This is a genomic window from Pedobacter sp. BMA, assembly GCF_001027745.1.
Classification (GTDB): domain Bacteria; phylum Bacteroidota; class Bacteroidia; order Sphingobacteriales; family Sphingobacteriaceae; genus Pedobacter.
In genome coordinates this window covers 634384-692054 of sequence record NZ_LECU01000004.1, presented here as the reverse complement: position 1 = coordinate 692054, position 57671 = coordinate 634384, and the positions used below count along the sequence as shown (strand labels likewise).

Here is a 57671-nt window from a genome sequence, read left to right as displayed (position 1 = left end):
TTCATTCCAATAGGGTAAATCCCAGCCAGCATAAAGCCTGTCAGGAAACGAAATAAAAGAACCGTATGGATATCGTTCACTTGTAAACAGATGCAGAGGTTAAACAGTGCTGCTGCTATACCGCAAACAAAGAAAACTTTAGACGGTGAAAAAATGTCTGCTATTGCGGAAAACGCAAATATCAGTGTGCCACTAATAAAACCAAACTGAACCATGCTGGTAAGGTTGGCCAGAAGATTTATTTCGCCGGGGAACTTTTTAATGATATCGAAAAGTATTGCATTGCCTGCGAACCATAAAGAGGTGCATAGAAATTGTGATAGCACAATTATGTGTAAGATGTATCTGAATTTTTTGGTAGTCGGCATTTGAAAATTGTATCACAATTTTAAATAAAATAAACGGATGAACAGGGCATTTTCCCCGCTAATTGAAACTAGGAAACCTGCGAGAACAGGAACCTGAATTTAGTTCGTGTAGAAATGATGTTTAAGGCTGTATACCTAGTGATCTGACAAGACAGAAAAATAAGTAAAATGATACCAACATCAAATGGAATTCGTACCGGGATGTTGCGTTAAGTTCCATTGATACTCCGTACAATCTCCGTACAAACTCCGATGAATCAGATCATTTGGGCACAAATTCTCCATACCAGAATTCAATGGATTACATCAAATTTGGAAGCAGATTTTCTATGTGTTAAAGTGAATCTGGAAGTCGCTTTTCTATGGCCCTTAAACTAAGAAGCATCATCCTTGATATCGAATTGCGTTTCTACAATTTTTCCACCTGTACGAAGTTGATTACTCAACATTTCTTCCTGTTCTCTACGATTTTTAACAATATGTATGGCGGAGAATAATGCTTCGGTAAATGAAGTTGAATCAGCAAGATCTTTTCCGGCAATGTCATATCCGGTACCATGGTCAGGAGAGGTACGAACAAACTTTAATCCGGCAGTATAGTTTACCCCATTATGAAATGCCAATGTTTTGAAAGGAATTAGGCCCTGATCGTGATACATAGCTAGTACAGCATCGAATTTTTTATAGCTACCATTTCCAAAAAAACCATCAGCAGGGTAGGGTCCGAAAACCATCATTCCTTTATCGTATGCTTCCTGAATGGCGGGAGTTATAATTTCTGCCTCTTCAGCTCCCAGTAAGCCGTTATCACTTGCATGCGGATTTAAACCTAGTACGGCAATTTTTGGTTTTTCGATCCAGAAGTCTTTTTTCAAACTTTCATTAATTAATCTCAGTTTGCTGATAATCTTTTCCTTTGTGATTGATGTTGGAACGTCTTTAACAGGGATGTGACCGGTAACCACACCTACACGTAGATTTTCGCTAATCAAAAACATCAATACATCTTTACTACCACTCTTCTCCTGTAGATATTCGGTGTGACCAGGGAAAGCAAAAGTATCTGACTGGATATTGTGTTTATTGATTGGAGCGGTAACCAACGCATCGATATCGCCATTTACCAAGTCGGCAGTTGCCTTTTCCAATGAAAGCAAGGCATATTTTCCGCCTGTTGCGGTCACCTGGCCCAGTTCGATTTTCACATCTTCTTCCCAGCAGTTAATCATATTGGCTTTTTTCGATTGCGCCTGATTAGGATGATTAATTACATTGAAACTAAAATCTCCGAGGTTGTTGGCTTTTCTATGAAACGAAGAAACTTTGGTGTGTCCGTATACAATTGGTGTGCAATAGTTTAAAATGGCCGGGTTAGATAATGTTTTGATAATTACCTCTAAACCTATGCCATTTACATCCCCTATACTAATACCAATTTTAAGTTTATCGCTCATCATTACTGAAAAATTTTAGCGCAAAATACTGATTTTCGGTTAAACAGGTGCTTACCGGATAAAAATTAGTTATTTTGTAAAAAAAAGTCAGTCAACAAACGCAGCTATTGGAGCATGGAGAACCGGTTGTTCTTCATATTTTCTGTGTTTACATGGCAAGAAATTATAAGGATGAGTTTAGTAAAAGCAAAAAAACATTTAGGTCAGCATTTTTTAACTGATAAAGGAATTGCCAATAAAATTGTAGAAAGTTTGGTGGGTACTGATCAGTATAACCAGGTTCTTGAAGTTGGCCCTGGAATGGGGATCTTATCTGATTTTTTGCTTCAACGTAAAGATTTTCAGACCTACCTGATTGATATTGACACGGAATCATTCCACTTTTTGAATGAAAAATATCCTCAGCTGGGCGATCGATTAATTAACGGCGACTTTTTAAAGCTTGATTTCGATGCTATTTTTGCTGATCAGTTTGCCATTATAGGTAACTTTCCGTACAACATCTCATCACAGATTTTATTTAAGATTTTAGATAACCGGCATAAGGTAGTGGAAATGGTTGGCATGTTTCAAAAAGAGGTTGCTCAACGCTGTGCAGCTCCATCAGGAAGTAAGGAATATGGTATTTTAAGTGTATTTCTTCAGGCTTATTACAAAATCGAATATCTTTTCACCGTTAAACCCGGCACTTTTAATCCGCCACCTAAAGTCCATTCTGCCGTAATCCGCTTAACCCGTAACGAAGTGCAGACGTTAGATTGTGATGAAAAATTATTTTGGCGTGTAGTAAAAGCCGGTTTTAATCAGCGTAGAAAAACACTGCGCAACGCGGTATCGGCCGTAATGCCAAAAGACAAAATGGATAACCATATATATTTTGAGAAAAGGGCTGAACAGCTAACCGTTGCAGATTTCGTAGCTTTAACACAGCACGTAAGTAAGCTGATGGAAGCCTAGTTTTGGCTACTCTATTTCTTGCAAATCCATGATGATTTTCGTTAATTTTCTCCTTTTCTTTGCGATGCAATTTCTTAAATATGATGATTAATTACAGTGAAATATTTAGCGGTCGGGGGATGGATTATTTAACTTACCGTGCTTTGGTAGATCAGCTTTTATTGGAAGGGAAAGCTACGGGTGAGGTGACTTACGATTTGCACTACACTAAAATGAATGTGCAAAGGATGAGTCGCGTTGATAAGACGATTAGCTTATCTGATGAGTTTGTATCAACTATTGAAAGCCTTAAAGCCAGGTATAAATTTTTAGTAATTACTGAGGGATGGTGTGGCGATGCTGCACAGATTATTCCGGTTTTCAATAAAATTGCTGTTGCATCACTGGGGAAAATTGAACTGAAATTTGTCCTTCGGGATCAGAACCTGCCATTAATTGATGCACATTTAACTAATGGTGGCAGGGCAATTCCTGTTTTGATTATACTCGATGAAAATGCAGATCGGGTGCTGGCTACCTGGGCGCCACGTCCTCAGGTTTTACAGGAACTTTTAAAAGAGTGGAAAAAAGAAAGTACTGAAATGCCAATACTTGCTGAGAAATTGCACGGATGGTATGCTAAAGATAAAACGCAAAGTACTCAGTCAGAATTGAATGAACTTTTGAAGGGGCTGGAAAAATAATTGCCCCGATAAATTGCTTTTCAGTTGCTTGAGTCTAATCGACAGAAACTGTTAATCCTTCTTGTTGCAGAATTTTTCTGTAAACTTCCATTTCAGTAAAAGATCCTTCCAATACCGGGCATTTTCCTTCGTTGTGCACTTTCCAGGCAATTTTTTCACCTTGTGATTCACTATAATCAAGGTATTTCATCATGCAATGAATCACATGATCGAAGGTATTGACATCATCATTCCACAAAATAAGGCGATGTACGGTTTTCAGGGAAGTTAGAATTTCTTCGAGCGTAAAGGTCTCTTCTTTGGTTTCTGTAGACATGGGTGCAAAAATAAACATTACTATCAAGTATTTAGTATCATGTTTCAAGATTTTGTTCGTTTGTGAATAAGAATGGCTTCGGCAATAAATGATTAACTTTGTTTAACCACAATATAAAGTAATAAACATGCACCAATCCAAAATAGCGGGAATAGGCTACTATGTTCCTAAAAATGTATATACCAACAATGATTTGAGTCGTTTTATGGAAACAAGCGACGAATGGATACAGGAACGTACCGGAATTAAGGAACGTCGTTTTGCCGACCGTAATGAAGAGACAACGACTACCATGGGTATAGAAGCCGCTAAGATTGCGATAGAGCGTGCGGGGATTACCCCAAAAGATGTTGATTTTATTGTATTTGCAACCTTGAGTCCCGATTATTATTTTCCAGGTTGTGGTGTTTTACTTCAACGTGAAATGGGAATGGGCGAGATTGGGGCACTGGATATCCGTAATCAGTGTTCGGGGTTTGTATATGCACTTTCTGTAGCCGACCAGTTTGTTAAAACAGGTATGTATAAGAATGTTCTGGTGGTGGGGAGCGAAAAGCATTCGTTTGCAATGGATTTTGAAACGCGTAGCAGAAACGTATCAGTAATTTTTGGAGATGGTGCAGGAGCCGTTGTCTTGCAGCCAACGGATGAAAAAGGAAAAGGGATTTTGAGTACGCATTTGCACAGCGATGGCGCAGATGCTGAAATTTTAGCGATGTATTATCCCGGTTCTCACGCTAATAAATGGATGAAGGATAAACCAGCCTTCCCTGATCAGGAATTAGGCGGATTGTTTATGACTCCGGAAATTTTAGAAAGCGGAGCAGCCTTGCCTTATATGGACGGGCCATCGGTTTTTAAAAAAGCAGTGGTAAAATTTCCTGAGGTAATCAAGGAAGCTCTTGCTGCCAACAATTTAACTGAAAAAGATATCGGTATGCTGGTGCCTCATCAGGCTAACCTGAGAATCAGTCAATATGTACAGCAGTTGTTAGGTTTGAGGGACGATCAGGTTTTTAATAATATCCAGAAATATGGAAATACCACCGCAGCATCAGTTCCCATAGCTTTGTGTGAAGCCTGGGAAGCTGGTAAGATCAAAAAAGGCGATTTGGTTTGCCTTGCTGCATTTGGATCAGGATTTACCTGGGCAAGCGCATTGATCAGGTGGTAATAGCATTTGCCTTTCTTAAACCAAATGCTATCTTCGCTGTAATCTTTCATCTTTAGATACATAAAATGCGCGCAGTTTTACAGAGGGTTACACAGGCAAGTTGCACAGTTGACGGCAAGATCACGGGACAGATTGGTACTGGATTTTTAGTGCTTTTAGGTATTGAAGGTGCCGATAATAATGAGGATTTGGATTGGCTTGCACAAAAAATTGTCAATATGCGGGTTTTTGGTGATGAAAATGATTTAATGAATAAAGCATTGGCAGACATTAACGGCGGTATTCTATTGGTCAGTCAGTTTACTTTATTTGCATCTACTAAAAAGGGTAACAGACCGGGTTTTACTAAAGCTGCACGGCCAGATGTTGCTATTCCGCTTTATGAAAAAATGGTCGAAAAGCTTTCACAATTACTGGGTAAGAAAGTAGAAACTGGTATTTTCGGGGCCGATATGAAAATCTCGCTTCTGAATGACGGGCCTGTTACCATTTTAATTGATACAAAAGATAAAGAATAAGAGATAACTTCATTTATGACAATCAAAGAAGCACAGGAAACAGTTGATCAATGGATTAAAACTACCGGAGTCCGTTACTTTAACGAATTAACAAATACGGCTATTTTGATGGAAGAGGTAGGAGAGGTTGCCCGGATCATGGCCCGGAAATATGGTGAACAATCTTTTAAAAAAAGCGATGAGGACGTTAATCTCGCCGATGAAATGGCTGATGTCATGTTTGTGCTGATATGCCTGGCCAACCAAACAGGAATCAATCTTACTGCAGCCCTGGAGAAAAATCTGGAAAAGAAAAGTATCCGCGATGCAGACCGGCATAAGAACAATAAAAAGATTAACCCTTAAGCTTTGCTAAGCGGTTGGAGGAATAAACTCCATTAAAGTACGATAAGCAACAAAACGATTTTTATATCTCTCATTTAACTCGTTTTGAAGGGTCGGAGCATAAATTTCCTGATATTTGTTATAGTTTTCAATAGATTCTACAACGTACTGGGCGCAATATGTAACCCCTTCATTCGGTGAATCCAAAACCTTCAGGAGTCTGTTTGATACAAACATCTCGGTGGCCATAACTGCCGGAACATGAACTTCGTGCATCCATTTCAACCAGTCTTCCGCAGCAGTTTCTTCCAAAATTAAAGTGACATTATATAAAAGCATGTTGCAAAGATAACCATTTGGGAAATGTTAAAAAAAACATTAGAATATCATTTTTCTTTCGTTTAATTATTTGCAAAAAATTAAATTTGCACAACCCTATTGTTTAGTAATGCTGTCAAATAACGCTCACAAAGTAGATAACTCAACCCGAAACTATATTTATACCGGATACCTTACCGCTATTTTTGGTGGTTTATTGGGTATTGTAATAGGATGGGATTTAATGAAAAAACGCCGTTCTCTTTCCACTGGCGAAAAGGGATTTGCTTATTCGTTAAGCGACCGACAACATGGGGCCAGAATCCTGATCCTGTCTGGTATTTGCCTGATACTTCTGCTTACATTGGTGATTATCGCACTGGATGCTTAAACAGGGTTTTTAGCAAGAAGTGCTGAATTTAAACCCCGTCGCCCCTCAAATTTCTAAATCTTTTCCTTGCCTCTCCACTGAACATGCTTCCCGGATAATCGGTTATCAGCTTCTGGAAGTAAATTTTCGCCTGGGCAATGTCGTTCAGATTCTTTTCACAAAGATCCCCGAGCGTAAAAAGTGCATCATCCGTCCAGATGCCATCTTTGAATTCTTCGGTGATTTTTTTTAAAATGTTTGCAGCAGATTGAAATTCGCCGGATTTAATTAGAATTCTGGCCTTACTCATCATCACAGCATCGGTCAAACCATTTCCCGGGAAGGCGATAGAGATGCTATCGAGTTTTTTAATCGCCTGGGTTGGTGAATTCCTGAATACAAGCATTTCAGCGTCGGCATACATCTTTAAGGCGTTACTGTCTGCAGGGCTTTGAATATTATCTGAAATTAACAGGCTTAAATTTAGTGCATCATTGGCGATGAGTTGAGAGGTTGCGGCTTTGAGTACTAAACATTGTCCGTTACTATATTCGAAATTACCCTGATAAAAGGAAAGTCTTGCGCTTCTGAACCGGGCTTCATTACCAATTGGCTGCCCTTCAAACTGTTTGGTTACCTGCTCATAAACTAAAAATGCTTCCCAGGGTTCGTTAGTAAGAATGTAAATATCGCCAAGATCGAGCTTCAATTGGCCAATATCCTGGGTGCTCAGGCCAGGCATCTGAATGGCATCTTCCAGAATTTTCTCTGCTTTGTCTGGCTGACTCAGATAGTAAGCCTGCAAGTTGGCCAGCTTCTTAAGGGCAAACAACGTATTTTTGTTCTTACCATTTTCATCTATCAGTGTTTGGTAGTCTTTGGCGAGAATAGCTAAATCTGCCGCTGTATACTTTCCCGATGTTTGTAAATTATATTTGGTATTTAACATTTCAATCTGCGATGGCAGATAAAAAGGACTGTCTTTGCCTTTTGTTAATAAATATTCGTAAGCTTTAATCGCGGTTTCATATGCTTTGTTATCTACAAAAATATAAGTAGAATTAAAGAGGGTTTCGCCACTCCCCTTTGTTCTTTTATCAAAAGCGATGAGCTGGCGTAAAGCCATGTCGAATTCCCGCTGCTGAATAAAATTCCAGGTTAAAAGTTGAATGAAAACTTCTGCATCAGGCGATTTTTGTACTTTACGCAGAATAGCCGTCTGAAAAGTTTGGTAATCTGCTTTATCTTCGAAAACAGACGATAATACCGCTTCTGCTTGTGGCAATACCTGGGGCATGGTTTCAAGTACATCAAGATATTCCTGCATGAGCATAGATTTATCTTTTCTAAACCGGTATATATTTAACAGTTCAAACGTGAATGCCTGCTCATTACCCAGGATTTTTCTTCCTTGTTTGAATGCTTGTATTGCGAGATCGTAATTTTCAAAGCGGTAAAAATTATTCGCCAGGTTTCTGATTTTAAATTCTTCTTTAGGTAGCTTGGAGATGGCCTCGTTGAAAATTTTGCTGGCAGCCTGCACGTCACCCTTCTCCTGGTAAAGTTTACCCAGCGCTATGTCATACCCATCGTTTGCTGGATTTTGACGAATTAGTTTTTTAACCAGTTTTTCGGCAACATCATACCGTTTGAGTTTAAGCAGCGCGTTGAAATAAATATCAAAGTAACCCTCATTATTTGGACGATCCAACAGTTTCTCTAATAACAAGGCAGCTTTTTCATAATCACCATCCTGATAGTATTGAATAGCGAGGGAAACGTCATCCTGGGCAATTTGTTGATTTTGGCGAAAAACCTGTGCGTTTGTCCCTAATGATGCCAATAAAAAGAAAATGAGGATTAAGCGATTCATAAGCTTGCATTATAATATTTAAATGTAACATTTTAATACAGTTTTAGCTTAAATAGTGGCCTGCAGAAAACGTATTTTAAATGTTACCTGTATTTTATTTTGCTTATATGCTATAAACGTTAAATTGAACCGAGCGACGTATTTAAACGTTGCATAAGTAACATTGTTGGTGTAAATCATGCTTAAGTTGTTGTGATGCGTATTTTTGTCATCCCGTAATTATTTGTCTATGTTGAAGAGGATATTTTTAATTGTTATAGTTGCTGTCATTTCTGCCTGTAATGGCAATAAAAATGATGGGATTATACCTGTTGACGATTTCTTCAAAACGCAGGATAAGGCCTATTATCGCTTGAGCCCTGACGGTAAGTGCCTTTCTTATCTTAAACTACAGGCAAAAAAACTCGATTTGTTTGTAGAAGATATTGCTACAGGTAACAGCATTCAGTTAACCCATCTTACTGAAAAAAGCATCAGCTTTTATTTCTGGACCAGTAATAATGAGCTGATTTATTATACTGAAGATGAGTCCAAAGAGCGTCGTTCTGATATTTTTGTCATCAATAAAGATGGCAGTAAACAAGTTCAGTTGAGTTCAAACGAAAAAAGCAGGTTGCGTGTAATCGAGGATCAGTTGATTGACGACAAGTATATTATTGTTGCTTCTAACAAACGTGATTCTACTGTTTTTGATGTATACAGGTTAAACGTTCGGGATGGTAGAATGGATATTGCCGCTAAAAATCCAGGCAATATTACAGAGTGGATTACAGATAACAAAGGGGTTTTGAAGATTGCGGTATCCAGCGATGGAGTGAATGAAACACTCATGTATAGAGAAAATGAGAACCAACAGTTTTTACCTGTTATTACCAACAACTTTGAGACTACCCTGCAACCCATTGCTTTCTCCGAAAAGGAGGCAAATGTACTTTATGCGATTTCAAATGTTAACCGTGATAAAAATGCTTTGGTTGCCCTTGATTTGAAAACCGGTAAAGAAAAACAAGTTCTTTTCGCCAGCGATACGCTCAATGTTGTAGATGCAAAATATTCCCGCACACAGAAGAAAATGCTTTTTGTAACCTGTGAGACCTGGAAGAAGGAAAAATTTTATCTTGACGACAGTACCAGGACAAGCTATTCTAAAATAGACAGGCTTTTGCCTGGGACAGAGTGGCGTATTATGGACAAAGATAAAATGGACAATGTTTTTGTAGTGCGTACGTTTACAGACAAAAATCCGGGTTCATATTATCTGTATACTTCGCAGGATAATAAACTTAAGGAACTAACTGATATTAACCCGGCAATTAGGCAAGAATCAATGTGTGCAATGAAGCCAATTAGCTTCAAAAGTAAAGATAGTTTAACGATTAATGGTTATCTTACCTTACCAAGAGTAAAAAAGGCAACCAATCTACCTGTAGTAGTTTTACCACATAATGGTCCGGGGGGACGGAATAACTGGGGTTACAATGCAGAGGTGCAGTTTTTAGCCAATCGTGGTTATGCCGTTTTACAGGTAAATTACCGTGGTTCTACTGGCTACGGAAAATCATTTTATGCTGCAGGCTTTAAACAATGGAGCGATAAGATTCAGTCGGATGTTAATGACGGCGTGCAGTGGTTAATTGATCACAAGATTGCTAATCCTAAGAAGATTGCGATTTATGGGAATGGTTTTGGCGGCTATATTGCATTGAATTGTTTATATAAAAATCCTGATATTTATAAGTGCGGGGGATCAAACTCTGGCGTGATAAATTTATTTAGTTACTTTAAAACCATTCCACCATTTTTGAAAACCAATTTGCAGATGTATTACGAAATTGTAGGAAATCCGATTACAGATACGGAATACATGCGTTTTGCCTCTCCTGTTTTTCATGCTGATCGTTTTAGATCACCTGTATTTATTGCTCAAAATCCCAAAGATCCTCGGGTCAATGTAGCAGAAGGAGTCCAATTTATAAAAGAGCTTAAAAAGCGAAATGTTCCAGTTACTTATATTGAGAAGGAAGAAGGTCCTAACCCGGTAGTTCGCCAGCAGGGCCGGACAGCATTATACAAAGCATTAGAAGTGTTTTTGCAGGAGAATTTAAGTAAAAAGTAGGAATGGCTTTAGACAAAAAGAGTGGTTACCGTAAGAATTTCTCGCTTAGCGTTACTTTCATTTCCCTCATTTCCATATTATTCATCCTATCACTATTCCTGGCATTTAATTACAGTAAGAAATCGATTGAGAATGATTTTGTATCTGAAAAGGTAAATGTGCTGGAACAAAGTATAAAACCTTATAATGATTTTTTTCAGAATAAGATGCCTGAGATTTCTTACTACAATGGATTTCTGGATTCATCTACTGCTGCTAAATTCGTTGATACGATCTTATTAAAATATCCATTCATCTCGAAAGTAACCTTTTATGATACTGAGGTAAAAAATGTACCAGTAAAGGATGGCGTAAACGCCAATCATCTGGGTATTGGTCCGAAAGCCATTTATCAGTTTGGCAAAGGCATTCGCCCCGATTCAGTAAAGCTCTACTCAGCGGAAGATACAAGGTCGTTCAACGTTGGAAGCGATTTTAATTCCATGGCCATTAAGCTGGCCACCTTCGTTGAGTCTCTTGATACTGCATCGGTACCTACTCAGGAAGAACTTTTTACCAATTTTTCTATCGTCAATTCCAATGATAATAAGATTACTTACCTGAATATTCCCAGGGGAGAAGACTTGAGAAGTTATAAGGACATGATCAGGAAGAAGTTAAATCCTGCCCCTGTTTATCAGCAGGACGTATTGGTTTTTAACCTTGATGCCTCAAAAATCAAGATCATTAATACCAGGCCTTTACTTTATCAGAGCATTAAAATCGAGCCGCTAACCTATGATCCTATTGATACATCAGAAGAAAAAATTACCACAGAAATTGCATTGCCAGGTGCTTTTTCAGATTTTAAATTTTATCTGGTATCATCAAAATCGTACATCAAAAAAGAGATATTTATCTATTTTATGCCCATAGCGCTGGTATTGCTGTTGGTATATGGTGTTTTGTTGCTGGTGGCATTTTTAATTTACCGCAATCTGAATATCAATAGTAAAATGTTTAAACTGCAGTATGATTTTGTAAACAACCTGACTCATGAGTTCAAAACACCCGTCAGTGTGATTAAGATAGCTGGTAATAATATCAAGAGCGCAAGTAGCCTTAGCGCAAGGGAACAACAACTTTATGGTAAGATTTTAGATGAAGAGGCAGATAAACTTAATGGCCTGATGAATAAGCTGCTCGCCTTTACTCAAATCGAGAATAAGGCAATAAAGCTGAACCAGGAATCAGTCAATATTGTTGATTTTATCGAAAGTACAATTGAGTCGCATACCTTGAAGCATCCGGATTTTGCAATGACCTATGAGGTTGTGGGCTTTAAAACCTTTATCAGCGATCCTGTGTTATTAGGTAGCTTGTTTGATAACCTGGCAGAAAATGCTTATAAATATTCCAAGCCGGAGAATAAGAAGCTGCACATTTCTGCGAAGCTGATCAAGGGTGTATTGGTTTTTCGTTTTACTGATAAAGGTATAGGAATTGCCTCATCTGAATTGAATAATATTTTCAAGAAGTTTTTCCGGATTCAGAATGAATACAATCAGATGGGGAGTGTTGGCCTGGGTTTGGCATTCTGCAAAGAACTGATTAACTTTATGGAAGGTGAAATCACCGTAAGAAGCAAAGTCGGGGTGGGTACAGAATTTAAAATCGTGCTACCCTATAATAGTTAAAATGAAGAGATATATTAGGGCTTGTTGTTAACATCCTCTCAAATTAAACACACAAATACAAATGTCTAAAGAAGTAAAAATATTAATTGTAGAAGATGATGAGAACCTTCGTTTTCTTGTTGCACACCGCTTAAAAACTGAGGGATATCATGTACTGGAAGCCAACGATGGTGATGCGGGAGAGCGTATGATCATTGCTGACCAGCCGGATATTGTTTTATTGGATTGGATGATGCCGGGCAAGCAGGGAGCAGAGGTGTGTGAAAACGTGCGAAAGCAAGGTTTTGAAAACCTGGTGATCATGATGACTGCCAAAGCACAGGATGTCGATAAGATCGATGCTTACAACTTTGGGGCTTCAGATTATATTACCAAGCCCTTTAACATGGATGTATTGGTGGCGATGTTAGATAGTAAGGTCAAATTCATCGTAAATAAAGATTCGGCTGAAATTCACCGTTTCGGAAATATGGAGCACCATCCCAACATCCATACTTTATTCAGAGATGGTAAGAAAATTGAGCTTACTATTTTAGAAAACCGTATTCTACTTTACTTCTTACGCAATCCTGGCAAAGTAATTAACCGCGATGAACTGATGTTAGTGGTTTGGGGATACAACTCTGATGTTAATACCCGTACGCTGGACATGCACATTGTACGTTTACGTAAAAAGATTGAATTAAACCCTGATAACCCTCAGTTATTGCAAACTGTAAGGGGTGTGGGATATCGCTTTAATGCGGGGTAATTGAATGATTAGGTGATTGAATGAGTAGAATGATTGTTAGCCTGAGGCTAAAGACGTTCACTCATTCAATTCCTCAAACCCGCTCATTTATTATGCGCGCTTTAGGGTAAATATGGTGATTTCAGGAAGAATGCCTACTCTTCCTGGATAGCCCAAGAAGCCATAGCCAACATTTACATAAAGTTGTTGTTTCTGTTCCTGATATAGGCCAGCCCATTCTTTATAAATATATTGTACCGGGCTCCACTGATATTCTTTTAAACGAACACCAAACTGCATACCATGGGTATGTCCGCTAAACATGGCATCAATCTGTGGATATTTTTGTAATACTTCTCCACGCCAGTGAGAGGGGTCGTGACTAAGCAAAAGTTTTACGGGTAAGTCATTAGTATTTTGTACAGCCAGTTCCATTTTGCCGTATTTTGGAAAACGCCCCATACCCCAGTTCTCGATTCCGAGAATTCCTATTTCTTCTCCGTCAACTTTTAGTCTTCTGTTTTCGTTCATCAGCAAATCGTAACCCATAATTTTGTGAACGTCGACCATATCCTTAAGGTTTTTGATTTTGGCCGGAGAAGATTCTTTTCCAAAATAATAGTCTCCATAATCATGGTTACCTAAAGAAGAATACACACCAAGCGGCGCTTTTACTTTTGAGAAAATATCCTGATAGTCTCTTACTTCATTAGTCAGATTGTTAACAAGATCTCCTGTAAAAAAGATGAAGTCTGGTTTTTCAGCTAATAGCATTTCTACGCCTCCTTTTACAGCGGTTTTATTGTAAAAACTTCCTGAGTGGATATCAGAAATCTGCCCCATCGTGATGCCGTCAAACGCTTTAGGTAAATTTGGAAGGATTAGGTTTACCTTTCTGATCTGGTAATCATAAGCGCCAGAAATAATTCCCCAACTGAGCGAGGTTAAAGGAACTGCTGCCGCAACTAAACCCGCTTTGACCAAAAATTCTGAACGCGTAATAGGTTCAACTTCACTAACGGGTTGATCTTTTATGACTTCTCTCTTTTTGAAAAGCCTGATGAATAACCTTCGTAAATCATCCAGAACCAGGAAAGGCAACATGGCCATTTTGCAGGCTACCGTTAAAAAGAAGGCAACTAAAATAATAGCCCTAAGTGTTAAAAACAGGTTCAGAAAAATACCTGCGAATACACCAACGATCAATAGAAGACTGTAGCTCCAATAAACAATTGCAAATATCTTTTTTGTAAGTGGTTTCCATTTTTTAAAAACGGCAACTATTGAGTTGTAGAAGTAAACATCAAATGCGGTAATGAGGATACAGGCGGCAATAATAAAAGGTAATCTTCCCATTAGATTTTGGTAAATAAAAAGCTTTGATAAATTCCTCCGGAGGAAGAACTTATCAAAGCTAAAAAAAATGTATAATTATTGTTTATCTGAAGTCGTCTTCATCCTCTTCTTCATCAAATTCGGCGTTGAATAAGCTGCCAAACATGTCTGAAAATCCAAAACCACCATTTAAAAAGTTTTTACTCAACTGAGAATATTCGGCCAGCCCATGCAACACAAATTCCATCAAGAGTAGTGTTTGATTTTCACTTAGCTTAGGGTGAAATTTTTTAACGGTATCATATAAGCTTGGTACCAGCATCAGTGCTTTTTTGTACTGTACATTGGTTAAGCTATCTGTAACATCAACATTATTACCTTCTGTGAACCACTCTGTAATTTCCGTGTATGGGTTTGCCGTTTTGCTTTTTTTCGCTTTTTCAGGATCCGGGAAATAACGGGCAAAAAGCGTTTTAACAGCCTTACCAATCAGTGTCGTAGCTACATGCGCAGGACCTTCAAGTTCACCTTCGTAAACCAGTTCTATTTTACCAGTGATAGCAGGGATAATACCGGCTAAGTCAGATAAGCGGACAAATGTATTCTTATCGCCCGATATTAGCATTCTGCGTTCAGCAGTACTAATTAGATTTTCGTAGGCTGAGATGGTTAGCCTTGCTGAAACACCGGATTTTTGGTCGATATATTCACTTTTACGTGCTTCGAATGCGATTTGCTCTACTAAATCTTTTACCAGGCCATCAGCTTCGATGCTTGCTTTCTGCTCGGCAGTAAGTTTAGCTTCCTGAAAAGTGATTTTGCGGGAAATTTCAATACTTTTTGGATAATGCGTTAAAATCTGACTTTCAATCCTGTCTTTCAAAGGTGTAACAATACTTCCACGATTGGTATAGTCTTCAGGGTTTGCGGTAAATACAAACTGAATATCTAGTGGTAAACGCAATTTGAAACCTCGGATCTGAATATCTTTTTCCTGCAGCATATTAAATAGTGCCACCTGAATACGGGCCTGCAAATCAGGCAATTCATTAATTACGAAAATACTACGGTGAGCACGTGGTATTAAACCAAAATGGATAACACGTTCATCGTTATAAGTGAGTTTCAGTGTAGCAGCTTTAATCGGGTCTACATCGCCAATTAAATCAGCAACAGTAACATCAGGTGTAGCCAGTTTTTCTGTATAACGTTCGCTGCGGTGTAACCAGGCAATCTCAGTTTCATCACCCTTAGTTGCGATTTCGTTTTTGGCATACCATGAGATTGGATTCAAAGGGTCATCGAATATCTCACTACCTGCTACGTAAGGCACATATTCGTCGAGCAAATTGACCATTAAGCGGGCTATGCGGGTTTTCGCCTGCCCGCGTAAGCCTAGCAGTAAAATGTTGTGGCGTGAAAGTATCGCTGTTTGGAGTTCTGGAATTACCGTTTCATCATAACCGATAATTCCCTCAAATTGTGTTTTCTTATCACGAAGTATTTTAATCAGATTCTCTCTAAGCTCCTCTTTGACGCTTCTTGATTTATAATCTGTTGCCTTTAACTGGCCTAAAGTTGTATTTTGCATGTATGGGAAATGGTTAAAGAATAAATGTTGGAGCTTAATTTTATTTCACTGTTTTTCTTCTGTTTTTAATGTAATCCTCGAAAATATACTCGCCAAGGCCGTTAAGTGAACTGTAAAAAGCTCTCCCTCCGTTAATCTCAGTAAACTGTCGGACGAACTGTTGGAGATAAGGATCTTTAGCAATCATGAAGGTGGTGATAGGTATTTTGAGTCGCTTACATTGTGCAGCCATATTTAAGGTTTTATTAATCACCTTTCTGTCCAAACCCATACTGTTTTTGTAATACTTGCCATTTTCCTTCAAACAGGTTGGTTTCCCATCGGTAATCATAAAGATTTGCTTGTTGTGAGTTTTTCTTCGGCGTAGTAAATCAGTAGCCAGTTCAAGACCTGCAAAAGTGTTGGTGTGGTATGGCCCCACCTGTAGATAAGGGAGATCTTTCACGGTAATTGGCCATGCATCATTACCAAAAACCACAATATCCAATGTGTCTTTGGGGTACTTAGTTTTAATGAGTTCAGCGAGTGCCATTGCCACTTTTTTCGCTGGTGTAATCCGGTCTTCTCCGTATAAGATCATCGAATGCGAAATGTCAATCATTAAAACGGTAGAGGTAAGGGTTTTAAAATCTTTCTCTTCGACTTCTAAATCCCTGTCGGTTAACGTAAAGTCACCAATGCCATGATTAATCTGAGCATTCTGTATAGATGCCGTCATGTCAATCTGGTCTAAACTATCTCCGAAGTTATATTCGCGCCTGTCGGCATTTTTTTCTTCGCCAATGCCAGATTGATTGCTGTTGTGATTCCCTCTGCCAGATTTTTTAAGCTTTCCAAAAATTTCATCCAGCGCAGATTTGCGAATGGTTTGTTCGGTTTTGGCCGTTATTTTGAACTCACCGGATTGATTGTCTTCAGTCAGGTAACCTTTGTCTTTAAGGTCATCGATGAAATTTCCTATACCATAGTCATTATTGGTTAATTTGTATTGTTTATCGAGTTCATTCAGCCAGCTTAAAGCCTCCGCTGCATCACCTGCTGTATAGTTCAGCAGTTCGCTGAATAATTTCAACAACTCATCAAACCCACCTTTTGGCGTATCGCCAGGCTTATAATCAGAAAAACGAAAACCTCTCATGTAATTGTATTAACGAATAATTAAAGATAAAGGTTTGACAACTGACTAATTTAAGCAGGATGTCATATTTCAACCAAAGCCTAAAGCATAAATGGTATGTTAAATTACAGAAGCAACCAATGTCAGTTAGCTAGTGCCATGTGGTAAATTTTTTTGTTGTAGTCTGGATTTGCTCCTGCTTGGGAGGCCACAAATGCACCAACTTTGCAGGCATTGTCTAATATGGATTCAATCGGATAGTCTTCTAGGTAACATGCTATAAATGTGGCTAAAAAAGCATCTCCAGCTCCGACTGTATCGGCCACCTGAACTTTATATCCGCCATGACGGAATAATTTCCCATCCTTCAGTACACATGCGCCCTTATCGCCCAGGGTTAGACATATGATTTCGATATTAAACTGAGTGGATAACTGTTTAAGGATTTGTTCTTCATCGTTACCTGTTAATCCAAAGCTATCGCGAACCCAAATAATCTCATCTTCATTGATTTTCAAAATATCGGCTTTCGATAGCAATATTCCTATTAGCTCCTTTTCATAGAAAGGTGCCCGTAAATTAATATCAAATATTTTTATTTTGGCATTATCGAGCAATGAAAATATGGTGTTTCTTGATCTTTCTTCACGGCAGGTTAAACTACAATACACTAATGCATCAGCCTGCTTAACTGCCTGGATGTTTGCGTTATTAAGAGCTATATGATCCCAGGCTACAGGCTGTTTAATGGTATAGGTCGCCTGGTGATTTTCATCCAGTTGAACAACCACAGTACTGGTAGGCAATGTAGAATGTATTTGAACTAATTCCGTACTAAAATGATTACCTTCCAGAAAGTTTAGCAATTCTTTTCCGTTATCATCGTCTCCGACGGCACTGACAAAACTACTTCCGATGCTTTGCTTGTGAAGGTTCAAGGCTACATTCATGCTTGATCCTCCGGCTTTTTTGCCCTCCGGGAAAACATCCCATAGTATCTCGCCAATTGTAATTACTTTATGCTGCATATGATGAAGATTGAAAATGTAAAGAAACAATTTTTATACATGGAACGAAATAATTTGTTTTATATCTTTACAGTAAGACATCAATATTATGAAAAGACTTTTAATTATCGCTTTCTTGCTGGTTTCAATTGGAACTTATGCGCAAACGGGTAAAGACAAACAAGCCATACTGGATGTATTGGAGAAACAGCGTGGAGACTGGAATAAGGGCGATCTTGAAGCTTTTATGCAAGGGTATGTGAAAAGCGACAGCCTGCTTTTTGTTGGTGGTAATGGGCCCACTTATGGATGGCAAAAAACACTGGATAATTACAAAAAAACATATCAGGGTAAAGCTGGGATGGGTTTTTTAACTTTTGGAATTAAAAAGGTTGATTTTTTAAATAAGGATGTTGCTTTTGTATTGGGGAGCTGGCATTTGAAAAGGGAGAAAGATGAACCTAAGGGATATTACACGTTGCTATTCAAAAAGATATCGGGAGAGTGGAAAATTTTTGTAGATCATTCGAGCTAACAATTCCAAGCACCAAATACGGAAAATATACTTTAAGCTGTTTATTCTCCCAGCTTAAAGTTTTTATAATAGTAATCTTTATCTTCCTCTGTAATTGCCCTGATTACCCTGCAAGGATTTCCTGCCGCGAAAACATTATCCGGTACATCTCTGGTAACTACACTTCCTGAACCAATCACTACGTTTGAACCTATTTTGACTCCAGGATTGATCACTACGTTTCCGCCGATCCAGACACTGTTTCCTATTGTAATTTCCTGTGCCCATTCGTGCTCCTGATCACGCAGGTGTGCATGTATAGGATGACCCGCAGTGTATATTGCTACGTTTGGGGCAATGAAAACGCTGTTTCCAATACTTACCTTTGCACAGTCTAGAATAACCAGATTAAAGTTTGCGTAAAAATTGTCGCCGATTTCAATGTTGTAACCGTAATCGCAGCGGAATGGCGGTTCGATGTAGAACATCTTTTCTGTTTTACCAAATAGCCGCTTTAAAAGTTCTTTGCGTTGCTTGATGAATTTTGGTGCCAGGTTATTGAACTCGTAAACCACCTCTCTTGCTTTTAGTCTTTCTTTGGATAGTTCGGCATCGCCAGCCTGGTAGGCCTTTCCGGCAAGCATCTTTTGTTTCTCACTAAGTATTTCGTTTTCCATAACCCGAAGGTAGAAAAGATTATAAGAATGGCAATGTCTCAGATGTTGTAAAACAAAAAACGGGGCTATCGAAATCCGACTCCCCGCTGAAATTGCTTTCCCCAAAATCCTATAACGGACTTTATTGAAATTTATTTTAAGGTCTTCCTTTTGCGAGAGCTTTCTCTGCAATTTTAACTGCTTTCTTCTCTCTCCAGTGAGCGTACTTTTCTTTGAAAGTCATTTTAATTAAACTATCAATAGCGCCATGTGTGAATAAGCTCCAAACACTGGCCACTTTCCGGCTAATGGATTGGTCCCATGCCCTGAGACTTAACGAGAATGATCCGTCAACATATTTCATCCAGTGCCACATTCCAGTAGGCATGAATAACGTATCACCATGTTCCAGAAAAACCTCATATCCTTCTACGCCGTTCAGTGCAGGGAATTTTTCGAAATCAGGATTGGCAACATCATAATCTTCCAGAGCATAAGTTGCGTTAGGCAGACAATATAATCTGTCTTTCCACTTGTAATCGAAAAGGATGATGTGTTTTCTGCCACCGAAGTGTGTATGGAAAATATGAGGTAGGTCGATGTCGTAATGTAAGAAAGTTACTGAGTTGGATCCTCCAAAGAACATGGCCGGCATGCTTTCAATAAAGCCACCCATTAAATCTTTAGGAATTTTGATATCGTTGATTAAACTAGGGACTTTTTTGAAAAGATTAAAGAAAAATATCCTCAGTTCTGTTGGCTCACGTTTGATCAGGTCTAGATAATCGCCAAACTTCATGTGTGCAGTAGCAGCGTTAATAGGCTTTGACGGATCAGCTTTCGAGTTATCGTATAGCGGAACCTCCAACTCTCCACCAACCTCTTTCAAGTATTCAGTAGTCCATTTCTCTCTCGCCGGCCAGTCTTTTGTAAGGCCTCTTATTACCAATGGTTTTTTAGTCTTTAAGTAGTTCTTTTTGAAATCTTCGGGAGTAATATTCTCTACGATGTCAACAGGTTTTAAAATGAAGCTCATGCGAATAAATCGGTTATTTGTTGCCAAACAACAAATGTGTAAATTTTATTTTACAAATAATATAACTGCAAAGAAAAGTGACGCAAATTACTTAATCTAACTCTTGATATCTATTAACCATTTGTTAATCTAAACCAGCACTTTTCGGTTTACGATTTGCTCATATGCGGCATCCCAAAGGTCGATTCGTTTTTGCAGTGCAAGTTTGGTTGTTTCTTCGGCCTCAAGCCAAAATTGCTCATCTTTCGCACATAATTTTTCTGTCATCGAAAGTGCTAAGTGGCTGTGGTGATCTCCATCAACTTCAATATGACGTTCAAGATAGTATTTGAATATTGATACTTTTTCAGGCTGTGTGCTATTCAAATCATTGACCATGCTGAAGAACATATTAGGAATTAAATCTTCGCGTCCGAATGTAAAGCTTGCAGCCTGGAGATGCGTTTTTCCGCTATTGATGGTTTCGAAAGTGGAGTTGATGAAATTACGTCCTGCCTCTGGAACATCTGCCAGCTCGAAAGCCATGGCGAAATCGCGGCCATTTTGTAAAGATTGCAAGAAATGATTAATTGGCGCTATATTGGCTCCACATTGTACCATGGCATCCAGGTATAACTCAAAATGGCTTTTCACATTTCCATCCGCATCCAGATCACTCTCTTCACCTGCTACAATTTCATTGATCAACTGCCTTGTAACGGCATCGCCCACTGGAAACCAGGGTAGAGTTGTGCAGGTTAAATTAATCTGTAGCGCTTTTAGCAAAGACATGAAGTCCCAAACGGCATAAATGTGATGCTCCATAAAAACCTGAAGGTCCTCAAGTTCACTTATAGCGGAATAAACTTTATGGTTAATAATTTGTTGCCTTAAAGGCTCAATGTTTTGCTTAATCTTTACGATGTTGTGATGCATATATTGTTGATTTGTAGCAGGCTAATTATATCAACCTAATTTCCTGTTACTTGGTATTTGAGCATCAAAATTAAACAGTTAATTTCCGCTAAACACATCTAATTTAAAACTTTAAACAAAGCTGACAAATAGCGGCGTTTGTGATTAAAAAAAACGTTCCCACAACTTGCGGGAACGTTCATTTGAATCATTTGGGACGTGATATGTTTTTCTAAGGATTATCTATGTTTTGGGTAATATACGAACACAGATAATTTATGGTTTTTGAAATAATGAAAATTTTTAAAATCCAAAAACGCTTCCACGGAGTGGAAACGTTTTAAAATATCACAGGTATTATGTTTTCGATTATTTAGGCATTAGAACGGTATCAACAACATGGATAACGCCATTTTTTTGATTAACATCGGCAATTGTTACCGTACTCATTCCACCTTTTTCATCTTTTAAAACTAATTTTTTACCTTCCATCCAGGCCCAAAGTTTACCACCTTCAACAGTAGTTAGTTCTGCTTTACCACCACCAGCTTTGATTGCTTTTGCAATGGCTTTGCTATCCATTTTACCTGCAACAACGTGGTAAGTTAAAATTTTAGTCAGCATCGCTTTGCTTTCAGGTTTAACCAGCATGTCTACTGTTCCTGCGGGTAGTTTATCAAAAGCTGCGTTAGTAGGTGCAAAAACTGTAAATGGACCTGCGCCTTTCAGCGTTTCAACCAACCCTGCTGCTTTTACTGCTGCAACAAGTGTGGTATGGTCTTTTGAGTTTACCGCGTTGTCTACAATATCTTTAGTTGCATACATGGCAGCACCACCTACCATCGGGTTTTTTTGAGCGTAAACTTGGGTTGAAAATGCCATAACAATTACGGCAGATACAGATAGGATTAACTTTTTCATTATTTCTTTTTTAAGTTCTGTTATTTGATTCCATTTACGGAGGTTTACAGTACTACGGTTTCTTAAAAAGAAAAATCATTTATAATTAACTGTATTATAGTCTTTTAAAATTTATTTATTTAGAATTGTTTATCATGTTTAAGCAGAGCTAAATATAGGTTGCCGAATTTAAATCACCTTTGCTTGTCTTATTTTCTTCGATAATAACTTAGGAAAGAATCGTTTTAACCAAATTGCTTTTGTTTCTTTACCACCAACATAAACCTCTTCTTTCTTTGCTTCAACTGCTTTTATTATTTCGGCAGCGCAAAGTTCGACACTCATTCCTTTGGCTTGCGCATTGTCCATGAAGCCTTGTTTATTGCCATTTTCAGTTAATGCGTTTACAGAAATATTTGTGTTAATAAAACCTGGACAAACAATGGTAATGGAGATATTTTTATCAAAGACTTCATTTCGCATGGAATCGAAGTACCCATGAAGTGCATGTTTAGATGCCGAATACACAGAACGAAGTTGGGTGCCAAATTTACCGACCAAACTACTTATAACCACAATTTGTCCGCCACCGTTTTTGATCATTGATGCTGCCACTGCTTTCGTTATGCCTACCGTACCCCAAAAATTGGTATTCATAATTTGCTGCTCTGTTTTAAGATCAGTTTGAAGGGCAAAACTGCGCTGACTAATTCCTCCACTATTAATGAGCAGGTCAATTTTTCCAAATATCCTGATGGCATCTTCTGCCTTTGCTGGCAGCAGGTCAGTTTCAGTCAAATCGAAAGGTAGCACATGCACATTAAAGGAGTTCTGGCAATTTCCTTTCACACGAAATAATTCATCCCGGTTTCGTCCGGAGATGATCAGTTTATTTCCGGCTTTAAAATATTTATAAACCAGGGCTTCTCCGATGCCGGACGATGCTCCTGTAATCCAGATGATTTTAGACATACTATTCAGTTATTGAATTTTTGAATGATAACATATTCCTGGTTAATCAATGATGAATAATTCGGATGCGATATGGTCAGCAAAGAGTTTTCCACTATAGCTTAGCCTTATATTATTTTGTGCTGTGACTAACCAATCTTTACCTTCAAAATGGCTTAGATTATGTACAGTTTCTTCCAGAAAGTCTTTTCCAAAATCAGTTTCGATTTTATCAAGGTCGATGCCCCAGATTGTTCTCAGGGATGTCATCACATATTCATTAAAACGGTCGTTTACTGTTAATACTTCGACTATTTCCGGGAGCTTATTTCCGTTAAGATCACTCAGGTATTGGGCATTGTTGGCTGGATTCATATATCTGTTTATGCCGTCAAACCCGTGGGCTGAAGGGCCAATTCCAATATATTCAATACCTTTCCAGTAATTTGTATTATGCACGGCGCGGGCTTTCGGTTTTGCGAAGTTAGAGATTTCGTAATGCTCAAAGCCTGCTTCGTTTAGTTTCTCCATTAAAATGACAAACTGCTCAGCAGCTTGAGTGTCGTTTACCGGAGTTTGCTTTTTATTTTTGATGGCGTGTGCCAGCGCTGTTCGGGGTTCTACAGTAAGTGCATAAGCCGAAATATGGGGAACCTGAAGGCTGACTCCCTTTGCGATATTGTTCAGCCATTTTTGATCTGTTAACAGAGGATAGCCGTAAATCAGGTCTATGGTTAGGTTCTCAAAACCGGCATCCTGACTTCTCTTAATGCAGTCTTCAGCTTCGGTTGCATTGTGGGCCCTGTTCATCCAGATCAGATCTTCGTTGAAGAAAGACTGAATACCAACACTAAAGCGATTAACAGGCAGGTGCCTGAGTTCCCTGATCTTTTCAAAAGTTAAATCATCTGGATTAGTTTCGATGGTAATCTCGGCGTTTGAGTCAACTGAAAAGGTATGGTTAATCGAATCAAATATTTTTTGTAAATGATGTTCAGAAAGGATTGAAGGTGTTCCTCCCCCAAGGTAGATGGAACCAATCTGGTCTGCAATCCGGTCCTTTTTCATCTTAATCTCTTTACATATGGCGTCGACCATTTCATTCGCGTATTTTAATGAGGTACTGAAATGAAAATCGCAATAGTGACAAGCCTTCTTGCAAAAAGGGATATGGATGTAAATGCCAGACATGAATCGATAATTATATTTAAATGATATTTTTAAATTATCATTTGCTAGTGTAGTGAATATTGAAGTTACAAAGGTAAGCGGAATAAGGACATTGTATCAAAATTTATTCAGTAGTTTTTTTGAGATCAGGATCTGTGTTTAAATACCTCATCCTTGGTCGACACATTTCGTTCTTTCGTCGTTACACTTCTTCCACTAGTCTCATTGTTGGCTTAGACAGAGACTTTGGTCTTTAAATTGAACTTGTGGTGTAAACGCAAAGAAAATGAAAAGAATGATATTCGCTGTTTTATTGGGAGTAGCTTCCATTAGCAGCATGCCATCGAAAGCTCAGGTCAGTTTAAGTATAAATATTGGCCAGCAGCCAGCATGGGGTCCAACCGGTTATAATCATGTTGATTATTACTATTTACCAGACATTGACGCTTATTATTATGTGCCAAGCCGACAATATGTATACGAGGATAATGGTGCATGGGTATGGAGAAACAGCTTGCCGCCAAGATATGCCAACTATGATTTGTACAACGGTTATAAGGTAGTGATGAATTCCCCTAAACCATATTTATCGCATAATAAGCATGTTACACAATATGGTAAGTTTAAAAATTACAAAACTAAACAGCCAATTATTCGCGATAGCAAAGATTCGAGATACACTGGCGGTGGTAACCGAAATACACCCCAAAATAACAGGCCATCAGCAGTTCCGAGGCCAAATCAGGTTTCGAAAGGCAACAATGGCAAAAATGATAACCGTCCTGACAGAAATCAAGGTAAAGGAAATGACAGGAAAGGAAAACATTAACAGTAATTAACTTTAAAGCAGGCGGCTTTTGGACATGGTTCAAGAGCCGTTTGTAATATGCAACCATTTGCAAAAGCCCCTATTGGAAAAAAATAGATGCTATGTGACTGTTAATCCGGAATCGAATTTCTATTTTGCACCATCAAAATAGATAAGGATGGCTTCAGGTTTTTTTGCAATATTAGATGATATTGCGTCTTTAATGGATGATGTTGCGGTTGCGAGTAAGATCGCTACACGTAAAACAGCAGGTATATTAGGAGATGATTTGGCCGTAAATGCGGAGAAAGCTACAGGTTTTTTAGCATCGAGGGAGCTGCCTGTACTTTGGGCAATTACAAAAGGTTCGCTATTAAACAAGTTGATCATTGTTCCTATCGCCCTTTTGCTTAACGCATTTTTTCCAATTGCCATTAAAGTTATCTTAGTTTTGGGAGGCTTTTACCTGGCCTATGAAGGGGTAGAAAAAATTATTGAGTTTTTATTTCACAGGTCAGAGCACGGAAAAGAGCATAATGAAGAGGTTATAGATGAGGGCGCAGATGCTGAGAAAACCAAAGTAAAATCTGCTGTTACTACTGATTTTATCTTGTCTATAGAAATCGTAATTATTGCCTTAGGGACCGTGCTGGACAGAAGCCTTACTTTACAAATAATAACGGTTTCTGTAGTAGCACTATTGGCCACCGTTGGTGTTTATGGTATTGTTGCCCTTATTGTGCGGATGGACGATGCCGGATACAAATTAATTAAGCGCTCCGGTAAAAAAGGTTTCTTGTCTTTTTTAGGGAATTTTCTGATCAAAGCGCTGCCGGTGATTATCAGAATACTAGGAGTGGTAGGTACAATAGCTTTAATATTAGTTGGAGGAGGAATATTCGTACATAACATTGAATTTTTTCATCATTTTCTTCCTGATTTTCCATCAATTATTAAAGAGTTTGGTGTGGGGCTGGTAGCCGGTTTAGTAGCTGTTCCAATATTTTCAGGTCTGAAGAAACTTGTGGCTTTGATCAAACGTTAGATTATTTCTGTATTTGCAGCTATCCTGCATGCTTCTATTACACTGGTTACATTAAGCTTAGCAAATATATTTTGTCGGTGACGGTTGATGGTATTAATACTTAAGTCTAGTTTTTTTGCAATCTCTTTGCTTCTTTTGCCTATACTAATGAGTTGCATGATTTCTTTTTCCCTTGCCGATAATATTGTGTTGAATCGATTTTCATGTTGATCGATAATATCTCCTGTTTTCGTGTTTAGTATCATCCCCTGTGGAATCACAAAATCGGGATGGTCAGGAATTAAATTATAAAGGCAAAGTGCCAGCCATATGCTGCCATCAATGGCATTTCCAATGTAAAGGAGGCGGTGTTTTAACGCGATATACTGCTCATTTTTATTTTTAATCCTCAAGCGCGTAATCAACTCAAAGTTTACTCTTTCATCAACCGGCATCATATTCAACATTTGAAAAAATTGAAATTCGAGTCGGTATTTTTTTAACAGATCATCGGGGTGGATTTTATTGAGCAGCTCATCTTCCCAGATAGAATTGATTTCTGTTTCACGTTTAAGCAAACCCAGTTCATCAGCAACCGGAGCATAGTAGATATAGCTTTTTCTCGCTTTCATGTCACTTAAAACACTAATGCTATTTTCCATTCTGGCATACATTCCTGCAATCAGCTTTCCGTTGTCAAGCTGTGTCTCCTGATTATGATCGCTTTCAAATGGCTGAGAAAATAGTTTTATGTCGAGCAGGTTTCGCATAGTGGCCAATAATTTTAATGGTTATTTATAACCATTGAATGAAACAGAACAGGTAAATAACTTTGCGAACTTAATTAAACTTCTATCGGAATATATAATGAAAAGAATATTTTTTTGCTTAATCCTGTTGCTTAATCTGAATAAATTGAATGCACAGACACTGGAGAAAATGCAGTGGTTTAATGAACCCGCAAAGTGGGAAATTAAAAATAACAGCTTAGTGATGCAGGTTACGCCTAACAGTGATTATTGGCGCATTTCACATTACGGATTTACAGTAGATGACGCTCCCTTTTTGTATTCAAATTACGGTGGGGAGTTTGAGGTGAAGGTTAAACTTACTGGTGCCTATAAAGCCCGTTTCGATCAAATGGGGTTAATGATTCGTACTGATCATAAAAACTACATAAAAACTGGTGTTGAGTTTGTTGATGGAAAATTTAATGTAAGTACTGTAGTGACGCATGACAAAAGCGACTGGAGCGTACTTACTTTAGATCAGGTTCCTCCTTTCATTTGGGTTAAAGTGATAAGGCGACTTGATGCAGTTGAGATTTTTTATTCGTTAGATGATAAAACTTATGTGATGACCCGCAATGCTCCTTTGGAGGATAATTCCCCGGTGATGGTGGGACTAATGGCTGCAAGTCCTGATGGAAATGGTTTTGAAGCCACATTTGAAAAATTTAAGATTAAACACCTTCCCGATCAACGGAGGCTGGAATGGCTTAAAGCGCATCAGTAAATCATGCCTCAATTATCGCCTCATATAATTTTTTTAATTGTTAACAGAATGCCTTGCTCATGCTCTTGAGTAAGGCTTTTGTTTGCGCTGAGTTAAACTCATCTGATTTCCCTGCTAGGCACGTTTAGCTGAGTGGAGTATTTTTAGTTTATCCATTTGATTTGTTAAAGCACTTATCACAGTAAAATATGATATTTGCAGGTAAACTACAAAAAATATGAAGCCCTATCTCCAGCTCTTTGATTTATCAAAAAAAGTAAACTATAAAACAGAAGTGCTGGCAGGCCTCACCGTTGCAATGACCATGATTCCTGAATCACTGTCTTTTGCCATTCTTGCAGGTTTTCCACCGCTAACTGGTTTATATGCGGCATTTATCATGGGACTGATTACTGCGGTACTTGGCGGCAGGCCGGGTTTGGTTTCGGGTGGGGCGGGTGCAACAGTGATTGTACTAATCGCATTGATGAAAAGTAATGGGCTGGAATATGTCTTTGCTGCGGTTGCACTAGCGGGTTTGATACAGATACTTGTAGGATTGTTTAAGCTTGGTAAATTTGTCCGATTAGTACCGCAGCCTGTCATGTTTGGTTTTGTAAACGGGTTAGCCGTCATTATCTTCACCTCACAGCTCACCCAATTTAAGTCCATTGTTAATGGAAGTGAGACCTGGATTACTGGAATGCCGCTTTACATCATGCTTGCTCTGGTGGCATTAACAATTACTGTTGTTGTACTTCTTCCTAAAATAACCAAAGCTATTCCTTCTTCATTAGTTGCTATCATCGTCGTTTTTGTATTGGTATTGATTTTTAATATACCAACTAAGTTGGTTAGAGATATCTCGTCTGTCAGTGGTGGGTTTCCTCCTTTTCACATTCCTCAAGTGCCGCTCACACTTGATATGTTGAAAATCATATTTCCGTATTCAATCATTATGGCAGGTGTAGGATTGACCGAGGGTTTGCTCACGCTGAACTTGGTTGATGAGATTACTGATAGTAAAGGTAATGGTAACCGCGAAAGCATAGCCCAGGGATTGGCTAATTTAACCAATGGTTTTTTTACTGGAATGGGCGGCTGCCCAATGATTGCTCAAACACTTGTCAATCTATCGGCAGGGGCAAGAGCCAGATTGTCTGCAGTTGTAGCCGCTTTAACAATTCTAATTATTATCCTGGTAGGTGCGCCAGTCATTGACAGAGTTCCGATGGCTGCACTTGTAGGCGTAATGATGATGGTTGCGATAGGAACATTTGAATGGATGAGCTTTAAGGTAATTAATAAAATGCCAAAGCAAGATATATTCATTGGGGTTTCTGTTGCCCTGATTACAATCTGGTTGCATAATCTTGCACTGGCTGTTTTGATTGGAGTGGTCATTTCTGCCCTGGTATTCGCCTGGGAAAGTGCAAAACAGATCCGGGCTAATAAAAGTGTTGATCAAAGAAGAATGACCATCTATGAAGTTTCCGGGCCTTTGTTTTTCGGTTCTGTCAGTCGTTTCATGGAACTTTTCGATGTGCAGAACGATAGTGCTATAGTTATAGTGGATTTCAAAAATAGTAGGGTCTTTGATATGTCCGGTATCGATGCACTTCACCGGCTAACAGAAAAATACAATAGTTTGAACAAAAAAGTTCATCTCCAATCCTTGAGCTCAGAAAGCCGGCGCCTGATTGGTGATGCTATTGATATTATCAGAGTAAACATAATTGACGATTCATCCGATAAAATTACTTTATAAATCACAGCTGGTATATGTTATTGCTTCATTGTCAAGCATTAATGATTTTCGTCAGCATTGCCGGAACTGAGGTTACGATATATCGTAATTCTTTGTATTCGAGCTTCAAAAATGTTTTAAAACGCATTTCAATCGTTTGAAAACCTTGAAATTATGTATCAAAAATTTATTAAATAGTATTCAAATGGTTTTATAATTGTCAAATTGATATTTATAAAATTAATTTATTGAAATTATACTAAAAGTGCTAGCTCGACAATAAAACGTTTTAGTATTATATATATTTGATTTAACCAAATTAACTAATTATGAGACTAATCACTTACTACAACCTGAGTACTATTCCTTTTGACACAAGTCAGATTTTGCTGTTTCCGAAAAAGTAAATATTAAAAATCATTTTTTTTATTAATTAACGATCCATTTATTATGCGATACTTATGGGTGTGCTGTGGCTTTTTTGCAATGCTTACGTTAAACGTTTTACCATGCAATGCAACAATTGTTAAGCTTTACACAAGTCTGAAAAACAGGCCTTTTATTCGTCAGGATACAACAAAAGTCAGAATTGTATCTGAAAGAGATTCGCTGCGAAAAGACAGTCTGGAAAAGATCAAACAGAGAACGCTTTACAGCAAGTTGGCTGGAACAGTTCAAAAAGATACCAGGGATTTATCACTTTTTCCTGCTATTTCATTACAGCAGAATCTAAAAGGGAACTATGCAGGTTTGTATGTTCAGGAGCCAACGGGAGAGCCCGGAACAATACAAAATATGTTTTTAAGGGGAGCTCCGATGCCATTACTTTCTAAAAAGGATGTGTATTCATCTCAGCCTTTGGTAGTGCTGGATGGTATTCCCCTTGTTGGAGAACATCCGTTTGCATTTGATATACAGCAATATGATTTCAACCGCATCGGTCCGGCGACGAATCTGCTAACAGGAATAGATATCAACAATATTGCCTCAGTAGAGGTTTTGAAAGATTTAGCAAGTACTGCAATCTATGGTCCCAGGGGAGTGAATGGTGTAATCTTGTTGAAGTCTAAAACGCCTGACGGGATGAACAGAAGCATAAGCTTTAACTCCTATATCGGTCTGGTTCAAAAACCTACAGTCAATACCATTAACGGCAAGTATGAAAATGAGTTTCGACAAAGATTTTATGACATTTACACCACTAACGGACGTTACTCAGATGATGAGCAATATCCGGTTTACCTTAGTGACTCACTTAATAATGTCTACAGTGGAAAATCTGATTGGACCGATCTGTACTATAAAAATGCACTTATATATGGTGTCAATTTGGGGCTGACCGGTGGCTCCGATCGTGCAAGTTTCAGGTTTTCACTTGGTAACACCAAAAGTGAAGGTGTAGCGGATGGTACCGGTTTAGACCGCTATAGTGCGATGTTTAACATTAATATGAGGCCGGTAAAATGGTTATTATTTTCTGCGATGATTAACGGGAACAGGCTGAACAGAACGCGTAACCGAAATCTGAGAGATCGTTTTACACAGCTAAATTATTTCCCTGATTTAAGTGCTCCACTAGCCCCAAATAAAGAATATTATGGTAATTACCTGGCGCAATATGATAAAGGATTCGATGATAACAAAACCAATTCTATACAAGGCTATGCCAGACTTTTGGCTACACTGGGTAAGTTTAAGATTTCATCTACTTTCAATGTAGATTATAATGAAGGCTACCGTGATGTATTCTACGCCAGAACGTTATTGCAGGGAACAAGCTATGCATCCAACTATTATGGTTTCAACCAAAGGTTGATGATTGATAACAAGGCTACTTACGATTTGAATGTCAACACCGTTCATGACTTTCATTTTGAGTTGGGTCAATCTACCATGTGGGATCTTTATAAATACAGTAATGCCTATGCTTACAAAGGTGCAAACGACTACATCAAAATTAATTTACTGGATTCAGATCCTAAACTTCCCAACGGGAATGACAATCCAAATTACCTTGTTCCTACTGCCTTTCCAAGGGAGTTAACGTATCGTTTTCTGGATAAAACACAGGATAATCTGGTTTCTTTCTACGGTAAAGTCAACTATTCATATAGTGATAAGTATTTCCTTTCAGGTACGTTGCGCCTGGATGGTTCTTCCAATGCACAGCCCACAACGCGGTGGTTCTATTCACCGGTATTGTCAGCAGCCTGGAACATAAAAAATGAATTACTTAAAGACTTCAAATCTATTGACGACGCTGTTCTTAGAGCAAGTGTTGGTCGTATGGGCCGAACATTTACTTACGATAATTATGCACAAGGTCCGCAATATACCGCAACCGTAGGTTATACAGGCAACCTGACAGTACCAGGGTATAATGCTATTGGAGTATTAACCAGACCATACTCATTCGGATGGGTTGGATATAATGTTCCATGGTCTTATTCTGATCAATTGAATATTGGTTTAGATGTTTCGATGCTCAAGAATAGGCTGCATGCATCTTTAGATTTTTATACTAAAGCTGAGAAAAATCAACTTATTAGTATTCCGTCATATGCAGAGTATGGATACAAACAATCTATAGAAAGTGGACTCGATATGACCAATACCGGTTTGGACTTAACGATCAGTGCGTTGGTTATCTCAAATGCTACATTCAAATGGAATTCTGCTTTAAATGTTAACCATAATACCAATAAGCTTAATGCGCTACCCAGGGGTTTAAATGAAATTGTAATCGGTAATCGCTTTCTAAAAGTCGGTCAGCCTGTAGATCAATACTGGTTGCTTGAAAACGAAGGTATTTACACTGCTAACAGTCAAGTAGCTGTAGTAAATGGCCAACCATTGAAATACAATGGCCAGGCGTTAAAAGCCGGAGATCCAAGATGGAAGGATCAAAACGGTGATAATATTATAGATGAGAAGGACAAAGTTCTAAAAGGTCACATCATGCCATTGTTATCAGGAGGATTTGATAACTCCTTTAATTATGCCAACTGGACGCTCGGAACAAACCTGTATTTTAATCTGGGAAGAAAAATCATCAACCAGGAGATGGCAAACCGCTTCGATTTTGTGAACCGCGAAGGGAATACCGATTTAAGCTCGGTAAAAGAAATTACTTTTTGGGAAAAGCGCGGGGATTATAGCAAGTATCCTTTGTACAACCCCTGGAGTACTGTAATTCCTTATCGCGTTGATCAGGATCTATTTCTCGAAAATGCCTCCTTTCTAAAGTTAAGGTCTGTTTCACTAGGTTATGATTTAGGTCAGGTTCTTAAAAGAAAAAACATTAAGATCAAGAAAATTTTTGTGTACGGTTCAGTAAACAATGTGTTCACAGTAACCCCTTATACAGGTCAGGATCCTGAACTGGTAAGCTACGACGGGATGGACACCGGTTATGGCCAGCCAATACCGAGAACATATACATTAGGTGTTAAAATGGAATTATAATATGGAAAGAAGTAATACTAATACATCAATGATGAAAAATATACTATACACCATTCTCCTTTCGGTTTTTATAGTCTCAGGATGTAATAAGGCACTGGACGCTGATTCAAGCCGTACAGTGGGAGAAAAAAACATGTGGAATACCGTTGAGGATGCACGTGCAGGGATTATGGGGGTGTATGCACTTACCCGTTCAGCATTATCAGATAATAATGGACATTGGATTTATGGAGATGTTAGGCCTGGTGAATTTGCAAGTCCTAAAAGGCAGGACCTAAAAGCGGTTATCAGTAACAATTTAAATGCCTCTTATCCCGTAGTTGAATCGCTATCAGATTGGACCAGGTTTTACGCTATTGTAAACGGAGCAAATGTTCTGATGGAAAATGTAGCTCATGTAAGGGCTAATGATAAGCGTTATTCAGATAATAACATGACGGTTGATCTTGCTCAGGCAAGATTTTTAAGGGCATTTGCCTATTTCTATATGGTTCGTATCTGGGGAGATGTGCCGTTTGTAATTTCTTCCGGAGAAACTGGATTCGAAAATAAGCCAAGAGAAAGCCAGGCAAAAATTCTGGCCTGGGTAGAGTCTGAAATCCTTAGGGCTGCTGCAGATTTACCTTTTATCTACAGTGGCGGAGATGTTCAGCAACCTAGTAATTACTACAATGAAGACAGCAATCGTTGGGGAGGTGCCCTGGCGACTAAAGTTACGGCATATGCTGTTTTAGCGCATGTTGCTGCCTGGAAAGCTGACTATTCGAACGTATCAAAATATGCCAAATTTGTTGAAGATAACTACGGTAGGTCGCAAGGCGGATATACCTCTGTAACCGATCTGAGCAACTCTAATGGGTTTTTCTACAATAAAAATACCCGTCAGATGTTTGGATTCAATTCCGATTATGGTCACGTTGATGGTTCGGCAACCGGGCACATCGAGGAGCTAACGTTAGCAGAGCCAATCCTTACTAAAACAGTGCCGGACATTTATTTGCCAAAAGATTCTATCTTAAAATATTTTAATCTCGCAAAGGATGAAAGGTTTGCCATTGATACACTAGGTCAATCCAAATTTGATAGATATTTTACCAATCTGAATGGCAAGTATCCAATCTTCAGTAAGATTAAAGTGATTCAGGGTGGTGGCACAGATCCGAATTTCCGATACTTTACAAGTGCCCTTATTTTCACAAGGTTAGAAGACATCGTTCTACTGCGCGCCGAAGCTTTATCAGTATTGGGCGATCAGATTGGTGCCCTGGCTGAGTTGAATAATGTTGTGACACGTAGAATTACCAGTGGTACCGACTCACCTTATAGCACAACCGACGATTTGATTAAAGTGATCTTTGAAGAAAGACATCGGGAATTATTAGGCGAGGGGCAAAGGTGGTATGACCTGATCAGATTAAACAAGATCAGACAAAATGATTCCAGATTTATGGCGCTCATTAATTCCGGAGGTATATATTGGCCAGTTTCCCGCAAGCTGATATCTCAAAATAATTTGTTAACTCAGAATCCTTACTGGCGCTAAATAATACATATATGAAGAATTTTATGAAATATGTGGGAGCAGCTGCAATGTTGTTGATGCTCACCTTAATTTATTCAGCTTGTAAAAAGAATGGCGGCTTTTACGATGCAGAAGAATCTACAGCACCATTTACCGGAAACACTTATGAATACCTGAAAAGCAAGCCTGGTGTTTATGATTCTCTACTTGTTGCAATTGATCGGATGGGTTTGCAGAAAACCTTAACTGATAGTAACGTTACTTTATTCGCGGTAACCAATCCAAGTTTTCAACTGGCTTTTAGAAACCTCAACACCCTCAGGAAACAATCAGATAAAGATCCGTTGTTTCTCTCGAATATCGATGGGGTACAACTTGATACTATGGTTTCTTACTACATCATCAGAGGAAAAAAACCTACAGATTCACTTAAACTTCAGGATGGATTAAACCTAACCAGTGTTAAAGTTGGCTATCCGATGCATGCTAAATCCATCAGGGCATCAGCAAGCGGACTGGTTGGCGCCGGACCAGAAGTAATTGAATTTAGTAACACTAAAAGAAGTCAGTTCATCAGAAACTGGGCAACCAGTACTACAGCATCCAATAACATCAAAACCAAAAATGGGATTGTGCATGTCATTAGTCCTGATCATACGTTTGGTTTCGATGGGTTTGTAACCCGGTTAACATTTGTTCCGCCACCACCAAACTTAATGGTTACCATCGGTGGTACATTGACTACAAACCGTGAAAACGGCGGAGGGATTACCGCTGGAGAAAGCTCAAGGAAAGTGATTGACGGCGACGATCATACCAAGTTTCTTTGTGATTTGCAAGGTTTTTTAACGATGACCTATAAGCTTAAAACAGCTGATGTATCATCTGTATATACTTTGATTTCAGCGAATGATGCAAATGAACGTGATCCCAAAGCATGGACTTATGAAGCTTCAAATGACGGCGTTAACTGGACTGAATTGCATCGGGTAAGCAATTTCTTTTTTGAGGAACGCTATCAACAAAAGGTATTTAGATGTACTAACACTACGCCATACTTATACTACCGTATAAACATTACCGAGTTAAGAAATGGCAGCGTATTCCAATTGGCAGAATGGACCATTAACAAAACGAAATAGAAGATGGATTACGAAAACAATAAATCAGAAAAACTTATGAAGTTAATTGCTAAAAAAGATCTTCTATTGATACTGTTTATTTTTGTTGCCTTAAGTGGCTGTAAGAAGCTTTACAACTTTCCAGATGAGAAAGATTATCTGAGTAATAATGTAAACTTTAGCAATAAGATCCTTGAGCCGATTATTGGCAGAAATAATCTAATCGGTGGCTTTAACGGAGATAACTCTACTCAGCCAATCACCTTTGAAATTGTAAATCCACGCTGGGGAGATGGAAGAGTAGTGACTGATATCTTTCAGAAGGTGCCCACATATGTATGGACTGCTCCCTATACAGGTTTAGAAAAATCCTTGGCTGAAATCGAAGCCAAAAGAAAAATTGAATCTCATCAGCTTTTTGAGATGCGCCCTTCAGGAGAATTTATTCTTTGGGGGTCGTCAACCAATCAACTGGTTTCCCCGCGACCAACCGACAGTACAAATTTTGCGCAGGATACGCGTTTCTTTGATGTTAAGGTGAAAAATTCGGGCGGGGAAAGACTGATTCGTGACTTTCAGATCAGACCATGGCGGGAGCGTCCGTATGAACCCTCAAATGATATTAATTTATATAGCGGATTGCCTGCGCCAGACCCAAAATTTCCTCTAGATAAAACGCTCAGGGATTATATACGTCCATTTTTAACCAATGTAATTGGCGAAACGTCAAACCAGGCACTGGTTAGTAACGACGATAAAAAAGATGTGGTTGTATATATCCGTCCGTTTTCCGGCGGTAACGGACATTCGCTTAGAATTAAGGTGTTAAATAAAGATCTGGTTGAGATCAATCCGGCTTTCTTCAATGAGACTGTATGGGATAAAATGATTCATGGATTTAATTTCCAGAAAACTGATAAGTATGTTCAGTATGACGTAGCCTATCCGATTCCCCTGGTTGAAATTCCAACCTCTTATGCTACAGGTGGCTCCAGAGCAAGGGTAAATCTAAGCTATTCAAGGGGTGCTTTCGGTGGAGGTCGTACCGTGGCCAACTTTGGTATCGATTTCGCCATCTACAAGGCAGGAGACTGGGAAATTGTTTTTCACTTTAAAACAGAGAATCCAAAATTCGCTAGCGAATAGGGTAACGTTTAACGCTATTTATTATGAAAAGAAATATACTTTTTTATATCATACTTATTGTATGTATAATCTGTGGTACTCATGCTTATTCACAGCAAAAGACCATGATTCTCAATGGTAAGGTTGTGGATAAGGAAACCAAACAAGGAGTTCCTGGGGTTTCTGTAATTCTTGAGGAGACCAATAAGGGTTTGACACAAACAAGTGGTAGCGGACAGTTTACTGTCAATGTACCAATAGGGTCAACGCTATTATTTAAATTTTTGGGTTTCAATACCCAAAAATATAAAGTTACCGGCTCGAATAATGTGACAGTTACTATCAGTGAAGATCGTACTGCACTTGATGATGTAATCATTGTGGCATACCAAAATCGGTCGAAACAGACAACGACCGGTTCCTCAGTGTTAATCCAAGCTAAAGAAGTTCAGGATATTCCGGTATCAAACGTCGAGCAACTGCTTCAGGGTAAAGTGCCAGGATTGAACATACAAAATAACACTGGTGCTCCGGGATTCAGGGGATCTGTACAGGTTCGTGGTTTGTCCAGCCTGACAATTTCAGGCAGTGGTAATGAATCTTTCTTGCAGCCTACCTCACCATTATACATCATTGATGGCGTGCCACTTGATGCAGACAAGGCTGCTGAATTCGGTTTTCAAACTCAGGGACCTGGTGTGAGCCCACTCTCGCTCATACCTCAGGAAGATATTGAGAATATCCAGATTCTAAAAGATGCACAGGCCACCGCAATGTACGGGTCAAGAGGGGCTTACGGTGTTATTATCATTACCACCAAAAGAGGTAACTCTAAAGTTCCGAGAATAAGATATGTAACCAATGCTTTCGTGAATGCCCCGCCAAAACTTCGTGAAACTTTGGGTGGTAACTCCGAGCGACAATTGAAGATTCAGCAGATCATTCTCAATGCATCAAATGTGGATGATATACGAAGAATTTCCAACACTCCATTCTTGTCGGACAGCTTAAATGCTTACTGGAATAATTCCACTGATTGGCAAAGTGTATTCTATCAAAGCACCTACAATCAAAGTCATAACCTGGCGTTGGACGGTGGTGATCCGAAGTTTAACTACAAGGCGAACGTGGGCTATTACACAGAAAAAGGAGTAATCAAAAATACAGGTTATGATCGTTACAACCTTAACATGAACATGGAGTTCAAACCCAACGACAAGTTCAGGTTCTTCGGTTTCATTAATGGATCAGTAGGTAAGCAGAATAAAGGTAATGGAGTAGGGTTATTGCAATCAGGTGTTGCTCAAAATGGCCAGGCATCCAGTTTACTTCCCCCGCCATCATTTTATCAGGCATCAGGAGGTGTACTATCTGCATTGCAAACGTTAAATGATAACAATTCCCGAAACTTAAGAACAAATGTGGAAGCACGCTATGAATTCATTCCTGGTCTTGCTGCCTCGTCAACATTAAGTTACGATTATACATCTGATACAGAATCGACATTTACCCCTGCCGCCGCAAATGGCCAGTTTTCTAAACTTTATGATTATGTGGGTAGAAACTACCAGTTGTATAACCGTAATGGTATTACATATGCTAAAACCTTCGGTGATAAGCACAACCTGTTTATAAACACATTTAACGAAATTTATAAACAAGGAAAACAAGCTGGTATTACTTTACAGCAAAGAACGCCTAACGACCAATACCAGGGACCTGTAGGTTATGATGCTTATTACTCCAGAGGGGGAGGTGTATTAGAGAATTATAGGAATGCTACTATTGCATCTTTTGCTGGTTCCGTTTCATACGACTATGACAAAAAATACGTAGCTGAACTTTCTTATCGTCTGGATGGTACCTCGTCAACTGGTTTAGATAATCCGTATTCTAAAAATCCTTCAGTGGGTTTGAGATGGAACTTCAATAAAGAGAACTGGTTAGCAGATAAAAAATGGCTATCTTATGGTAGTTTAAGATTAACCTGGGGACAAAATATTGTTCCAAGCGGTAACCTGGAAAGCATCTACGGGATTTACAATCTAAACGGCAACTTCAACAATAACCCTACGATTGGAATCAACTATAACATCATTCCTAATCCATCTCTTAAACCTACTACTACTAGTCAGTATAACCTGGGCTTTGACTTAGGTTTATTCAATGAGCGTGTAGCAATCAACTTCGATACCTATTATAAAAAGGTTGACAACCTACTCTATGAAAGCCGCTTATCCAATATTACAGGCTTTAATATTTTAGCTAGCAATGACGCTGCTATTGCCAATTATGGTACTGAGGTGATGATCACTTTCAGGCCTGTAGTAAAAAAAGATCTTGATATCTCAATTTCTTTGAATGGAGCAATTAACCGGGATGTATTGCTTCGTCTCCCTTCAGAATATAATGGGCAGGATATTCGTTTTGACGACTCCGGGTATTTACAGCATGTAGTTTACCGCGTTGGAAGAAATACTTTGTCAAACTATTTACGCATTAATCAGGGGGTATATAAAACTGATGGAGATGTGCCTGTAGATCCGGTTACCGGAAAGAGATATCAATCGAACGGACAGTTTTTTCTTGGTGGGGATCCAATACTGAAAGATGTTAACGGCGATTATATTCTAGATGACAGGGACTATGAAATCACCGGCAATTCACAGCCATTGATTACAGGAGGTATCTCTACCAATATCAGATATAAGAACTGGGGATTAAATATCTATGCTGTTTATACTGCAGACCGTACAATTTTGAACAATGCTCTCGCAGATAGGATAGCAATTATGCGCGACCCATTCTCTCAAACATCAGTGGTGCCATTAAATGATCTTAATATCTGGAAAGCTCCGGGTGACATGGCAAAATATCCATATCCATACGATTATAAACGTTACAATCAGATTCAGCCTTTAAGAGCTGATCAAACCCTGTGGCAAGAAAGTGGCAGTTACCTGAAGATCAATAACGTCACTCTTTCATACATGTTCGATAAGAAACTGATCAGGCGGTTCGGGCTAAATCAATTGAGAATTTATGCCTCTACAAATAACCTGATAACGTTCTCTAAATATAGCGGACCAAATCCGGAAAACGTAACCACCCTGGGAAGAGATATTTCCACGGGGTATCCGGTTCCACGTACTTATAATATTGGTTTAAACTTAGAACTTAATACAGGCAACTAATCTACTATTGTTATGAAAAAAGTTATTATATATACATTACTCTTAGTGGCATCATTCTGTTTGCCATCGTGTAAAAAGTTTCTTGATATCCAGCCTTTGGATAAATTATCAGGAAACAACTTTTTCCAATCTAAGGAAGATGTGGTTGCAAACATTTACGATTTATCGAGAATTGTTTTTGGGAAATACAACGAAACACATTTTATTGGCGCCACAGGCGAATACAGGTCTGGCGAGGTACAATATGAAAGTCAATCGGACCATGCACCAGCACGTGCATTTGTCGAATATTTGGGTAGAAATGATTTGTTAACTGTTCTTAATAATTCCTTTCCGTGGTCGAGTGACATTAATTACAATTTCAATTCAATTACTGACTGGCGGGCTTATTATCAAGCTATTCAGGGTGCAAACATATTAATCGCCAAGTTGGACGAAGGCGTTCCGGGTGTAACGGAAACAGAAAAAAATGCATTTAAGGCTGAAGCAGCATTCATCCGCTCACTGAGCTATTTTATTATGGTGCGCCTTTATGGTAATGTGGTCTATTACACTGATGCTTTTCATGCTACACCCCTTCCACGGGAGAATTTTGTATCAGTATTAAATAAATGTATTGCCGATTTAAAAACCCATAAAAACAATATTGCATGGACTTATACTGACCCATCCATTAAAGGAGTGAGGGCAAACCGTGGAAGCATAGTTGCTTTAATCATGGAGATGAATATGTGGAATGCAGGTTTTGATCCGGGAAATGCCAATAAATATTACCAGGAAACTGCTGATTTAGGAAAAGAGCTAATTGCAAGTAAGGCGTTCAGGCTATTGCCGATCTCCGAATGGGCAACAGTAATTAAAGGAAGGTCAGATGAAAGTTTATTCGAGTTTTACAGAAGTATCAACTATGGAGATGCCAATTCAAGTGTATCACCAATTGCTGATATGTTTATTCACTATCCCTATAAGCGGCCGGAATATACCCACCGCGTGAGCTTTGCTTATTATCGTGGAGAGTACATGCAAAAGCTTTTTCAAGATGGAAGCGACAGAAGGATAACCGCATGGTTTAACGAGGATATTTTTGCTGATAACGGAAAGTTTATGTTATTAAAATACGCGCAGAATGCATTTGCTACAGGAGAAGAGAATGCCAATCCAGATAATACTTTTATGGTTTTCCGTTACGGTGGCGAAATTCTGCTTGCCGCAGAGGCGCTTGCCGAACTTGGTCAGGATGCGGATGCGATCACTATGGTGAATATGATTAGGGATCGTGCCCAGGCCTCAAAATACTCAGGCGGCGGCGGTTCAGCACTTAAAGATTTCATTTTTTATGAACGATCGAGAGAATTGATTGGTGAAGGGCACCATTATTTTGATTTGGTTCGGACAAAAAGGATTTTAAGTAACCAATGGTCTTATAATGTTTTAACGGCTGATAAATTCAATCGCGGGGCATGGACATGGCCATTAAATTCGAATGCCAGAAATAATAACCCTTACGTAGTTTTAAATGACTATTGGGTAAATGGTGGTAATTAATTGATTAGAAAAGATTAAGATATGAAAAAGCTAATAATGATATGTGCAGCATTTTTACTGGTCTTGAGCGCCTGTAAACGTGATGAGTATTATATAGATGGTGGCAAAGCAAATCCAGATTATCAGGGGAATATGCTGCAATACCTGCAGGCTAAAAAAGTGCCATTTGATACCGTGGCCCAAATTGTAAAACTTGCAGGGATGGAGAAACAGTTCAGTAGTGAAGACTTTACTTTTTTTGCCTTTGATGATGATGTAATTAAAAGGACGATTGGGACTGTTCGAACAAACGGCCTTAACAATTTACTGTTTTATTCAGGCAAAGATACGGTGAAAACCCTTGATCAGATCTCACCGCTAATCTGGAAAAAATACCTTCAGCGTTATATGTTTAAAGGAGTAAATCGTTTGAAAGATTATACCCAGATTGACCTGGGGCTGAGATCGATTTATCCCGGAGCTTTATACTATGATTACAATAATACTGTGTCAAATATTGGAGTTTCCTTTGGTGATGCGAATGGAATCAGATATATCGGTTACCGAAACCTGGTATTTTCCTATATCCCCGATATCTCGAAACCCAACGACAACTGGATTTCTGTGAACATTGCATCATCGGATATCAAGCCTACCAACGGTGTTGTACATTCGCTAGCTTATTCCGGAGCTTATTTAGGCTTCAGTTTGTATGAGTTTTTCAATGATGTGTACACTACTGGTTTAACTCAAAGTACATCCAAATAATAAGGTTTAATATTAAAGGAATTTGAACATGAAAAAAATTAAATACATTCTTACGATATTTTTCCTGATTGGCTTGATCATTCAAGGCTGTAAAAAGGAAGAAGAACTTGGAGAAGAGCCTTATGGTGTAGGCAAACAGCCGCTCGGAGTTTTGATCAGTCAGACAGCGCCACCTGTTCCGGCAGAAGGAATAGTGGGAACGACTGTTACCATTAAAGCAACTGGACTGATGCCTTTTAAAGATCAGCTGACCTTTATGTTTAATGGTGAAAAGGCGGAAGTTGTGAGTGTAACAGCTACAGAAATCACTGTAAAAGTGCCCGCAGCCGGCAGTACAGGAAATGTTTCCATTGCCATTGGCGATCAATTGGTTGTAGGGCCGCAATTTACGGTAACAGGTTTGGTGAAAAATGACATCACCTGGAAGGCGAGCCTGGGAGCAAACGGATATGTAAGTCAGTTCTATGAAATGAATGATGGCCGGGCAATTGTTGTAGGCTCTTTTACCAATTATGACAATAAGGGAATTGTAACTCCGATAAATAGAATTGCAAGGGTTTCTTTGGATGGCGAGTATGACCGAACCTTCAGAACCGGACGCGGAGCCAATGGTTCGCTTTCCAGAGTGATGGAAATTGGCGGACGCTTCATCATTGCCGGAGGTTTCAGCGGCTATAACCAGCGCACAGAAAACATCAGTAACATCACCAGTTTGTTTCCTAATGGAGCTATTGACACAGTTTACATCCGCACACAACGCAGACCCACATTAACCGATACCACAACGCATAAATGGTTTCCAAAGTTCAACGGTGGAACAAATGCATTCATCAATCGTGTTTATCCTCATCAAGGCAAAATTTTGGCTACCGGAAGTTTCAGATACTATGTAAAAAGAGATTACCGTAGAGCGAATTATGATAATACCAGAGACACCGTGATTATGGATAGTACGGATATCAGGCAAATCCTACGTTTTAACTTAGACGGATCGCTGGATAAAACTTTCCGTTTCAACACAGCGACCAACAAAGGAGGTGTTAGTGCAAACGGACCTATTGATACTTATATGCACACTGATGCTACAAACTTTGAAAAGCTAATGGTATGGGGTAATTTCAGCACTTTTGATGATCAGCCTGCTGTAAGAATATTGCGCTTAACAGCTGCAGGAGCTAAAGATCCATCGTTTAATCCAGGCACTGGTGCCAACAACGGTATTGGGTCTTTAACTTATAATGCTACCACCAGGAAATATTTAATTACCGGGACTTTCACTCAATATAACGGTAAACCAGCAAATGGTATTGCATTATTGAACGAGGACGGATCATTAGATGAATCGTTCAGTGCAAAAGCCTATGAAGGGGGATATCCATACTTTGCCCGGCAGCTTTCTACAGGTTTAATTGTTGTGGGGGGCGATTTCAGAAAGTATGATAACATCACCAGAAATGGATTTATGATTCTCACCGCTGCAGGAGCGCTTGCTCCTGGTTATAATACTACCGGCCCTTTCAATGGCGGATTATCTGATGTGATTGAAACTAAATCGGCCGATGGTAAGAAAGCATTATTGCTGATTGGTGGTTTTAATCGCTTTGATAACCAGCCCTATAATAATATTATCAGAATGACTATTGAATAACTGGAACAGAAGCCTAATCAAATATAAAAGATGAGCAAGATGAAAAAATATAAATTATTGTTCGGCCTTATGGCCACAATGATGACCATTGCAATATTTTCCTGTAATAAAGATTTCGATAGAACTCTTACCGAGAAAGATGGGACAGATACCACAAATGTCAGGTATGGAAATCGGAAGGTTTTGTACTTAGTTGTTGATGGAGCAAGAGGCCAGTCTGTGTCAACTGCAAACATTCCGAACATTACAGCCCTACTCCCAAATGCTATCTATAGTTGGGTTGGCCTTAATGAACCAGAGGTAACCTTGGATGCCTCCAACTGGGCCAGTATGCTTACTGGTGTGAAGAAAGCAAAGCACATGGTGACTAACAATGATCTAACAAACAATAATCTACAGAATTATCCGGCAGTTTTTAAACGGATAAAGGACAACAGATCAAGTACAAAGATAGCCTCATACACATCTTCGTCGGTGTTCCAAAAGCTTACTGCTGATGCAACTATTAACAGTTTATTAACTAATGACGACGCGGTTAAAGCTGCTGTGATCAACCAACTCAAAACAGACACCGCTTCCGTTATTTTAGGTCATTTTACTGACGTTGAAAAAGCAGGAGCTTCTGTTGGCTATGATAACTCCTTTCCAGCCTATAAAACTGCGATTGAGAAATTTGATTCGACCGTAGGAGAGATATTAGCAGCGCTGAAAAAACGCGCTAATTATATTAACGAAGACTGGCTAGTTGTTATCGCTTCAAGCGATGGTGGAGCGTACGCATTGCCTGCTAATTCAGATGACCAAACCATTTTCAGCAAGCCTGCTAATAATGCATTTATCATTTATTATAGCCCTACCTATCAAAAAAGGATTATCGTGAAACCCTTTACTGGAAACCGCTACCTGGGGAAATCCATCAAGTTTGTTGGAGAAGAACCAAGGGCTGAAATTGCAGGGGCAGATGCTGCGGTTTACAATATTGATGATACCACTAAAATGACTATAGAACTTAAAGTCAAAAAGAACCAGGATATATTCAGGTGGCCCAGTGTTTTAGGCAAAAGAAATGAATGGTCAAGTGGACATCCTAGTGTAGGCTGGGTAATATATCTTGAAGAAGGGTATTGGTATTTTGAGTGGCGCGGTACTAAAGACAGCGATTACAAGCAATGCCGCGGCGGTGATATTAGAAAAGGCAGATGGGAAAATCTTTCGGTAAAACTGGAGCAAAGGGGAAATCAACGTTTTATACGAACTTACACCAATGGTGTTTATAATAATGAGGTTGAAATTACTGCTTCAGGTTCTTTGGCTAACTCAAACCCGTTAAAACTCGGATTTTTAAATGGATCAGGTCATGGTGTTCCAGATTTTTATGTAACTGATATCAGATTTTTTAAACTCAGTGTTCCTGATGGAGTAATTGGTAACTATGCTTGCGAAACATCGATTGACCAGAGTCACCCATCCTATAACTATTTAGTGGGTTACTGGCCGGCAACTGACGGTAACGGCAATAAAATGGCAGATCTTTCCTCACAGGCTCATGATTTTACTCTTATAGGTGCGTTTACCTGGGAAAATTTCAACGATTTAATCTGTCCTCCAGATGCAGGCACACTGGCCGTATTAGTTCCGCAAACGTCAGACATTCCTTCCCAGATACTCAATTGGCTAAAAATCGCCAACAGGCAAACCTGGGGACTTGATGGTAGAGTTTGGTTGGATCAGTAAGTAATATTTGATAATTAATATATCAACAATGAAAAAAATTATATACTCCGTTTTGGTAGTATTCACCACCATGGTGGTATTCTACTCCTGTAAAGAATCTCAAATAGAGGATTTAAAACAGCCTGATGCAGCAACAAGAAGTATTACAGGTGAAGGAATCTCTATAGGTAATGTGAGCATCGATAACCAGTTCGTAAAGGTTCCATTTAAAATATCATTATCTGGTGTCGCTGAAGAAGCCTTTCAGGTGGGGTTAACTTTAAATAATGATACGGTAACCCAGTTAATCAACAACGGAACCCTGACCAATGCAGTGTTGATGCCTACAGGGTCAGTTGAATATCCGAACGTTATCAATGTAGCTTACGGAGCTGATAATGGTGAAGGAATTGCTACGGTTAGACGAGCCGCTCTTGAAAAATATTTTGGTAAAAAAGTTGTATTTGCTTTAAAGCTTTCAGCGCCCGGAAAAGGAAATAAAATAGCTTCCGGAAAATCGACGATATTGGTTGTTATTAATACCGCTGATTTACTTAAGGCAACAGATATTCATTACCTCACTTTAAACGGTGGTGGGGTTTTCAATGTTGTACAGGGGTCAAATTATATTATCGGTCCTGCAGGGGTAACTATTCCGCTGGTGGTAAGTTTAGAAAATACACCAACCGGTGCCTTTAATATCAGTATTAAAGACAACGTGGACACCATTGCTACATTAGCTCGAGCAGGCACCATTCCGTCAAATTCGATTCACCTTGCAGCAAGTGACTTTGCGTTGGACACTTTAGTGCGTTTTGCAACCGGAGCATCAAGTGCAACGGTACGTTTATCTATACCATGGCCAGTTTTCGATGCCAACATTAGTGCGAACAAAAGGTTTGCCTTTGCGCTAAGTATCAAGCAATCTACGAATCATGTTATACACCCAACTAAGAGCAAAATAATTGTGGTAGTTGATCCCAGTGTGAATCTGGATAACAACTCTTATATCACCGGTAATGGTACCGGTTTAATTGCAAAGTACTATACCAATTATCAGTTAGATCCAGATGATGGAAGAGCGCCTTTCGTCACCAGAATCGATGAGAGTATCAACTTTAGTGGCGATGGATGGCCTGATGGCGTTAAGAACAGTGCAAACGTTTCTTTAAGTCGCGACAACTTCGCAAGCAGATGGACAGGCGAATTCCTGGCTCCGGTTCGTGGAACCTATACCTTTTACCAAACACGCTGGGATGATGGTTCGAGATTATACGTGAATGGTGTTGCTTTGGTCAACGACTATACTACCCAATGGGATAAGGATACCAGAAAAGGGACCATATTTCTTGAACGGGGCAAAAGATATAGGATAGAAGCTCACCACAGAGAAAATGTCGGTGGTCAGCAAGCTTACCTGGAAATTGAAGTGCCCAATGTTTTAAGCAAACGTGTTATACCAAAAAGTCAACTATTTCCTACGCCTTAAAAATTGACAGATATGAAAAATAATATAAAAAAATTGTTCAGCGTATTTTCGCTATTGCTGCTCATTGTGTTGTTAACCGTTAAATGTAAAAAAGATGAGGCAGTGGAAATTATTCAGGAGATTGAAGAACCAAAACCAGTTGTGGCTTTTGATTATGCCCTGCCAGACCCCACCAAGTTCCTGGAAGTTAAATTTAATGCAACACCGCAAAATTATAAATCGCTTCTATGGCAATTTGGTGATGACAGCACATCAGTTGAAGTTTCACCCAAGCATGTTTACCGGTTTCCAGGGAAGTATCACGTAGTTTTAACTGCCCGAAACGGACAAGGGTATACCGCTGTTAAAGAAATCGATATTACAGTGGTTGACCCAACAATAAACTATTCTATTTGTGGAGAAAATTATATTCAGACCATTGGAGGCATATTTTCAGTAAATTTAGAGGCCGGGGCTGGTCCGGATAGTGGTGAGGGATCCAAGAAGCTAGTGGATGGTGATACGAAAACTAAATTTTTACAAGCAGGATTCGATGGCACTCAGCGATGTACATTTGAGTTAAGAACTCCGCAGGTTGTGGGAGCCTATACATTAACCTCAGGTAATGATGCAGCAGACCGTGATCCTAAATACTGGATTTTGCAGGGTTCAACGGATGGTATTCAATATCGGGATTTACATACAGTAACTTCTTGCCCTTGGGAAAATACAAATACTGGAACAAGCAGAAATCAAACGAAACTATTTCATTTTGACAACTATGTTGCCTATAAGTTCTACCGTCTTTACATTAAACAGACCAGATCTGCAAGGGTATTTCAGCTATCGGAATGGACCATTAATAAAAAACAACCCTAGTTAACGCTCTGGTTTTACATGCAAGTTTGGAAATACATGGGGCATAAAACCTCATGTATTTTTGCATGTCAAGCAGAAATTACAATGGATAGCAGATAAATTTTTATACATTAGTAAAACGTTTAACTGCTTCTATTTTCTAACCGAAAACACACACACAATTATGAATAGAATTAAAATTTTTAAATTATTAGGCATAATCGGCTGCGTCTTTTTGAGCGGTTTACTCCATGCTCAGGAGCGAAAGGCGCCTTCCTATCCATTGATTACACACAACACTTATTTTAGTATCTGGTCCAATACAGATGAACTTACCGCTTCTTCTACAGCGCACTGGACTGGTGCAGACCAATCCTTATTGGGATTAATAAATGTTGATGGTAGTATTTACAGATTCTTAGGCAAAGAAACACCAAGCTATAAAACGGTATTAGAAACTTCTGACGAGAAAGGTTATGAGGTAAAATACACAGAAAATAAACCCGAGGGGGATTGGAATGCATTTAGCTATTCTGCAACCGGATGGAAAACCGGTTCTGCTCCTATAGGTGATGATGAAAAGAATGTTAAAACATTATGGAAATCTCATGATATTTGGGTAAGGAGGAATTTTACTTTAGCAAATCCTGCTTCGATAAACGAACTTTTCCTGAAAATTAATCACGATGATAATATTGAGGTTTTCCTGAATGGTAAAAAAGTATATGATAAGGAAGGATGGACCAATAGCTTCCAATATATAGCACTCAGCAATAGTGGTAAAAATGCATTAAAAGCAGGCCAGAACGTGATTGCTATCCACCTTTTGAATACTGCAGGTGGACGTTATCTTGACTTCGGTTTGGTGAATAAAGAGAAAGATGATGCGCAAAAAGTTCAGTTGGCTAAACAAAAGAGTGTTGATGTGAAAGCCACGCAAACCATTTATAACTTTACCTGTGGTAAAGTTGATTTGAAATTAACTTTTACTTCTCCGCTTTTAATGAATGATTTGGGACTGTTTGCAAGACCTGTGTCCTATATTACCTATCAGGTTAAGGCTAACGACAGCAAAACCCACCAGGTAAAAGCATACCTAAGTGCCTCATCTAATATCGCCGTATATAGACCCTCACAGGAAGTTAGCGTAACAAAATATGCGACCGCTAATCTATCTGTGTTAAAAACAGGAACTTTAGAACAACCTGTTTTACAAAAAGCAAGTGATGACATGCGTATTGACTGGGGTTACTTCTATGTGGCAACTCCAAAAACCTCAGGAAGCATTCAATTTGTAACCAGCGAGAAAGATGCAGCTAATGCTTTTAGAAAGGGAAATGCGGCATCAACAGCAAAACAAGGGAAGATGCTGGCATTAAATACCATTATTCCTTTTGGTAACGTAGGGAAAAATGCAGTGGAGAAATTTGTGGAGCTGGGATATGATGAAATTTATTCAGTTCAGTATTTCAATAAGAACTTAAGACCATGGTGGAACACTTCGGGTAAAGAAACCATTGAAGGACAACTAAGTGATGCTGCAGTACAATATAAAGCGGTAATCGCTAAATGCGAGGCATTCAATAAGTCTGTTTATGCTGATGCTTTAAAATCTGGTGGTAAAGAATATGCAGATTTATGTGTTTTAGCTTATCGTCAGAGTATTGCTGCTCATACTTTGGTAAAAAGCCAGCAGGGCGAAATTTTGTGGTTATCTAAAGAGAATAATAGTGGTGGCTTTATTAACACGGTTGATGTAACTTATCCGTCTGCGCCTCTGTATCTAATTTACAATCCATCTTTGTTACAAGGCATGCTCAATGGTATTTTTTATTTTAGTGAAAGTGGAAAATATCCCCATCCATGGGCTGCTCACGATTTAGGAACTTACCCTTTGGCAAACGGTCAGACTTATGGTGAGCCTATGCCGGTAGAAGAATCCGGTAACATGATTATATTAACTGCTGCTATTGCAAAAGCACAGGGAAATGCTGATTACGCGAAACTACATTGGAAAACGCTCACTACCTGGGTTGACTACTTAACCAAAGAAGGCTTAGATCCTAAAACACAATTGTGTACTGATGATTTCGCCGGGCACCTCGCAAGAAATGCAAATTTATCAGTTAAGGCAATAGTTGGTATAGCCTGTTATGCACAAATGGCTGAAACGCTGGGCTATAGGGAAACAGCTACAAAATATAGAGCTATCGCCGAAAGCATGGTGCCAAAATGGATTGAAATGGCAGAAGCCGGAGATCATTATGCGCTTACCTTTGATGATAAAAATACCTGGAGCCAAAAGTATAACCTGGTTTGGGATAAAGTACTAAACTTAAATTTGTTTCCACAGAAAATCTATAATACCGAAACAGCTTATTACCTGAAGAAACAAAACCGATATGGGATTCCACTGGACAGCAGAAAAGCATATACTAAAAACGACTGGATTTTATGGACGGCTACCTTTGCTCCAACACGTGAAGATTTTGAAGCTCTGGTACATCCGGTTTACAAACATGCCATTGAAACTGAATCACGAGTTCCCCTGAACGATTTTTATGATTCCAATACCGGGATCCGCGATAATTTTAAAGCTAGAAGTGTTGTAGGAGGTTTTTACATGAAAATGTTTGCTGATAAATTGAACGGCCAATAGATAACTATAGTCAAAACTAAAAAGGCTCGCAGATTTGCGGGCTTTTTTAGTCTTGTTTTAAAAGTCAAACTCCAATTGATTGCTTTCTGACTTCTCCATCGGTGCGTCATCGTGAAACCTGGAAAGTGTGATTCCTAATAATCTTACTTTTGTAAACCCAAGATCTGCCTCCTGTAAAAGTCTTATCGCTTCCATATATATTGCTTCGGCTTTATCAATAGAAAAAGCAAAAGACCGGCTGCGGGTGATGAGCTTAAAGTCTTCAAATTTTATTTTAAGTGTAACCGTTTTGCCGCTAAGCTTATACTTTTCCAGTCGCTTTGCTACTGTCTCGCTTATTTGTCTCAGCAAATCATGCATTACTGCGTCGTCATTGGTGTCCTCGGCAAGCGTATCTTCGGCGCCTACCGATTTAGTCTCGCGGTGTGCACGGACAGGCCTATCGTCAATGCCCCGGACAATCTGATAGTAGAACTTCCCTGATTTGCCAAACTGTGCGATGAGTTGTTCCTGACTTAAATTCTTAAGATCGGCCCCCGTGTTGACTTGCATTGCTTTCATTTTTGCAGCGGTAACTTTGCCTACACCGAAAAACTTTTCTACAGGAAGTTTTTCCATAAATGATTTGATTTTAGAGGGGCCAATGAAAGTCAGACCATCAGGTTTATTCATGTCTGATGCCACTTTCGCGACAAACTTATTAATGGAAACACCCGCAGAAGCAGTTAAATTCAATTCATTTTTAATGGCATCTTTTATTGACCTGGCGATATCGATAGCCGAACCGATACCCAATTTATCTTCTGTAACATCCAGGTAGGCTTCATCCAATGACAGGGGCTCAATGAGATCAGTATAACGGCTAAAAATTTCTCTTATAGACTTCGATACAGCAGAATAGGCATCAAAACGTGGATATACAAAAATTGCTGTATGGCATAACTGGTAGGCCTTACTACAAGACATGGCTGATCTTATTCCGTAAATTCTGGCTTCATAGCTGGCTGTAGCCACAACTCCCCGGCTATCAGGTTTGCCTCCCACAACCAGAGGCTTTCCACGGTATTCCGGAAAATCGCGCTGTTCTACAGATGCGTAAAAGGCATCCATATCGATATGAATGATTTTTCTTAAAACTGTAGTTGGTTGATCAGACATCTGAATGAATAAATGTCGGAATTTATTCTTGATTTTTGGAACAAAAAACCTTGGCGATACAGGTGATCATTTGCTTGAAACTTTTTAAAGGGGAATTAAATAACCATAGGTTAAGCCTATGTGAGGCAACTGAGTTCGCGTTAAGCAATTGCCTGAGAGAATTTTCTTCAAGGAAGTTATTGAGGATTAATGTTTAGTGTATAATTTTTCGATAGCCTTAGTTTAGCAGAAATTCAACCTTATTTAAAAGTGAATCCATTTCAAAAGGTTTTTCCATAAAGTCGTTTGCACCAGCGTCCATGGCAGATTGCCGTATATCCCTACTTGCCGAAATCATTAAAATTGGAATGTCTTTGAATTCTGGATCGCTTTTTAATTGTTTGCAAATATCACGTCCGTCGTGCCCGCTCATCCATATATCAAGAAGGATTAAATCTGGTCTGTTTTTCACTGCCTCAATTACTGACCCGCCATCATAAGTATAATTAACGTCGTATCCCATCACTTCCAAAATCATTGTTACTGCGTCCACTATACCCTCATCGTCGTCGGCGATGAATATTTTCTTAGTTCCCATTTGTAAAAGTTATTTCCATCAAACCATTTGTTTGTGTGCTGACATAAGCCGGATCGATACTACAACAGTAGTAATACCAATATTCGAGTATTTGTTTTAAAAAAAAGAGTAATTCAAATAAAAACTTCTGCTTGCCTTATTCTACAATTATCTAAAAAATGATCTACAACTGAAACATTTTCTCATCAAGAAAGCATTGATTATAGTCAATTAACCCTGCTTTTTATCTAATTTATTATTAAATGCTTTGTTGGTCAGTGTTTTGTGAAATATTGTGGCGTATTTAGCATTTTTATCATTTATATTTACCTCATCAAATCGACGTTTTAAAAGGTTTACAGCCATCAATGGATAGTATTAATATTAAAGAATTAGCTGAAGCATTAAACTTATCTACTTCTACAATTTCGCGTGCTTTTAGGGATAACAGTGATATTAGTGTTGCTACCAAAGAGCTTATTCTATCCAAAGCCAGGGAATTAAATTATCAACCCAACCATTATGCCAGTAACTTAAGGGAACAGAAAAGTAAAACAATTGCGGTGATTGTACCGGAGTTGGCGAACAACTACTTTTCACAGGCTATACATGGAATTGAGCGTGTAGCAAGGGAAAAGGGCTACCACATCTTGATTTACGTAACTGACGATGATTATACCAAGGAAGTCAACTTTATTCGCCACTTGCACAATGGAAGGGCCGATGGTATTGTGATGTCGGTATCGGGTGAAGCCAATGATCACAACTATTTAAATAAATTCGGAATAAAAAGGTTACCGTTAGTCTTTTTTGATAGAATTTATGAAGATATCCAAACCCCACGAGTGATTACTAATGATTATGAAAGTAGTTTTTCAGCTACTGAGCATCTAATTGAGCAGGGGTGTAAACGAATTGCCTATATGGTGGTAAACAAAAGTTTGTCTATTGGCAAAACCAGGATGCAGGGCTATATTGATGCACTCTCGAAGCACCATATAGCTTTTGAAGAACATTTGATTATTGATTGCAGCAACAGTTATGATGAAAACAGTATCATAGTAAAACAGGCGTTAATCGATTTGAAGCCTGACGGTGTTTTTACTTCTGTTGAACGCCTTGCCTTTGCTACCTATTATGCCTGTTATGATTTAAATATAAAAATCCCACACGATTTAAAGGTGATCAGCTTCTCAAGTCTGGAGATCGCGCCACTGTTGAATCCGTCGCTCACCACTATCACTCAACCTGCTACCGAAATAGGGGAGGAAGCTGCCAATCTGCTCTTCAGAATTCTGGACAATCATGATGCGGAAAATCGCATAAATGAAGTGGTTCTGAAATCAAAGATCATTGCCAGAAATTCTACTATGAAATAGCCTCTAAAAAGGCGAAAAATTAGCCGTTTTACAGACCGTTTTTTGATCTGATTTTTTTCAAAAAAAATCTTCACTTAGTGTAAAATAAGCAGAATTTCGATTCAAAACCGGGAACGTTCCCGAAAAACAGCGCTGATTTTTGTCTTTATTGTCGGGAACGTTCCCGAAATAGGCTCTAAAATTCACTTAGTGTAAAATCTACACTTTATTTTACTTGTTGGTGTTTTTAAAATATTGTAAAACAGTTTGTTGTGTTTTGTTGGTTGGCGAATTATTAAACCTTTTATGTTAAAAAATGCGAAATTTTTACTGCTTTCGTTTTGTTTTTTTTGGTTGTGAAATATATTCTTTAAATAAATTTTGAATTACCATTTCGGTCTGTAAATTAGTCCAGTGTGTAATTCACTATAATATTTAACCAAATTTTTATACTTAAACGAGCTTCGAATATGAAAGTATTTTACCTGTTAAAACAGGGGCTTTTGGTGCTGTTGATTTTCTCAGCATTAATCGTAAAAGCACAAACCGGATCGGTATCTGGTACAGTGCTTGATGAAACTGGACAGCCCTTGCCAGGTGCTTCTGTAATTGTTAAAGGAACAACCAGAAGTACTTCAACAGATGTTAATGGAAAATTCAAATTAGCCGCACTCTCAAACGGTTCTATCACAATTGCTGCCAGCTTTATCGGTTACCAGACGCTTGAAAAACCAGTAACGGTTTCAGCGAATGCTACATTGAATTTTCAACTGGTGCCCGATGCACAGAAACTAAATGAGGTTGTAGTAATTGGTTATGGTACGGCTGAAAAGAAAAACCTGACGGGATCAATCACTACGGTTTCTTCGAAAGATTTTCAGAAGGGTACGATCTCCAATCCTGAACAATTAATTCAGGGTAAAGTTGCCGGGGTTAACATTACCCAAAACAGCGGACAACCCGGAGGCGGAAGCCAGATCCGAATTAGAGGTGGGGCTTCACTGAATGCAAGTAATGACCCGCTTATCGTGGTTGACGGAGTTCCCTTTAGTGGTAATTCTATCAATAATGCGCCAAGTCCTTTATCGTTAATTAATCCAAACGATATTGAAACCTTTACCGTGTTAAAAGATGCAAATGCAACAGCCATTTATGGTTCTCGTGCTTCAAATGGTGTAATCCTGATTACGACCAAGAAAGGTTCATCAGGTGCTCCTGTGTTTAATTTCAGTACTAATAATTCAATTGCAACAGTCGCCAAAAAAGTGGATGTACTTTCTTCTGGCCAAATTCGTGATTTCGTAAATGCAAATCCGAATGCAACTTACGATGACGGCAAGACATTCACTGCTTTATTAGGACAATCAAATACTGACTGGCAGGATGAAATTTATCGTAATGCCTACACGACAGATAATAATTTAAGTATATCGGGCTCATTCAAAAATGTTCCATACCGTGTGTCTGCAGGATACCTTGAGCAGGAAGGCTTATTAATCACCGATAAATTTACACGTGCATCAGGTGCATTAAGCTTATCACCAAAATTTTTCAAAGACCACTTAAAAGTTGATTTGAATTTAAAAGGAACATTAACCAATTCGCATTTTGCTAACAGTGGCGCAATTGCAAGTGCAATTCAGTTCGATCCGACTCAATCAGTTAACGCCTCGAATAGTTTTGGAAACTATTTTGAATGGCTTCGTTTAGCTGATGGGAGCATTAATCCAAATGCACCCCGAAACCCGGTCGCTTTAATCAATCTGCAGAATAACAACGGAAATGCTGACAGGAGTTTTGGTAACTTGAGACTTGATTACTCATTTCACTTCCTTCCAGAATTGCATGCTAACCTGAACCTTGGTTACGATGTATCCAAGGGTTACGGTAAAATATCAGTTCCTGCTTTTGCAGCACAAAGTATATCCACTAACGGATCATTTACACGTTCTCTAGCTACCGCAAGTAACAAGGTATCGGAGTTTTATTTGAACTACGCCAAAAATGTTGAAAGTATCAGAAGCCGATTTGATGTAACGGCAGGTTATGGTTATTACGATAATAAAACCACCAATTATAACTTTACAAGCTACAATGGATTAGGCGCAGAGCTGGTAAAACCTGCTAATGCTTTTGATATTCCGAGAGATAAGCTTCTTTCATATTATGGAAGATTTGTATACACTTTGGCTGATAAATATATCCTGTCAGGAACAATGAGGGCTGATGCTTCCTCGAAGTTTTCAGAATCTCAGAGATGGGGTTATTTTCCATCAGCCGGTTTCACCTGGAGAGTTATTGGTGAAAACTTCCTTAAAGACAGCAAGGTGCTGTCTGATTTGAAGTTGAGATTAAGCTATGGACAAACTGGTAATAAGGATGGTATTGGTTATTATGATTATTTATCTAAATATTATAATAACAGCACAACGGGTAAGTACATGGTTGGAAACACTTATTATGACTATTATAGTCCGGCTGCTTATGATCCCGATTTGAAATGGGAAACTACTACTACATATAATGCTGGTATAGACTACGGTTTTGCTAAAGGCCGTATTTATGGAGCAATCGATGTTTACTACAAAAAAACAAAAGACTTATTAAGTAAAGTTAACATTCCGGTAGGAACCAACTTCAATAACGAATTAACAACTAACGTTGGTAACATGGAGGTTAAAGGTGCCGAGGCAAGCATCAACTTCGGAATCATCAGAACAGATGATATGAACTGGGATATCGGCTTCAATGCAGCCTATAATAAAAGAAAGATTACAAACCTTACGCTAAATCCAGATCCAGCTTCCAAGGTTGGTGCCGGAGATATTTCTGGCGGAACAGGAGTTACGTTGAAATACAATGCAGTGAACCAGGTTCCGGGGGCATTCTTTGTTTATAAACAAGTATATAATGCTGCTGGCAAACCTTTAGAAGGGGTTTACGAAGATTTAAATGGTGACGGTGTAATCAATACAAGTGATCAGTACTTCTATAAATCTCCTGATCCCAACTTTACGTTTGGCTTCAATACGGCCTTCAATTACAAAAGGTGGACAATCAGCACTGTTTTAAGAGCAAATATCGGTAACTATATTTATGACAACGTATCATCTAATTTTGGAGTAAGGGCAAATATTTTAAGTTCGGCCGGAGTAATCAACAACGCAGGTTCAGATTTCCTATTCACTAATTTCCAGAATACTCAGTTTCTGAGTGACTATTACATCAAGAATGCATCGTTCCTTAAAATGGATAACCTTGGTTTAGCATTCGATGCAGGGAAATTATCGAAATCTGGTAAAGCAACATTGAGATTAACGGCTAACTGTCAGAATGTGTTTGTGGTAAGCAAATATAAAGGTATCGATCCTGAACAAACTTCAGGTATTGATAACAACCTTTATCCTCGTCCCCGCACATTCACTTTAGGATTAAATCTTGGTTTTAATTAGGCAATGATAAAGGAACATGTTCTATAACATGTTCCAGAACAAAATATATCAAAATGAAAAACTCATTTAAAATAATATTGATATCAGGATTGTTGCTGGTATCATTAAATTCCTGCAAGAAGGAAGATCTTAATTTACTGCCAACGAATGATGTTACCGCGGAAACGGTTTATGCTACGGCTGCGGGTTACAAGACAGGTTTGGTGAAATTATATGCAAGTTATGGCTTAACAAGTTCGCAAGGTTCGGATGCAAGTGAGATTGGGGGATTAAACTCTGGTTTTGCAGATTTCCTACGCTTATTCTGGACCTCTCAAGAGCTAACAACTGATGAGGCTATCTGTGCGTGGGGTGATACAGGAATTCCGGAATTAGATAACTCAACATGGGCAACAGACAATCAATTTTTAAGGGGATTGTATTCACGCAGTATTTTGCAAATTACCCTTTGTAATGAGTTTTTGCGTGAAAGTACCGCTGACAAATTAGCTTCCCGTAATATTACAGGAACTGCAGCATCTGATATTGCTAAATACCGTGCAGAAGCCCGTTTTCTACGCGCTTATCAGTACTGGGTATTAATGGATGGTTTTGGTAATCCACCGTTTGTAACTGAAGATGACGCTATTGGGAAAGTTGCACCAAAACAAATCACCAGAACAGCTTTGTTTAGCTATATCGAATCTGAGCTAAAAGCCATTGAGGGTGAATTGGTTGATGCGAGACAAAATGAATATGGCCGTGCTGACAAAGCTGCTGACTGGTCTCTATTGGCCAGACTTTACTTGAATGCTCAGGTTTACACAGGTACTGCCAAATACACTGAAGCGATTACCTACTCGAGCAAAGTAATCGCAGCAGGTTATTCGTTAAAAGCAAACTACCTTGACTTATTTAAGGCAGATAATAATGTGAATAACACAGAAAATATTTTGACAATCAACTATGATGGTGTTAATGG

General features: G+C 38.8%; 47 protein-coding genes (2 of these 47 only partly in view). 29 read left to right on the top strand and 18 right to left on the bottom strand.

Translation table 11 applies throughout. From position 1 onward, the window contains the following. Both AB669_RS09140 and pdxA read right to left on the bottom strand, forming a co-directional pair. Window positions 1–326: the start of a nitrate/nitrite transporter gene (locus AB669_RS09140; protein WP_197082381.1), read on the bottom strand. Its footprint begins 808 nt before the window's first position; the window shows 326 of its 1134 coding nt (coding positions 1–326); it begins with the start codon at window positions 324–326; the stop codon falls past the left edge of the window. A 416-nt stretch (window positions 327–742) separates the two neighbouring features. Further along, window positions 743–1822 (bottom strand): 4-hydroxythreonine-4-phosphate dehydrogenase PdxA, encoded by a 1080-nt coding sequence (gene pdxA / locus AB669_RS09135; protein ID WP_047798945.1) that lies wholly within the window; start codon window positions 1820–1822, stop codon window positions 743–745. Between the two features lie 171 nt (window positions 1823–1993). Between pdxA and rsmA the strand changes: the two genes are divergently transcribed. Beyond that, window positions 1994–2779, top strand: a complete 786-nt coding sequence (gene rsmA, locus AB669_RS09130) for a 16S rRNA (adenine(1518)-N(6)/adenine(1519)-N(6))-dimethyltransferase RsmA (protein ID WP_047798944.1) — start codon at window positions 1994–1996, stop codon at window positions 2777–2779. Window positions 2780–2859: 80 nt separating this feature from the next. Then, window positions 2860–3462: a thioredoxin family protein gene (locus tag AB669_RS09125; protein ID WP_231582654.1), complete on the top strand. Its 603-nt coding sequence runs from the start codon at window positions 2860–2862 to the stop codon at window positions 3460–3462. A gap of 34 nt (window positions 3463–3496) precedes the next feature. On the opposite strand, the gene AB669_RS09120 is transcribed toward AB669_RS09125, so the two are convergent. Next, entirely contained in the window at window positions 3497–3778 is a 282-nt protein-coding gene (locus AB669_RS09120) for an ATP-dependent Clp protease adaptor ClpS (RefSeq protein ID WP_047798943.1), read from the bottom strand. Window positions 3779–3905: 127 nt separating this feature from the next. On the opposite strand from AB669_RS09120, the gene AB669_RS09115 reads away from it, so the two are divergent. The 3 genes from AB669_RS09115 (at window position 3906) to AB669_RS09105 (ending at window position 5815) form a co-directional block, all read left to right on the top strand. Then, complete coding sequence (locus tag AB669_RS09115) at window positions 3906–4952, top strand: 3-oxoacyl-ACP synthase III family protein (protein ID WP_047798942.1); 1047 nt, start codon at window positions 3906–3908, stop codon at window positions 4950–4952. 65 nt (window positions 4953–5017) lie between these two features. Then, window positions 5018–5470, top strand: coding sequence for a D-aminoacyl-tRNA deacylase (gene dtd, locus AB669_RS09110; protein ID WP_047798941.1), 453 nt, complete (start codon window positions 5018–5020; stop codon window positions 5468–5470). Window positions 5471–5485: 15 nt separating this feature from the next. Continuing rightward, window positions 5486–5815, top strand: coding sequence for a nucleotide pyrophosphohydrolase (locus AB669_RS09105; protein WP_047798940.1), 330 nt, complete (start codon window positions 5486–5488; stop codon window positions 5813–5815). Window positions 5816–5821: 6 nt separating this feature from the next. On the opposite strand, the gene AB669_RS09100 is transcribed toward AB669_RS09105, so the two are convergent. Then, entirely contained in the window at window positions 5822–6133 is a 312-nt protein-coding gene (locus tag AB669_RS09100) for a DUF4286 family protein (RefSeq protein ID WP_047798939.1), read from the bottom strand. Between the two features lie 109 nt (window positions 6134–6242). On the opposite strand from AB669_RS09100, the gene AB669_RS09095 reads away from it, so the two are divergent. Further along, window positions 6243–6503, top strand: a complete 261-nt coding sequence (locus AB669_RS09095; protein ID WP_047798938.1) for a hypothetical protein — start codon at window positions 6243–6245, stop codon at window positions 6501–6503. A gap of 28 nt (window positions 6504–6531) precedes the next feature. On the opposite strand, the gene AB669_RS09090 is transcribed toward AB669_RS09095, so the two are convergent. Beyond that, complete coding sequence (locus AB669_RS09090; protein ID WP_047798937.1) at window positions 6532–8355, bottom strand: tetratricopeptide repeat protein; 1824 nt, start codon at window positions 8353–8355, stop codon at window positions 6532–6534. Between the two features lie 229 nt (window positions 8356–8584). Between AB669_RS09090 and AB669_RS09085 the strand changes: the two genes are divergently transcribed. From AB669_RS09085 to AB669_RS09075, 3 genes are all read left to right on the top strand, one after another. Then, complete coding sequence (locus tag AB669_RS09085; protein ID WP_047798936.1) at window positions 8585–10471, top strand: prolyl oligopeptidase family serine peptidase; 1887 nt, start codon at window positions 8585–8587, stop codon at window positions 10469–10471. A 2-nt stretch (window positions 10472–10473) separates the two neighbouring features. Next, window positions 10474–12147, top strand: a complete 1674-nt coding sequence (locus AB669_RS09080) for a sensor histidine kinase KdpD (protein WP_047798935.1) — start codon at window positions 10474–10476, stop codon at window positions 12145–12147. A 61-nt stretch (window positions 12148–12208) separates the two neighbouring features. Next, window positions 12209–12898 (top strand): response regulator transcription factor, encoded by a 690-nt coding sequence (locus AB669_RS09075; RefSeq protein ID WP_047798934.1) that lies wholly within the window; start codon window positions 12209–12211, stop codon window positions 12896–12898. 90 nt (window positions 12899–12988) lie between these two features. On the opposite strand, the gene AB669_RS09070 is transcribed toward AB669_RS09075, so the two are convergent. The 4 genes from AB669_RS09070 to AB669_RS09055 all read right to left on the bottom strand — a co-directional run bounded on the left by AB669_RS09070 (window position 12989) and on the right by AB669_RS09055 (window position 17948). Continuing rightward, window positions 12989–14233 carry a metallophosphoesterase gene (locus tag AB669_RS09070; RefSeq protein ID WP_047798933.1) on the bottom strand — a complete coding sequence of 415 codons (1245 nt, stop codon included), beginning with the start codon at window positions 14231–14233 and terminating at the stop codon, window positions 12989–12991. Window positions 14234–14315: 82 nt separating this feature from the next. Further along, window positions 14316–15803 carry a sigma 54-interacting transcriptional regulator gene (locus AB669_RS09065; protein WP_047798932.1) on the bottom strand — a complete coding sequence of 496 codons (1488 nt, stop codon included), beginning with the start codon at window positions 15801–15803 and terminating at the stop codon, window positions 14316–14318. A 40-nt stretch (window positions 15804–15843) separates the two neighbouring features. Then, window positions 15844–16941 (bottom strand): VWA domain-containing protein, encoded by a 1098-nt coding sequence (locus AB669_RS09060; protein ID WP_047798931.1) that lies wholly within the window; start codon window positions 16939–16941, stop codon window positions 15844–15846. Between the two features lie 122 nt (window positions 16942–17063). Further along, on the bottom strand, window positions 17064–17948 hold the full coding sequence (locus AB669_RS09055; protein WP_047798930.1) for a carbohydrate kinase: 885 nt from the start codon (window positions 17946–17948) through the stop codon (window positions 17064–17066). Window positions 17949–18036: 88 nt separating this feature from the next. On the opposite strand from AB669_RS09055, the gene AB669_RS09050 reads away from it, so the two are divergent. Next, on the top strand, window positions 18037–18462 hold the full coding sequence (locus AB669_RS09050) for a DUF4440 domain-containing protein (protein WP_047798929.1): 426 nt from the start codon (window positions 18037–18039) through the stop codon (window positions 18460–18462). A gap of 41 nt (window positions 18463–18503) precedes the next feature. Here AB669_RS09050 and AB669_RS09045 read toward each other — a convergent pair whose 3' ends face one another. The 6 genes from AB669_RS09045 to hemW all read right to left on the bottom strand — a co-directional run bounded on the left by AB669_RS09045 (window position 18504) and on the right by hemW (window position 24069). Then, a complete protein-coding gene (locus AB669_RS09045) occupies window positions 18504–19118 on the bottom strand; it encodes a sugar O-acetyltransferase (protein ID WP_231582653.1) in 615 nt (204 codons plus the stop codon). A 136-nt stretch (window positions 19119–19254) separates the two neighbouring features. Then, window positions 19255–20133: a cupin-like domain-containing protein gene (locus AB669_RS09040; RefSeq protein WP_047798928.1), complete on the bottom strand. Its 879-nt coding sequence runs from the start codon at window positions 20131–20133 to the stop codon at window positions 19255–19257. Between the two features lie 129 nt (window positions 20134–20262). Continuing rightward, window positions 20263–21048, bottom strand: a complete 786-nt coding sequence (locus AB669_RS09035; protein ID WP_047798927.1) for a DUF3050 domain-containing protein — start codon at window positions 21046–21048, stop codon at window positions 20263–20265. A 348-nt stretch (window positions 21049–21396) separates the two neighbouring features. After that, window positions 21397–21948 carry a fasciclin domain-containing protein gene (locus tag AB669_RS09030; protein ID WP_047798926.1) on the bottom strand — a complete coding sequence of 184 codons (552 nt, stop codon included), beginning with the start codon at window positions 21946–21948 and terminating at the stop codon, window positions 21397–21399. 168 nt (window positions 21949–22116) lie between these two features. Beyond that, window positions 22117–22899, bottom strand: a complete 783-nt coding sequence (locus AB669_RS09025) for an SDR family NAD(P)-dependent oxidoreductase (protein ID WP_047798925.1) — start codon at window positions 22897–22899, stop codon at window positions 22117–22119. Window positions 22900–22941: 42 nt separating this feature from the next. Further along, entirely contained in the window at window positions 22942–24069 is a 1128-nt protein-coding gene (gene hemW, locus AB669_RS09020; RefSeq protein ID WP_082120627.1) for a radical SAM family heme chaperone HemW, read from the bottom strand. A gap of 265 nt (window positions 24070–24334) precedes the next feature. Here hemW and AB669_RS09015 point away from each other — a divergent pair, with 265 nt between their 5' ends. After that, window positions 24335–24877: a hypothetical protein gene (locus AB669_RS09015; RefSeq protein WP_047798923.1), complete on the top strand. Its 543-nt coding sequence runs from the start codon at window positions 24335–24337 to the stop codon at window positions 24875–24877. A gap of 157 nt (window positions 24878–25034) precedes the next feature. Next, a complete protein-coding gene (locus AB669_RS09010; RefSeq protein WP_047798922.1) occupies window positions 25035–25901 on the top strand; it encodes a DUF808 domain-containing protein in 867 nt (288 codons plus the stop codon). Here the strand turns inward: AB669_RS09010 and AB669_RS09005 are convergent. After that, window positions 25898–26650, bottom strand: coding sequence for a response regulator transcription factor (locus AB669_RS09005; RefSeq protein WP_047798921.1), 753 nt, complete (start codon window positions 26648–26650; stop codon window positions 25898–25900). The genes AB669_RS09010 and AB669_RS09005 overlap by 4 nt on opposite strands. A 97-nt stretch (window positions 26651–26747) precedes the next feature. On the opposite strand from AB669_RS09005, the gene AB669_RS09000 reads away from it, so the two are divergent. From AB669_RS09000 to AB669_RS08935, 14 genes are all read left to right on the top strand, one after another. Next, window positions 26748–27395, top strand: coding sequence for a DUF1349 domain-containing protein (locus AB669_RS09000; RefSeq protein WP_047799096.1), 648 nt, complete (start codon window positions 26748–26750; stop codon window positions 27393–27395). Between the two features lie 217 nt (window positions 27396–27612). Next, complete coding sequence (locus tag AB669_RS08995) at window positions 27613–29142, top strand: SulP family inorganic anion transporter (RefSeq protein WP_047798920.1); 1530 nt, start codon at window positions 27613–27615, stop codon at window positions 29140–29142. Between the two features lie 429 nt (window positions 29143–29571). Continuing rightward, complete coding sequence (locus AB669_RS08990; protein ID WP_231582652.1) at window positions 29572–32586, top strand: SusC/RagA family TonB-linked outer membrane protein; 3015 nt, start codon at window positions 29572–29574, stop codon at window positions 32584–32586. A 1-nt stretch (window position 32587) separates the two neighbouring features. Further along, entirely contained in the window at window positions 32588–34129 is a 1542-nt protein-coding gene (locus AB669_RS08985) for a RagB/SusD family nutrient uptake outer membrane protein (protein ID WP_047798918.1), read from the top strand. An 11-nt stretch (window positions 34130–34140) separates the two neighbouring features. Further along, window positions 34141–35250 (top strand): fasciclin domain-containing protein, encoded by a 1110-nt coding sequence (locus AB669_RS08980; RefSeq protein WP_231582651.1) that lies wholly within the window; start codon window positions 34141–34143, stop codon window positions 35248–35250. Between the two features lie 3 nt (window positions 35251–35253). Continuing rightward, window positions 35254–36375, top strand: a complete 1122-nt coding sequence (locus AB669_RS08975) for a DUF5007 domain-containing protein (RefSeq protein WP_053058343.1) — start codon at window positions 35254–35256, stop codon at window positions 36373–36375. Window positions 36376–36398: 23 nt separating this feature from the next. After that, complete coding sequence (locus tag AB669_RS08970; RefSeq protein ID WP_047798917.1) at window positions 36399–39548, top strand: SusC/RagA family TonB-linked outer membrane protein; 3150 nt, start codon at window positions 36399–36401, stop codon at window positions 39546–39548. Window positions 39549–39560: 12 nt separating this feature from the next. Further along, on the top strand, window positions 39561–41093 hold the full coding sequence (locus AB669_RS08965) for a RagB/SusD family nutrient uptake outer membrane protein (protein WP_047798916.1): 1533 nt from the start codon (window positions 39561–39563) through the stop codon (window positions 41091–41093). Between the two features lie 21 nt (window positions 41094–41114). Beyond that, window positions 41115–41840: a hypothetical protein gene (locus tag AB669_RS08960; RefSeq protein WP_053058342.1), complete on the top strand. Its 726-nt coding sequence runs from the start codon at window positions 41115–41117 to the stop codon at window positions 41838–41840. A gap of 28 nt (window positions 41841–41868) precedes the next feature. Continuing rightward, window positions 41869–43488 carry a DUF5008 domain-containing protein gene (locus tag AB669_RS08955; protein WP_047798915.1) on the top strand — a complete coding sequence of 540 codons (1620 nt, stop codon included), beginning with the start codon at window positions 41869–41871 and terminating at the stop codon, window positions 43486–43488. A 39-nt stretch (window positions 43489–43527) separates the two neighbouring features. After that, a complete protein-coding gene (locus AB669_RS08950; protein ID WP_197082380.1) occupies window positions 43528–45222 on the top strand; it encodes an alkaline phosphatase family protein in 1695 nt (564 codons plus the stop codon). 28 nt (window positions 45223–45250) lie between these two features. Further along, window positions 45251–46690, top strand: coding sequence for a PA14 domain-containing protein (locus AB669_RS08945; protein ID WP_047798913.1), 1440 nt, complete (start codon window positions 45251–45253; stop codon window positions 46688–46690). A 12-nt stretch (window positions 46691–46702) separates the two neighbouring features. Then, window positions 46703–47548 carry a PKD domain-containing protein gene (locus AB669_RS21510; RefSeq protein ID WP_053058341.1) on the top strand — a complete coding sequence of 282 codons (846 nt, stop codon included), beginning with the start codon at window positions 46703–46705 and terminating at the stop codon, window positions 47546–47548. A 163-nt stretch (window positions 47549–47711) separates the two neighbouring features. Next, complete coding sequence (locus tag AB669_RS08935) at window positions 47712–50186, top strand: glutaminase family protein (RefSeq protein ID WP_047798912.1); 2475 nt, start codon at window positions 47712–47714, stop codon at window positions 50184–50186. A 57-nt stretch (window positions 50187–50243) separates the two neighbouring features. Here the strand turns inward: AB669_RS08935 and dinB are convergent, their stop codons facing one another. Both dinB and AB669_RS08925 read right to left on the bottom strand, forming a co-directional pair. After that, the gene (gene dinB / locus AB669_RS08930) at window positions 50244–51344 is read right to left on the bottom strand and encodes a DNA polymerase IV (RefSeq protein ID WP_047798911.1); all 1101 of its coding nucleotides are present in this window, start codon (window positions 51342–51344) and stop codon (window positions 50244–50246) included. Between the two features lie 217 nt (window positions 51345–51561). Continuing rightward, a complete protein-coding gene (locus tag AB669_RS08925; RefSeq protein WP_047798910.1) occupies window positions 51562–51921 on the bottom strand; it encodes a PleD family two-component system response regulator in 360 nt (119 codons plus the stop codon). 347 nt (window positions 51922–52268) lie between these two features. On the opposite strand from AB669_RS08925, the gene AB669_RS08920 reads away from it, so the two are divergent. The 3 genes from AB669_RS08920 to AB669_RS08910 form a co-directional block, all read left to right on the top strand. Then, window positions 52269–53279: a LacI family DNA-binding transcriptional regulator gene (locus AB669_RS08920; RefSeq protein WP_047798909.1), complete on the top strand. Its 1011-nt coding sequence runs from the start codon at window positions 52269–52271 to the stop codon at window positions 53277–53279. 449 nt (window positions 53280–53728) lie between these two features. Beyond that, window positions 53729–56710 carry a TonB-dependent receptor gene (locus tag AB669_RS08915; RefSeq protein ID WP_047798908.1) on the top strand — a complete coding sequence of 994 codons (2982 nt, stop codon included), beginning with the start codon at window positions 53729–53731 and terminating at the stop codon, window positions 56708–56710. A gap of 53 nt (window positions 56711–56763) precedes the next feature. Then, a protein-coding gene (locus AB669_RS08910) for a RagB/SusD family nutrient uptake outer membrane protein (protein ID WP_047798907.1) crosses the window boundary here: on the top strand, window positions 56764–57671 show its 5' portion. The gene runs 682 nt beyond the window's last position; 908 of the gene's 1590 nt are visible here — the first part of the coding sequence; its start codon is at window positions 56764–56766; the stop codon falls past the right edge of the window.

Excerpts from the sequence above, each read along its gene's own strand:
- rsmA (WP_047798944.1), top strand. The coding sequence starts at position 1,994 with ATGAGTTTAGTAAAAGCAAAAAAACATTTAGGTCAGCATTTTTTAACT.
- AB669_RS09075 (WP_047798934.1), top strand. The coding sequence starts at position 12,209 with ATGTCTAAAGAAGTAAAAATATTAATTGTAGAAGATGATGAGAACCTT.
- AB669_RS09080 (WP_047798935.1), top strand. The coding sequence starts at position 10,474 with ATGGCTTTAGACAAAAAGAGTGGTTACCGTAAGAATTTCTCGCTTAGC.
- AB669_RS09090 (WP_047798937.1), bottom strand. The coding sequence starts at position 8,355 with ATGAATCGCTTAATCCTCATTTTCTTTTTATTGGCATCATTAGGGACA.
- AB669_RS09060 (WP_047798931.1), bottom strand. The coding sequence starts at position 16,941 with ATGAGAGGTTTTCGTTTTTCTGATTATAAGCCTGGCGATACGCCAAAA.
- AB669_RS21510 (WP_053058341.1), top strand. The coding sequence starts at position 46,703 with ATGAAAAATAATATAAAAAAATTGTTCAGCGTATTTTCGCTATTGCTG.
- AB669_RS09085 (WP_047798936.1), top strand. The coding sequence starts at position 8,585 with ATGTTGAAGAGGATATTTTTAATTGTTATAGTTGCTGTCATTTCTGCC.
- pdxA (WP_047798945.1), bottom strand. The coding sequence starts at position 1,822 with ATGAGCGATAAACTTAAAATTGGTATTAGTATAGGGGATGTAAATGGC.
- AB669_RS08990 (WP_231582652.1), top strand. The coding sequence starts at position 29,572 with ATGCGATACTTATGGGTGTGCTGTGGCTTTTTTGCAATGCTTACGTTA.
- AB669_RS09125 (WP_231582654.1), top strand. The coding sequence starts at position 2,860 with ATGATGATTAATTACAGTGAAATATTTAGCGGTCGGGGGATGGATTAT.
- AB669_RS09095 (WP_047798938.1), top strand. The coding sequence starts at position 6,243 with ATGCTGTCAAATAACGCTCACAAAGTAGATAACTCAACCCGAAACTAT.
- AB669_RS09105 (WP_047798940.1), top strand. The coding sequence starts at position 5,486 with ATGACAATCAAAGAAGCACAGGAAACAGTTGATCAATGGATTAAAACT.
- AB669_RS08925 (WP_047798910.1), bottom strand. The coding sequence starts at position 51,921 with ATGGGAACTAAGAAAATATTCATCGCCGACGACGATGAGGGTATAGTG.
- AB669_RS08945 (WP_047798913.1), top strand. The coding sequence starts at position 45,251 with ATGAAAAAAATTATATACTCCGTTTTGGTAGTATTCACCACCATGGTG.
- AB669_RS09065 (WP_047798932.1), bottom strand. The coding sequence starts at position 15,803 with ATGCAAAATACAACTTTAGGCCAGTTAAAGGCAACAGATTATAAATCA.
- AB669_RS09010 (WP_047798922.1), top strand. The coding sequence starts at position 25,035 with ATGGCTTCAGGTTTTTTTGCAATATTAGATGATATTGCGTCTTTAATG.
- AB669_RS08975 (WP_053058343.1), top strand. The coding sequence starts at position 35,254 with ATGGATTACGAAAACAATAAATCAGAAAAACTTATGAAGTTAATTGCT.
- AB669_RS09115 (WP_047798942.1), top strand. The coding sequence starts at position 3,906 with ATGCACCAATCCAAAATAGCGGGAATAGGCTACTATGTTCCTAAAAAT.
- AB669_RS09055 (WP_047798930.1), bottom strand. The coding sequence starts at position 17,948 with ATGCAGCATAAAGTAATTACAATTGGCGAGATACTATGGGATGTTTTC.
- AB669_RS09000 (WP_047799096.1), top strand. The coding sequence starts at position 26,748 with ATGAAAAGAATATTTTTTTGCTTAATCCTGTTGCTTAATCTGAATAAA.
- AB669_RS09025 (WP_047798925.1), bottom strand. The coding sequence starts at position 22,899 with ATGTCTAAAATCATCTGGATTACAGGAGCATCGTCCGGCATCGGAGAA.
- AB669_RS08955 (WP_047798915.1), top strand. The coding sequence starts at position 41,869 with ATGAAAAAAATTAAATACATTCTTACGATATTTTTCCTGATTGGCTTG.
- dinB (WP_047798911.1), bottom strand. The coding sequence starts at position 51,344 with ATGTCTGATCAACCAACTACAGTTTTAAGAAAAATCATTCATATCGAT.
- AB669_RS09050 (WP_047798929.1), top strand. The coding sequence starts at position 18,037 with ATGAAAAGACTTTTAATTATCGCTTTCTTGCTGGTTTCAATTGGAACT.
- AB669_RS08935 (WP_047798912.1), top strand. The coding sequence starts at position 47,712 with ATGAATAGAATTAAAATTTTTAAATTATTAGGCATAATCGGCTGCGTC.
- AB669_RS09035 (WP_047798927.1), bottom strand. The coding sequence starts at position 21,048 with ATGCATCACAACATCGTAAAGATTAAGCAAAACATTGAGCCTTTAAGG.
- AB669_RS08980 (WP_231582651.1), top strand. The coding sequence starts at position 34,141 with ATGAAGAATTTTATGAAATATGTGGGAGCAGCTGCAATGTTGTTGATG.
- AB669_RS08970 (WP_047798917.1), top strand. The coding sequence starts at position 36,399 with ATGAAAAGAAATATACTTTTTTATATCATACTTATTGTATGTATAATC.
- AB669_RS09045 (WP_231582653.1), bottom strand. The coding sequence starts at position 19,118 with ATGGAAAACGAAATACTTAGTGAGAAACAAAAGATGCTTGCCGGAAAG.
- AB669_RS09005 (WP_047798921.1), bottom strand. The coding sequence starts at position 26,650 with ATGCGAAACCTGCTCGACATAAAACTATTTTCTCAGCCATTTGAAAGC.
- AB669_RS08995 (WP_047798920.1), top strand. The coding sequence starts at position 27,613 with ATGAAGCCCTATCTCCAGCTCTTTGATTTATCAAAAAAAGTAAACTAT.
- AB669_RS09015 (WP_047798923.1), top strand. The coding sequence starts at position 24,335 with ATGAAAAGAATGATATTCGCTGTTTTATTGGGAGTAGCTTCCATTAGC.
- AB669_RS09120 (WP_047798943.1), bottom strand. The coding sequence starts at position 3,778 with ATGTCTACAGAAACCAAAGAAGAGACCTTTACGCTCGAAGAAATTCTA.
- AB669_RS09030 (WP_047798926.1), bottom strand. The coding sequence starts at position 21,948 with ATGAAAAAGTTAATCCTATCTGTATCTGCCGTAATTGTTATGGCATTT.
- AB669_RS08965 (WP_047798916.1), top strand. The coding sequence starts at position 39,561 with ATGAAAAAAGTTATTATATATACATTACTCTTAGTGGCATCATTCTGT.
- AB669_RS08960 (WP_053058342.1), top strand. The coding sequence starts at position 41,115 with ATGAAAAAGCTAATAATGATATGTGCAGCATTTTTACTGGTCTTGAGC.
- hemW (WP_082120627.1), bottom strand. The coding sequence starts at position 24,069 with ATGTCTGGCATTTACATCCATATCCCTTTTTGCAAGAAGGCTTGTCAC.
- AB669_RS08915 (WP_047798908.1), top strand. The coding sequence starts at position 53,729 with ATGAAAGTATTTTACCTGTTAAAACAGGGGCTTTTGGTGCTGTTGATT.
- AB669_RS08920 (WP_047798909.1), top strand. The coding sequence starts at position 52,269 with ATGGATAGTATTAATATTAAAGAATTAGCTGAAGCATTAAACTTATCT.
- AB669_RS09070 (WP_047798933.1), bottom strand. The coding sequence starts at position 14,233 with ATGGGAAGATTACCTTTTATTATTGCCGCCTGTATCCTCATTACCGCA.
- dtd (WP_047798941.1), top strand. The coding sequence starts at position 5,018 with ATGCGCGCAGTTTTACAGAGGGTTACACAGGCAAGTTGCACAGTTGAC.
- AB669_RS08985 (WP_047798918.1), top strand. The coding sequence starts at position 32,588 with ATGGAAAGAAGTAATACTAATACATCAATGATGAAAAATATACTATAC.
- AB669_RS08950 (WP_197082380.1), top strand. The coding sequence starts at position 43,528 with ATGAAAAAATATAAATTATTGTTCGGCCTTATGGCCACAATGATGACC.
- AB669_RS09100 (WP_047798939.1), bottom strand. The coding sequence starts at position 6,133 with ATGCTTTTATATAATGTCACTTTAATTTTGGAAGAAACTGCTGCGGAA.
- AB669_RS09040 (WP_047798928.1), bottom strand. The coding sequence starts at position 20,133 with ATGAGCTTCATTTTAAAACCTGTTGACATCGTAGAGAATATTACTCCC.